Here is a 56006-nt window from a genome sequence, read left to right as displayed (position 1 = left end):
TGCCGAAGGGCCTGTTCCCGGTGCAGGACACCAGCATGCTGCAGGGCGCGCTGCAAGTCGATGCGCACAGTGCGTTCTCGCGCATCCAAGAGCGCGAGCAGGCCGCAGCGCGGCTGGTGGCTGCCGATTCGGCCGTGGAGAACATCTCCATCAGCGCCGGCGTGAGCCAGACCAACACCGCGCTCGGGACCGTGCCAATGCTCGTGCGCCTGAAGGCGGGAAAGGACACCAGCGCCACAGTCATCAAACGCCTCGCCGACAAGGCGCAGCGCGCCGGTATGGTGCTGCACCTGCGCCCGGTCCAAGACCTGACACTCGATACCCAGTCCTCGTCCATGCCCTATGCGGCAGGCCTAGAGTCCACCGATCGTGGCCTGCTGGCCGAGTGGACGTCGAAGCTGATGGCCGCCATGCGAGCCGATCCAGCGTTCTCTGCGGTGGACAGCCAGGCAGCCCGCCGGGGCCTGCAGGCACGTTTGGACGTGGATCGGGTCGCGGCTTCGCGCCTGGGCGTGAACATGCGCAGTATCGATGACACACTGTACGCAGCGTTTGGTCAGAATCAGGTCTCGACCATCTATACCGACCTGAGCCAGTACCACGTCGTACTGGCCGCCAAGGGCGGCCTGCAGGACATACGGGACGTGCTGCAGCGCATCCACGTACCCGGCACCAATGGCACCCCTGTCTTGCTGGCCGCGCTGGCCACGATCGACGCGGGGGACGCGCCGGTATCATTCGAGCGTCAGGGGCAGTTCCCTTACGCCGATATCGGTTTCGATCTGGCCGATGGCGTCACCCTCGGCGACGCGGTGAAGCGGCTGGACTCCATTGCCAAGGACATCGGCCTGCCGGCTGCGGTCACGCTGCATCTGGAAGGCGCGGCCGGCAGCCTGGGCGGCGCCATGTCCGGCCAAGCCATTCTGATGCTGGCGGCGGTGCTGGTGGTGTATCTGGTGCTGGGCATGCTCTATGAGAGCTTCATCCACCCGTTGACGATCCTGTCCACCTTGCCCTCGGCAGTGTTGGGTGCGCTGGCGGCGCTGATGTTGAGCGGCAGCCAGTTCGACGTGATCGGAACCATCGGCGTGGTGCTGCTGGTCGGCATGGTCATGAAGAACGCGATCATGATGATCGATTTCGCGCTGGAGCTGGAGCGTGACCACAGCCTGGACGGTACCGAGGCGATCAAGCGCGCCTGCGAGCAGCGCTTCCGGCCGATCCTGATGACCACGCTGGCCGCATTGCTGGGCGCCGTTCCGCTGGCGTTCGGCAGCGGCATGGGCGCGGAGCTGCGCCACCCGCTGGGCCTGGCCATCATCGGTGGGCTGATCGTGAGCCAGTTGCTGACACTGTTCTCCACGCCGGTGATCTACCTGTTGCTGCGTCCGGCCGAGCAGGCCCTGGCCAAGCGGATCTAAGCCATGGCGATCGATCTGTCCGGTCCGTTCGTGCGTCGGCCGGTGGCCACCACTCTGATCGCCGTCGGCATCATGCTGCTGGGCCTGCTGGCCTTTCGCATGCTGCCGGTGGCTTCGCTGCCGCAGGTGGAATTCCCCACCATCGCCGTTACCGCCAACCTTCCCGGTGCCGATCCGGATACCGTCGCCAGTTCGTTGGCCACGCCACTGGAGCGCCAGTTCAGCGCCATCGCCGGGATCACCGACATGACGTCGGTCAGCTATAGCGGCTCGGTGCGCATCGTGATCCAGTTCGACCTGGCCCGCGACGTGGACGGCGCCGCACGCGACGTGCAGGCCGCCATCAACGCCGCGATGAGCCGCCTGCCCAGCGACATGGACGGCGTGCCGACCTATCGCAAGGTCAACCCCGCCGAAGCGCCAATCATGGCGCTGGCGCTGACCTCGCAGACCGATGACAGTGCCGCGCTGTACGACGCAGCATCCACGTTGCTGCAGCAGAAGCTGCTTCAGACCGAAGGCGTGGGCGATGTGCAGGTCGGTGGCGGCGCGCTGCCGGCCGTGCGTGTGGAGCTGGACGGGCAGCGGCTGAGCCAGTACGGGATCGGTCTGGACCAGATCCGGCAGTTGCTGAACGGTGCCAATGCGCGTCGCGCCAAGGGATCGGTGCAGGTCGGCGACGCCGAATACGCGCTGGCCGCCAACGACGATCTGCTGCAGGCGGCCGCCTACCGGGACCTGGTGGTGCGCGACAACGCCGGCGCGGTGGTCCGGCTGTCCGACCTGGGCTCGGTCACCGATTCGACGCAGAACGTCCGCAGCTTCGGCTTGATGAACGGGCGGCCGGGCGTGGCACTGATCATCAGCAAGCGCCCCGGCGCCAACGTGGTCGAGACCGTGGACCGGGTCCGCGCGCAGCTGCCGGAATTGCAGGCCGCCGTGCCCGCCACCATGAAGCTGGACGTGATGCTGGACCGGACCCAGACCATCCGCGCCTCGCTGCACGAGGTGGAGCTGACGCTGGTGGTGTCGATCCTGCTGGTGATCGCGGTGACAGCGGTCTTCTTCCGCGACTGGCGCGCCACCCTGGTGCCGGCGGTCGCGGTGCCGCTGTCGCTGCTGGGTACCTTCGCAGTGATGTGGGCGCTGGGCTACAGCATGAACATCCTCTCGCTGATGGCGCTGATCGTCGCGGCCGGATTCGTTGTGGACGACGCCATCGTGGTGGTGGAGAACATCATGCGCCACCAGCAGATGGGCAAGAGCCGCGTGCAGGCGGCGCTGGACGGCGCGCGCGAGGTTGGTTTCACCGTGTTCTCAATCAGCGTCTCGCTGGTGGCGGTGTTCATTCCGCTGCTGCTGATGTCTGGCCTGGTCGGACGCCTCTTCCGCGAGTTCTCGGTCACGCTTGCGGCCGCGGTGCTGGTATCGATGGTCATCTCGCTCACCGTCACCCCGATGATGAGCCGCATGCTGTTGCGTCCGGCGGACGACGCGCGGCACCCCGATGGGCAGGGCGCTTCCCCCGATGGCTTCTATGGACGCACACTGCGCTGGACGCTGCAGCGCCCGCGGCTGATGGCCTGGGCTACCGCTGCGGTCGTCGGCCTGGGACTGGTCGTGTTCGCGGTCATGCCCAAGGGCTTCTTCCCGCAGCAGGACACGGGCTTGCTGCTGGGCCAGGTCTATGGGCCGCAGAACATCTCCTTCGGGCAGATGCGCGATCGCTTCAGCGAAGTGGTACGCATGTTGCGCGGCAATCCGTCCGTCGACCAGGTGATCGGCGTCCTCGGGGCTACCGGCAGCAGCGCCTCCAACGCCGGCGCGCTCTACGTCACGCTCAAGCCGCTGCACGATCCGCGCCAGGACAGCGCGGATGTGGTCATCGACCAGTTGCGCAAGACCTTCGCCAATGAGGCCGGCGTGCAAGTGACGCTGCAGGCCGTGCAGGACATCGGCGTCGGCGGGCGGCAGTCGGCCGGGCAATATCAGTTCACCTTGTCGGCCGACAACCGCGCGGCCCTGGATGTGGCCGCTGCGCGGGTCGAACAGGCCATGCGCAAGGTTTCGTTGATCACCGACGTCAGCTCCGACCTGATGGACGGCAGCGTCGAGGCGCAGATCGAGATCGACCGGCCCGCTGCCGCGCGGCTCGGCGTATCGGCGCAGGCCATCGATCAGGCGCTCTACGATAGCTTCGGCCAGCGCCTAGTTTCCACGATCTACCGGGAAATGAACCAGTACAACGTGGTCATGGGGCTGGACCCGTCGCAGGCTGGCAACCCCGCGACGCTGGACCAGATCTACGTCACGCCTGGTCACGGCAGCGAGCTGGTGCCACTGTCGGCAATAGCGCGCTGGAGCGTGCAGAAGACCAGCCTGTCACAGTCCCACCAAGGCCAATTCCCCGCCGTCACGCTGTCCTACAACCTCAGTCCCGGCGCTTCGCTGGGACCGGCGCAACGCGCGATACGGCAGGCGGTCGATGCGCTGCACCTGGACCCAGGCATCGCCGCGGCGCCTGCAGGCAATGCCAAGGCCTTCGCCGACACGGTCAAGACGATGCCGTTGCTGATTGTCACCGCGCTGCTGGCCGTATACATCGTGCTGGGCATGCTCTACGAGAGCCTGCGTCATCCGCTGACCATCCTCTCCACCTTGCCCTCTGCCGGCATCGGTGCGCTGATCGCGCTGGCGGCGGGGGGCTTCGAGTTCAGCATCATCGCGCTGATCGGCGTGATCCTGCTGATCGGCATCGTCAAGAAGAACGCGATCTTGATGATCGATTTCGCATTGCAGGTCGAGCGCGCCGAGGGACTGTCTCCGCAGGAGGCGATCCTGCGTGCCAGTCTGGTGCGGCTCCGCCCCATCATGATGACCACGCTTGCGGCAATCCTGGGAGCAGTCCCCCTGGTCATCGGTTCCGGCTACGGCTCCGAGTTCCGGCAACCACTGGGCGTGGCGATCATCGGCGGGCTGATGCTCAGCCAGGTGCTGACGCTCTATTCGACACCGGCGATCTATGTGCTCATGGATCGATTCGGCACCCTCCACCGCAGGACCCCACCATGACACGCATTTCCCGATCTCGCAGGCGCCTGCTCGCCAGCGCGCTACTGCCTCTGGCGCTGGCGGCCTGCACCGTGGGCCACGACTATGTCCGGCCCGACCTGCCCGTCCCCGAACGGTTCGAGGAGGGCGGCATGGTGTGGACGCGTGCCGACCCGGAACCGACTGAATGGTACGGCGAGGCCTGGTGGCAGGCCTGGCACGATCCCGACCTCAATGAGCTGCAAGAGCGCGCGCAACAGGCCAACCTGTCCATTGCGGCAGCGGACGCCGCGTGGCGCCAGGCTCAGGCGGCAATCGGCGAGGTCCGTGCGGCCGGGAGGCCGCAGGTCAGCATGGGCGTTTCGCAAAGCCGCAGCGAGAACACGGCGGCTGCGCAGGGGCTGGGCGAGGGACAGGTGCGCCAGCAAGCTACTGCACAGGGTACCGTGAGCTGGGAGCTGGACCTGTGGGGAGCCGTGCGCAGGCGCGCCGAAGCCCAAAGTGCGCAGGCCGAGGCCTCGGCGCAGGATCTGCATGCGCAACGGCTGAGCATCGCCGCGACCGTGGCCAGCACCTATCTGTCGTTGCGCCAGACCGAAGTGCAGATGGCGCTACTGGAGAATCAGGTCGATGCCAACGGCCGACTGCTGGAGATGACCGAACGGGCGAATGAGCTTGGCACCGCCTCGCCCAACGACGTGGTGGAGACGCGCAACGCACTGGACAGCAGCATCATGGGACTGGAAGCGGCCTCGGCCACGCGCGCCCGGTGCCTGCATGCGCTGGCCGCGCTCACCGGGCAGGCACCGTCATCGTTCGTGCTGGCTCCCAGGCCCGAATACGGGTTCGAGGCACCGGCGCCCCCGGCGGTGATGCCGGCCGAACTGCTGCGGCGCCGCCCCGACGTGATGGCGGCCGAGGCACGGGTCAAGGCTGCCAATGCGCAGGTGGGAGCCGCGCAGGCCGCGTATTTCCCGAGCCTGGGGTTGTCGGCCAACGGTGGCTATGTCGGCGGCAGCGTCGACGATCTGCTCGATGCGCCGCTGCGAACCTGGTCGCTCGGCGCGCAACTGCTGGGCACGGTGTTCGACGGTGGTGCGCGTCGATCGCAAACGGCGCAGGCGCGCGCCGGCTACGAGGCTACCGTTGCCCAGTACCGTCAGAGCGTGCTGGGCGCACTACAGGAAACCGAGGATGCGCTGTCGGACTATGGTTATCAGCAACGCCAGGCCGCATACGCGGCGCGTGCGACCTTCGACCGCCAGGAAGTCTGGCAGCGCAAGCAACGCGAGCAGATGCTGGGCACGGCGAGCGAGCGCGACGTGCTGGTGGAGACGTTGAGCATGCTCGATGCGCAACAGACCGCGCTGAGCGCGCAAGGCGCATTGGCCCAGGATGCGGTGGCGCTTTTCAAGGCGGTTGGTGGCGGCTGGCAGGAGTAGCAAAGTAGTCGAGGGATTTTCCAGCAACGCCCGCCGATCGGCATCTTCGGCGACCTGGACTCGACGGTTCGAGTGCTAAACCAGCAACCCATCCATCGGGCGCACCTTGCCGCTATCCGGGAACACCGCCGTGTCCAGTGTTCTCATGTCCAGCCGCAGGTGCCCGGCAAGCACGCCCTTGAACAAGGCCCTCATGTCCGTCGTCACGCGCACGTCCCGACCTTCGTTGAGATCGCCCGGAGCCAGTCCAGGCCACTGCCCGGCAATATGCCCCCCGCGAACCGCCCCGCCGGCCAGCAAGGCCAGCCCTCCCGTTCCATGGTCGGTCCCCCCGGTGCCGTTGACTTTGGCGGTCCGGCCAAACTCGCTCACCACGACCACCACCGTGCGGTCCCAGATCGGCTGCGCGGCCTCGTGGAAGGCCCGCAGTCCCACGTCGAGCTCGGACAGCTTGTTCTTCAGGATCGCGGCTTCGTTGGCGTGGGTGTCCCAGCCGGAATCCTCCACGAACCCGATTCGCGGTCCGTCGGCCTTGGCCATGAAGCGCCCCGCCGCCGTGGTGGCGGCCACCATGCGCGCTGCGCGGCCGCCCACGCCGGCGACTGTTCCCTGGGTGGCCATTGCCCGGGAAAAACTGGCGGATAGCGCCGCGTCATGCGAATAGAGGGGCTCGAGCCGCTGCAACAGGATCGGATTGACGTCCTCCGGCAGGGGCGGCGACCAGGTCGCGGCGTCCCCCGGGCCACGCATGATCAGCGGCATCACGCTGCCGATGGCCAATGCCTCGCCATCGGCCATTGCGCCGGCACAGCGGTTGAGCCAGCCGGTCCCGGCGCCACTGGGGCGACCGGTGCCATTCTCCAGGCAGTTCTGGGCGTCGAAATGCGAACGCTCCTGATACGGAGGGGCCACCGCCACCACCGGCAGCAGCTGCTTGCGCCGATAAAGATCGTGCGCGAAGGACAGCGACGGATGCAGCGCGAAGCTGCCATCCAGCGCCGGTGCATCGTCGGGAACCAGGCTGCCGCGCAGGCTGCGGTATTGGGGATCGTCGCGGGGAATCAGCGTATGCAGTCCATCCAGTCCTCCGCGCAAAAGCACGACCAGCAGCCGGGTATCGCCCGCTGTCCGGGCCTGGCCCTGCCACGGCCACAGGGTCAACGTGGTCACCGCGCCGGCAGCGCCCAGGAACATGCGTCGGGTCAGCGTCATGGTCAGATCCTCCACTGGAAGGCGGGGCTGGCGAACAGGAGGGCGAGGCCGTCACGCGGCGACTCGGCCCGGCGCAGGGCGGACCGCGTTTCTTCGTCCAGCGTGTCGGCGAAGATGGCGCGGGCGGTACCTTCCGGATCGAGCCGATCCTCCGGTACGGCCTCGGCCAGCGCCTGCGCACTCTGGATCCGCTTCCAGAGCGCATCCGGACCGCTCCACTGTGCGGCCTCGTCGGCGAAGCCGGCGGGCGAGCGCGGGGTGAACGGCGGTTGTCCCATCCTGTCCAGCAAGGTGTACAGGGCCTGCGGGCGGGAGCTGTCCAGCACGCCGCCGGCGCGCACAGCCGACAGCAGATAGTCGTCGGGCGTCTTGAACTTGCGTGCCGACTCGCCCCAGGCGGCCGGATGGCGGATCAACGCGGCATATACCTGCGCCAGGTCGCCGCCGGAAGCGAGCCAGGTTCTTGCCATCGCCTCCACCAGCGCCTGCGGCGGCTCGTCGCTGACCAGGTGGCGGGCGATCTTCCACGACACGTGCCGTGCGGTGGCGGGATGGACCGCAAGATCGGCCAGGACGGCCTGGCCCTGCGCCAGTCCGTCCTCGGCGTAGCGCTTGCCCATCACCACGCGCGATCCGCCTTCATGGGCGTTGGCGCGGAACATGAAGGCACGCACCGGCGCGCCGCGCTCGAAGTCCTGCGGCGCCGGCACGCTCCATCCGGTGATGGCCTTGGCCAGCTCGGTCACGTCCGCCTGCGAATACCCGCCTTGCACCCCCAGCGTGTGCAGTTCGAGGATCTCGCGGGCCAGGTTCTCGTTGAGCCCGAGTTCCCGCTCCGGATTCCGCCGATGTGCGCGGACTGCCAGTTTCGAGTCCGCCCCGGCCGATCGCGTGTTGTCCAGGAATCGCAGCATCGCCGGATGGGTTTCCACCGCCAGCAGCATGTCGGCGAATCGCCCCAGCACGTGCGGGCGGATCGCTTCGCGCTCCATCGGCGCGGCATAGGGCGCCGCCACGCGCTTGTCCACGGACACGGCGAAATGGTTCGACCAGAACCGCACCATGCGCTCCCTGAAGCTGGTCGGGCTGGCCACGGCAACCTGGTGGCGCAGCAGCAGTTCATGCAATTGCGCCTGCCGCTGGCGCCTGGCCAGCGGCATCGCGCCCCCGGCCGGGCCGCGTTGCCTGGATTCGCGCCGGGTTTGCCGCAGGGCAATGTCCTGGCGCAGATATTCCAGGCTGCCGGGCAATTCGGCCAACGCCGGCTCCGAAGCCGGCATTCGCAACTGCGCCAGGAGCCATTCCTGCGGGTCGGTGATCGAATCGATCTCACCGGGCCGGGCGCCCAGGCCAAAACGATTGGCCGCGCTGACAGCGTGCTGACGGTTCATGCGTGACGACCTTCAGTGCTCATGTGATGAGACATCGTTCGAGGTGGCGTCCGACAAGCGGGTCCGGGACGCACGTTCAACGGCAACGGTCGAACCGATCCGGCGATGCCCCCGGCCCGCCGCGCCAGCCCGGCGGGTTTTCCCAGTTGGTGCCCCGGCCACCGGCCGGACCTGGCGGGTTGTTGTCGATATCCATCCAGCAGCGGCGGCCCTGGTTCCACAAGCCGTATCGCGGATGCCAATAGCCCCAGCGCGGGCTGTAGTAATAACCGCCGCTGACGAGCTTGAACTCGTAACGCACGCCGTCGCGCCGGTAGAAACGCTGGTTGGGCGAAGCGCCCGGACCGCCACGCCAGCCCGGCGGGTTTTCCCAGTTGGTGCCGGGGCCGCCGGCGGGGCCGGGCGGATTGTTGTCCCAATCCCGGTGCTGGGCGGCAGCACAGCCGGTAACGGCCAGTGTGGAGAGCAGCATCGGGGCGATCCAGCGAATGGCAGTGTGCATTGCATGCTCCTTCTTGCTCGATGTGGAAGACACGCCAGGGACAACGCCTTGCTGGATGCCGCGCTGACGTGTCAAGTGATCACATTTGGGTAACAGCCAGCTACGTGATCGCCCCAGTCAGACGACCGGGGCGCCGCGCGTCTGGCTATCAAGGCCGCTTGATGCCATAGCCATGGGCCTGGCCTTTGCCTCGTACGGCGGCCTTGCCCTTGACGGAACCATCTCCGATGGCCACGCCCCGTCCGGCCACCGAACCGGTGCCCGATTTGCGGTGGATCCGGCCATCTTCGCCCCGGTAATACACCGTCCCCGTTCCGCTGGCCTGACCTTTGCCGATGGCCGCCCCTGTTCCCGTGGCCGTGCCGCTTCCGATGGCACCGCTGACAGGGGTGTTCCCATGCGTGGGCCGGACGGCGCCATCCCCTTCGACCCGCCCATGGCCGGCGACCAGTGCCTTTCCGTCCACCTCGCCTGCGCCCACCGCGACGCCACGGCCATCCACGGTTCCGGTACCCGATTTGCGATGGATAAGTCCATCTTCGCCGCGGTAGTAGACCGTGCCGGTCCCGCTGGCCTCCCCTTGGCCGACAGCGAGGCCTTGTCCATTCGCCGAGCCTTGGCCTGCCGCCATCCCGTTGCCGCTGACGCCGGTATCCTGGGCGGCCCACGCCGGTGGAACGGCCAAAACCAGCATCAGGATCACCGTATTCTGCTTCTTCATCGTCGTATCTCCATGACTGTCCCGGATCGGACACCGCCAGTCTCGAGAGCGATATCGGAAGGAATCCGGAAAGCCGGCTGGATGCGCTGCGGCTGGTTGGTTTAGGTTTAGCCGGCACCGCAGAGGCACCCCATGCAGCAGAGCCCCCGCATCCTGGTCGTCGACGACGAACCCAACCTGCGCCGCGCCGTGGAAGTCGCACTGCGCTTGCGCGGGTTCGAGGTCGACACGGCCGCCAACGGTCGGGAGGCGTTGGCGCGCATCGCACAGCGCCGCCCGGACGCCATCGTGCTGGACCTGGCCATGCCCGACATCGATGGCCTGGCGCTTCTCCCGCTCATCCGCAAACGCACACAGGTGCCGGTCCTGATGCTCACGGCAAGCACCGAACTGGGGGACAAGATCGTGGCGCTGGAGGGCGGGGCCGACGATTACCTCACCAAGCCCTTTGCCATGGACGAACTCAAGGCGCGGCTGGTGGCGCACCTTCGGCGCGGAGCGGGATCGAGCGACCTGCTGGCGTATGCGGATCTGCGTGTCGATCCACTCAGGCGCCGCGCATGGAAGTCGGATTCGCCATTGGCCCTGTCCGCGCGTGAGTTCGATCTGCTGGTCGGCCTGATGCGCGAGCAGGGGCGGGTCTTCCGCAAGAGCCAGTTGCTGGAGTCGGTCTGGGGAGTGGACGCCGAAGTCGGTACGGAAACGGTGGATCGATTCGTGTCCTTGCTGCGTGCGAAGCTGGAGGCCGATGGAAGCCCGCGTCTGGTCCAGACCGTGCGCGGCGTGGGCTACACACTGCGCATCGAGGAGAAAATCGGATGAAGCGCTCCACGCGAACGGCTTGGATTTCGGCCGCGGTGTGCTGCGTGCTGGCGTTGGCGATCCTGCTGATGGCCTTGCTGGTCTATCCGCGCGTGGGTCCGGGCGTGCTGAAGCGCTATTGGGCAGTGTCGGCCATCAGCCTGGTGCTGTCGGCGCTGGTCGGATACCTGATCGCGCAACTGGCCCAGGCCACGGTCGCACGCGACGCCCAGGCAAAGGAGTCAAGGTTGCGAAGCCATCTGGCCGAGGCCGGGCACGAGTTGCGAACGCCATTGGCGGTGATGTCCGCCTCGCTCGACAACCTGCGGCACGCCATCCGCCCTGGCGATACCAGCGCCTATACCCAGCTCGATGGCCTGCAGCAGGAGGTCAAAAGGATGAGCGCCCTGGTCGCCGACGTGTTGCTGCTGGCCCGGCTGGATGTCATGCGTCGCCCATCGAACGAATGGATCGCGCTCGTGCCGACGCTGGAAGAACTCGCGGCCGAGGTCAGGCAACTGGAACCGGATCGCGTGATCGCCGTACAGGCGGCTCCCGGACTTCGTGTTTGCATGGACCCGACCATGCTGCGCGAGATCATCCGCAACCTGCTGGACAATGCGCGCAAGTACGCTCCCGGATCGCCCATCGACCTGCGGGCGACCGCAGACAACGGCATGGTCCTGATCCAGGTCGGCGACCACGGCCCCGGCATGGACGAGGAAGACCGCATCCTGGCCTTCGAGCGCCACTACCGCGGCAGTACGTCGGTCGGGAAACCGGGCAGCGGGCTCGGGCTGGCCATCGTCCAGGCGGCGGTGTCGAAGCACGGCGGCTCGGTTGATCTGGACAGCCAGCCGGGCCGAGGCACTTACGTCCGTGTTCGCGTCCCCATGAATCAATGAAATTCATCCTGCAGGCTTGTCCGCCCACCCTTCATAACTCCAATGACAGATTCAACTCGAAAGCCGGGCGCAGCTAGGACGGAAGCGCAATGGTTCAGGGTCACGCCGCGGCACTATTTACGCCAGCCTGTGACCCAATTACCTACCTGATGCGAGTACCGTCGATCGCCAGAAGGTCTGGCAGGGCAAGGAGCGCGGACAGGTATTGGGAATAGTGAGCGAACGAGACCCGCCGATAGAGAAGTCGAGCATACCGCGCTCACAGGTGCATTGGCCGCAGGATGCGGTGGCGCTTTTCAAGGCGGTTGGTGGGGCTTTGCTTATGAGCAACAGTTCTATCCGATGCCAGGCCAGCGCTGAGGCCCAAACTCCCAGGACACCCCGCCACCGCGCACCGTCGCGGCGAGTTGCTGCCCCAGCCGCTGTTCGATCACCGGCCGCCACGGTACCAGGCTGAACCCCATGCCATCATCGAGCATCGCGTAGCGACCGCTGGCGAGCATGACCGAGCGACGGTAGATGCCGGCCACGCGCTGACCGTCGGCGATGGGCCTATGCTCCAGTCCGGTGTCGGCGGCAATGTCTTTCGTGGCTTGCGCCAATTCCCGATTGCGCAGCGTAGCCAACAGATTCCGGGTGAGGATCACGCGCTGGCCGCGCTTCTCGGCCAGCCCCCGTTCGGCCAGGAAGTCGGCACGCTGCTGCATCGCCTGCTTGGCCTCGCCACCAAAGCCCAGGTCGCCCAAGCCTCGGCCGCCGTTAATCAACTGCTGATCCAGCCAAGTGGCGCCGATGACGCGGGCCTGCCGCTCGATGGGTAGGTGCGATTTCAGCTCCACCGCCACACCGCCCAGGCGCTGCGCGTCGTAGCGGCGGCCACGCTCGGCCAGGTCGTCCGGCACCTTCCATAGCCCGTCGGCCACGCGCTCCACGATGCCGGCCCGGCGCAGGGCTTCCAGTCGGCGGACATGGGCCGCAACGACTTCCTGCGGGTCACGACCGGGCTTGGCTCGGCCTTGCTCAATCGCCAGGTGATGATCGGTGCGATACAGCCCATCGCTCGCCAGCGCGGCGATGTTCCTGTCGGCGGCGCGCACGTCGGCCGATCCCTTCACCTCCACCACGGCGCCGGTCGGATAGTTCGCCAGCTCGTCGCGGGCGTTCAGCGCGACGTAGTGGGCCTTGCCGTCCACGCCGTCGATGACCAGATAGCCGCGGTCGTGCAGTTCGTCGGCCAGCCCCTTGGCTGCTACGCGGCCGAAGATGGTGCGGCCGTCATCGCCCGGCTCGAACACCGCCAGCTCGCGCGGCTGTCCGCTCATGGCGCGCTGCATCGTGCGGATGATGTCGCCACGCTCGCCCAGGGCGCGCAAGGTCTTCTCGGCATCGGTATGGATGGCCCAGGAGCCCGGCTGCGCCTCGTCGGCCAAGCCCAGGCGCTGCAAGCGCTGCAGGCGGCCGATCAGCAGCAGGCGCTGGCGCTGCAAGCGGGGTTCGTTGAGCCGTTCGACATGCACCAGGCCATCGTCGCTGGCCTCGCGCTTCAAGGTGCGATCCAGGCTCGTCCACCGCTCCTGTTCCACCTCGCGCCCCAAGGTCTGCTGGATCTCCAGCTCGGTGCGCGGCCCCAGCCATTCGGTCGCCAGCTCGGCGGCGCGGTGGCGGAAGCCATCGGCGATGTAGTCGCCCGCGATGATGAGGTCTTTGCCGGTGTCGTCGCGCCCGCGCACGATCAGGTGGGTGTGCGGGTTGTCGGTGTTCCAGTGATCGACCGCCACCCAATCCAGCCGCGTGCCCAGGTCGGCTTCCATGCGATCCACCAGATGCCGGGTGTAGGTGCGCAGGTCGTCCAGTTCGGCCCCGTCCTCCGGCGAGACGATGAAGCGGAAATGGTGGCGGTCATCGGCGCAGCGTTCCTTGAAGGCATCGAGGTCAGCTTCGTCGGCCTGTGGCCCGTAGGCCCGGCCCGGTTCGCCATCGCGACCCGCGCCGTCGCGCTCGATGTAGCGCAGGTGCTTGGCGAGCGACTGTGGGCTGGCCCGTTGGTGATTGACCAGCAAGGTTTTGATGGTCACGCGCCGCGACATGGGCGTCAGCTTCGCGCCGGCGAAGCGCGCCGCCGTATGGCCGCGCCCCAGGCGTGAGCCGGGACGCTGGCCGGTGGCAGCCGCCCCAGGACGGCGCACCGCCGACTTGCCGCTGCTGGCTTTTCCGGCCTGCTTGAGCACCTTGGAAACGAAGCTCTGCCCCTGGCCCTTACCCCGGTTCTTCGGGGCGCTGGGGCGCACGCGGAAATCGTCGTCGCGGCGGTCGGTCATGGCCGTTCTCCCTGCAAGCTCTGGCGTGTCCGGTCGTGCGAAGCACGCGGACATGCCCGCATTGGCGCGACCTTCGCGCCGAACGCGGCACGGCGGCGAAGCCGCTCCGTGCCGCGCCACCCCCATGTGCAGACTGGCTTTCGACGCGGCCCGGTGCCACGTCCTTTTGTCTTGCCTTCCGCCTTTGCCCCTCGCTGTCGCTCCGGGCGTCGGCGGCCCGGCGGCGCTGCGCTGCTTGCAGCCAGCCCGCCGGCGAACGCGCCAATGGCCGCAGGCCGGGCGCGTTCGAGGCAAGACGCCTGCACGCTGGACGGCTGCGCCGGATGTTGCGCGAAGCGCGGCGCGAATGCGCCCGCGCTGCACGCGCGACGACACGGCGGCGGCAGCCGGAACGGCATGCCCGATGGCACGATGAGAGGCACGGCAACGTGCAGTGAATCGGCGGCCATCATGGGCGTGTCTTCAGCCAGACCGGGTGCGCGACGCCGATCACGGCGGATGCGCTGACCGGGCCGAAATAGCGGCTGTCGAACGACGCCGGATTGGTCACGCTCAACAGGAACAGCTCGCCCGGTTCGAGGCGGCGGCAAAGCTGCAAGGATGGCAGCGGCCGGCCCAGCCGGTCGGCAGGCAGCGCAGCGGCCGCAGGCACGCCGTCGATGCGTAGCTGCCCGGCGACGATGCAAACGTGTTGCGGCGCGACTGCGCCCACACGTTTGAGCAGCGGAACGCGGGTCGGCAGGTAGCCGCGCTGCGCAGCCAGCATGGCGGCCCTGTCGGGCAGCGGCACCAGCACGATGCTGTCCACGGACAACGGACGTGGCAGCGAGGCGGTGCGCGGGTCGAACGGTTCGATGCGATACCAGCCGATCGCCACGCTGTCGGACGGGTTGTAGGTCAGACGCGGCAGCGGCGACACGAAAGCCGCCCAGGCCAGCGCAGCGAGGCCGACGGCAGCGAAGCCCGCCAGCACGATGCGAACGCGCAGGCGCGAGCGAGGATGCGGCGCGACTTCGTGCGTGCATGTGGTGTTGGATTGGGTCGTCATGGCAGCGCCTTTCCGGCCAGCCAGGCGGCGTGCCGCTCGGCGGTGTATTCGGGCAGCGCCAGGCGGGCCGCCAGGCGGTTGCCCAGCGTGCGCCAGTACGCGGGCGACACGTCGATGGCGGCGATGCCTTGCCCTTCGATGCCGTCGATGCGTTCCAGCACGGCACGCACCGCGTTTTCGCCTTCGGCGTGCAGCAGCAGGCGTGCGCCTGGCCGCACGCCAGGGATACGCTGCATGTCGTCCAGCGGCGTGGCGGCTTGCATCACCATGAGCTGCCAGCGGATCGTGCCGTAGTCGTTGGCTTGCCAGCGGATACGGCAGAACACCATGCGCGGCAGGAACACCGCACAGCGCCGCCAGCGGTCGAGCCGCAGCGTGCGCGCAGGTTCGCCGAAGCGCAGATAGAGCTTGAAGCGCGGCTCGATGTAGGCGAGCGATACGCGGGTCATCGGCACGTTGCCGGGTCGGCCGGCGAGTGTTGGAAGCGAATGCGGCGGCGTAGCCGTGGCCGCGTTCGCGGCGGTCGCGGCGGTCGCGAGGGATGCGTTCATGGCGTGCTCTCCATGCGGTTCTCGGGAAACTCCCGTTCCAGCAGACCGCGCAGCAGTTCGGCTACGGTCACGCCCTGGCCGAAGGCGGCGATCTTGATGCGTGCGCGCAGCGCGGGCGTCACGTCGAGCGTGAGGCGTGCGGTGTAGAGGTCGCCTTTGTTGAGTGCATCGGCATCGCCCTGGCGAATCCACGCCTCGGCGTGCGGATTCGCGGGCGGACGTGCGCCGATGCCGACGCGCTTGCTGCGCGGGCCGCTCATGTCGGCCACCGCAGCAGTTCATCGGTGAGCGCGGCGATCTCGCGTGCGGCGGCGCTGTCGGGCGCGATTTCGCGGGCGAGCCGGCCAGCGGCCACGCTGTCGGCGAAGACGATGCGCTGGCGCACTTCGCTGCGCAGTGCCGGCAGCGGCTGTTCGGCCAACGATTGCCGTGCTTCCCTGCCGATGATGGTGGTACTGACACGCCGGTTGATGACAAAGGCCGCGCGCAGCGCAGGCCGGAACACCTGTGCCTCGCGGATCAGCGCCACCATCTCGGCGCTGGCCCAAAGGTCATACGGGCTGGGCTGCACGGGAATCAGCACGCGCTCGGCCGCCAGCAGCGCGGAACGCGCCAGGGCGGCGATGCGCGGCGGGCCGTCGATGATGATGTGATCGGCGCGGCGGGCCAGCTCCGGCGCTTCCTGATGCAGCGTTTCGCGGGCGAGGCCCACGGCGCTGAACAGCCGTGGCAAGCCCTGCTGGCTTCTGCGCTGCGTCCAGTCCAGCGACGAACCCTGCGGGTCGGCGTCCAGCAGGATGACGTGCAGACCGCGCATCGCCAGCTCGCCGGCGATGTGGGTGGCGAGTGTGGTCTTGCCGACGCCGCCTTTTTGATTGAGAAACGCGAAGATCATGGCGCGGCCCTCCCTGCTGGAAAGCCGGCCTGGCCGTGCCGTTTTGCGGTTGTCCACCGAAACGGCGCGCTTCTACTAAAAGTTAGAGATTTATAGTTAGGTAAGTTAGAGGGGGCGAAAACCCGCGCCGTTACTGGCTTTGCGGCGTTTTCGTACTCCTGATAGCACGATAGGCGTACTCCCGATAGCACGATACCCTGTACTCCTGATAGCACGAGGCCGTCCACACCTTTTCCCTCAGTTATCCCCGTGCCGTGAACGGCACGGGCCGGAAGGTCAGCAGTTCCAGCCTTTCGCCCGGCATCGGCTCGATGCCCAGGACGTAGCCGGGCAGCGACTGCCGCGCGACCAGCACGCGCAGGTCGTAGGCGAAGTCCGAGAAGCGCGCCGCGCTGCCGGACTTCCGGTGCAGGTGCCGGAAGTCGAATTGCCAGCCGTGTTCCTGCCGCCCGCCGTGCTTGCGCACCAGGCGGTACAGCCAGCGTTCGATACCGCCCTTCAAGCGGAAATAGGCCGGGTCGATGGTCAGTACCAGGGCGGCGTCGAGTACGCCGGCATAGAACCAGTCCGGCAGGATCAGTTCGATGCCCAGCGGCGTGCCGCTGGCGTCGGCCAGCTCGCGCCATTCGTTCACCCACGAAAAGCGATGCAAGCGCCGCCCGGTGGTTTCGCGGATGGACGTGGCCACGCTGGTCGATTGCAGCCGGTCGAGCGCGGCTTTCAGGCGCTTGTAGTCGTTGAGGGACGTGCCGCGCCCGATGAAGCGCAGGATTTCGTAGGGCGTGGCGTGTATCCAGCGCGACGGGCGAATGCCTGCGTCGCGCGCCTCCACGATCTGCGAGGCCGCCCAAATCAAAACGTCGGCATCCCATATCGTGGCGATGCCGTGCTCGGCCGTGCCTTCCACGCGGATGGTGATGTTCCCGCTGCGGAAGTCGATCGGCGCCGTGCGCCGCGACTTCGCCAGCGAGAAGAACGGAAAGGCCATCAAGTCCTGGCTGTCGCGCGGCGCCATGCCGTCGCCCGGCAGCGCGCGGAACAGGTCGAGCTGTTCCCGCTGCTGCGATCGCTGCCTCGACGGCAGCGATGGGCTGGACATGACGATGGCCACCGGCGAGCCGACGATCAGCGGCCATCACGGTAGTCGCCCGCGTGACGCTCGGCATATTCCGGGTCGGACGTGGCCTCGTAGCTGCGCTGGTCGGCCCAGGCATCGAGGTCGGCCACCGCGTACATGACGCGGCGGCCGAACTTGCGGAACTTCGGGCCGCCGCCGATCACGCGCTGTTTCTCCAGCGTGCGCGGCGACAGCCGCAAGTATTCGGCGGCTTCGTCGTTGGTCAGGTAGCGTTGGGGCTGCACGGGCGCAGCGACAGCAGTGGCGGCAGGCCGCAAGGGAGCGGGTCGCATGGGATGTACCTCCATCAAGCCCGGCCACACCACGCAGCCGGATAGAGGCACTTTCAAGAAAGCAAGGCTTCCTGCTCAGGGACGTTTTGCATGGGATGCAGCGCGTCCCTGTGCAACGGGCGGAAGCTGTGCAAGGCGGCGGTAGCCGCCGCGCATCAGCGCATCGCCCCGGCGCACCAGTCGCCGCACGCGGGCGCGCAAGGCGCTATCGGCGTACCAGTCGTCTGCGACTGCATCGGCACCGAACAGTCCTTCGGCCACTTCGCGCAAGGATGCGCCCGCCAGGGTGCCGTCGAGCGCCTGGAGCGTGTTCAACTCCAGCAATGTGGCGAGTGTCGGCCGTGGCCGTGCCGTTCCCGCGGGTAAGGTGTCGCCAGCGATGGCCAGCTTGTCCAGCTCAGCCGCCAGTGCCTGATAGCGCCCGCAGGATGCGCCGCAGGCGCGAATGGCATAGGCGTAGGCCATACCGTCGGCCAAGCCGGGAGCGATCACCAGCCGCAGGCAGCAGCCCGGCCATCGTGTCAGCAGCACCAGGCGCTTGCCATCGTGGACCAGGCGTTTCTGGCCGGGAATGCGCCAGAACGCGAAGGCCACCGCATCGGGTGGCGGGTCGGCATCGGGATAGAGTTGCACGACAGCATCGTGGTCAGGGAACCAAGCCGGATGCGCGTCGCGCGCATCCAGGGCGGGATCTTCCAGCAGGCGCAATCCCCAGCGCGCGGCGGCCTCTGGCCGGCGGCGCCGGCGCAGCCAGTCGCGGCGGTAGTCGGGGTGGCGACGCAGGTATTCCCACGCCAGCGCGGGGCCGTCGAGGTGCAGCGTGTAGAGATACGCGGCGGTCGGATACCAGTGTTCGGCGCTCGGGTCAGCCATGACGCAGCCTCCTGTCATTCAGCAGGAACGTCGCCACGGATTCCGCCGTGCGGGAGCTATCGAGTCGCCATCAAGTCGTCATCGAAATCGGGATAAGCTGTAACTGCTGGTGTCAAGACTGATTCGCTCCAGGGCATTGCGGAAATCGTCTGAATGCGACGGCTGGGCCGCCACGAAAATGGCGCGCAGCATGGAGCACCGTGCAGCAGCCCGCACCAAAGATCATGACTGTTTGCAACAGAACGCACCGCTTCGGTGCAAGAGTGCGGATTCAGACTGCGCAGGTCTTGGGTAAGACTGAAATAGTCAGAATGCGCTGTTGTTGCTGGGGGTTGGTCAGTCGGTGATCGAGCCGTTTTCTTCGGCCAGCCGCAGGTACTCCGATAGCCGCCGCACCGGCTGGAAGTAGCGATCACGCATCACCGGCTGCTTGCGCGGCCCGACGATGGACGCCAGATCGGACAGCTTCACATGGCCCAGGCCGGGCATGCCTATTCCGAGGTCGATCAGCCCCCAGGCCGTATCGCCATCGGCCGGATCGAGTGCGGCCAGCAGCCAGGTGGCGTGCGCGTCAGGGGTGAACAGTCGCACCACTGGCATAGGGTCGATGCTCCGGCCGTCGGCGCGGCACGCGCCGACGGCGAGCAGTTGCGCTCGCTGTTCAGTGGTGACAAGCGGCTGGGTCATCCCCCGAATCCCCACGCATCCGAGGATGCACGGATACGATTTTCCAACGAAGCGCGGAACCGCTGAAGCGGATGCGTGCTTTGGCGGGAAAGCACGAAGGCGCAAGCCATCGAATCCGTACATGCACGGAAACGCAGAAGCGGAATTACGCAGGCCAGGAAAGACACAGATGCGGCGCCCCGATTCTGTTGGAACCCGTCCATGCGGATTCCCGTAAAGACACGAAGCGGATTGCTTCGCAGAAATGAACACTATAGATTGTAGCCCTATTGGGTTCAATGGGCTGTCATCTTGGTTTTCTAGGGGAAACCAAGTTGGCGGCAGCGAAACACTCATTGGCGACGGCCATACGGACGGTCAGGAAGGCGCGTGGCTTGAGCCAGGAAGCGTTCTCCGACGTGTCCAGCCGTACCTACATGAGTTCGTTGGAGCGCGACTTGAAAAGCCCGACCATGCACAAGCTGACCGAGCTGTGCGAGGTCATGGACGTGCATCCGCTCACGTTGCTGACGCTGGCCTATGCAGGCGACGACATGGACAAGGTAAGGCGTGTGCTTAAGCAAGTAGAGCAAGAGCTGCTATCTATCGAGCAACGGGATGTTCATGGATAAGAAGACCCAAGGCGCGTGGCTGTTGCACCACGCAAGAAAACTTCAAGCAACAACGAACCAAGATTTCGACTCGATCGCCTTCGCTGGGAAAAGTGGCACGTTGTTATCCGCAATCTCTGCGGAAAGGCAAAGCGTTGTCACGCAACAACGCCTAGAGGCACTCGCACGTGCCAACCACATCAGCCCCAAAACGGAACTCCCTGCAATCGTTGCCGAACTCGCGCGGCAAAGACTAATCCTGCCGGGCAACGGGGGGGTGGAAGTCCTTGGCTTGACTGGACATAGTGTGCTTGAGCACACATCCAGAATTTTCGATGAAAGCAGCCACGAGGCACATGAAGAAGCCGTAATCTTCGTATCAGAGATTGCCTCCGAGACGCCCACGACGGACAAAGCTATCGCCGAGGTCGTTTCCGATCACTTGAAGCTTTCACGCAAGGAGGTCGGTGATACGTTGGATCTTGCGACCAACATCGGCTTCTTTGACTCTGAGCCGATCTCGGCTCAAGAGAAACTGCTTTTCAATGGCAACCTGTTCCGGCGCGATGATGCGCGGAAGGTCAATGCAATTCTATCAACCTTGAAAGCCCCCGAGGCTGCGCTTCTGACAGAAGTTAATCAGAAGCTTCAAGAAACAGGTTGCCTGCCATTGGAGACGGTTAACAGGATTCTAGGGCAGGATCTTTTCGCACGTCTTCACTCCATTGGTCTGTTCGATGTCAGCGTTGTCGGCAATGATCAGGGCAAGAGCCACTTCGTTACCCGTCCGGCTGCATTCTCCAAATTCAGCAACTCCATTGCGGACGATGCGCTGGATTTAGCCAAGGCGCTGGTAGCCTCGCTCACCTACGGGATGACCGTCAGCAGCTACTACCGCGGCCGTATCCAGATGGTCTCGGCACTCATGAATAAGCTGATCGCAGGCCATAGCGTCGGTCCCGCCACCGCCATTGGAAGCGACTATCAAGCCCTTGAGTTGAAAGGCGTCGTCGCTGTGACGCCTGCTGATAACGGCATGTTCACCATGAGGCTCCTGAAGCCAGAAGTGGGGCGACTTGCGCTCGCCGTAATCGAAGATGGCGACATAACGGCCGAGAGCGTTTCGCATATTCCTGGTGCACGTATCACTGAATACGTCGCGCCGGAATTGAATCGAGAGGTGCAGCGGAAAAATGCCACAGAGGCAGTGAAACTGAAGGCGCGCAACCTGCTCCAAGAAATTCGAACCGGCGGGCTCAAGCGATGAAAAGCCAACCACTAAAGGGCTCTGTCGCCGAGGAAGCACTGCGGAATTATTTCCTAAGCATTGGCTACTATGTTGCCAGAGGCATCAAGTTTACATTCCATCGATTCGATGTGACGGATGTCGATCTGTGGCTATACGCGCGCAATTCGCCTCTCAGCAGAGAACGCATCTGCGTCGACATCAAGAACAAGAAGACACCGCAGGCTCTTGAACGCATTTTTTGGGCAAAGGGCCTACAGTCAGTTCTAGGTCTTGACTCGTGCATTGTCGCGACAACGGATTCTAGGCCGGATGTTCGCGAGTTTGGCCTCCAACACAATGTCCGGGTATTGGATGGTAAGTTCCTTTCGCGATTAACCAATAGCGCACGCAGCCACAAGGAGCGCATCACCGAGGAAGATTTCCTTGCGGATCTTGAATCGGGCTCTCTAGGTCGATTAAGTGGTGACTGGCGTGGTAGGTATGAAGAAAGCAAATCTCGCCTGCTTCACTCCTTGAACTTCGACGGATGCAATGCCTGGCTTGAAGACATCGAATATTTGCTGGCCCAAATCGCCTCCGGAAATCGGGCATGGAGACTCTTCTATGCCTCATGCTCGCATTTCATGATCGCGATGGACTTCATCCTCAGGGAATTCATTGCTGAGGATCAGGAGCAACGCCGTCAGATCATCGAGCGTGGAATACGCTACGGCGTATCAGGGCAGGCTTTCACGGAGAAGGTCGGTCGCATGGCGGCAGCACTAGTGGAAGGCGTTGCGGCTCAACCTGGTCTCGCTGATACGCTGCAACAGGAACTTCAGCAACAGGCTAGTAACGTCAAAGCCGATCTGTTGGCCGAGTTCTTCGCCAGAAACCTAACGGGGTCAGCGGCGTTCGATGTGGCACTTGCGTTAGAGTCCGCAGCCTTCTCTCCCCAAGCTCCCACGCCATCCGCACTGCCTTCACAGGCGCAGGCGGTGGTTGGGGTGATCGCTGATTTTTGCGGCGTAGATCGGAAGATTGCGCTCGCCTAACGCTCAGGCGAGCGATTGGAACTGAGAGATGCCGCGCCCCGCCGCAATGGGCGGGGCGCGGTGGGCGGCCGTCAGGCCGCCTTGGGCTTGCTGCGCGACCAGATCAAGTCGTGCGTGCCGTCCTCGTTCTCGATCAGGCGGGCATAGACCGTCGCCGGGAACGAAGGGTCGTCTATGCTCACGGACAGGTACTCGCGCCCGGCCTCACTGGTCTTCTTCCACGCCGCGCCGATCTCGTGGCCGGCCGCCTGAAGGTGGAAGTCGGGGGCGTTCTCGCTGTCGCCCTTGTCGTTGGGAACCAGCTTGACCTTGACGTTGAGGGTCAGGGTGCGGAGCTGGCCGGTGAAGCCGTCTTTCTCTGCGGTGAAGGTGCCGATGTTAGCCATGATGTTTCTCTCCTTTCGGTTTGAACAAGGTCGCGCCAGTGCGTCCTTGTTGTGATCCGGCCGGCGGGGGATGGGCTGGCCGCACCGCGCAGCGGTCGCAATACCGTGGAGAACCTGGAAGCGAAAAGAATTTGTCCCGCGAGGAATGCGCGCAGCGCAGGGGAAATTGTTTTCGCTGGAAGGTTGCGGCCATGAAGCCCAAGGCGCAGCCGTGCCACCGCCAGGATTCACGACAAGCCAAGGACGCACGGGCCGCCCGCTCCCGAATGGAGACGTGGCCGACTCGGCATCCCCGCGTGACGGCTTCACCGGCTTGCGCCCTGACACTGGCAAGGCCAACACCCCAACGACAGGCGAGAACGCTTCTTGCCGCAGATTGCGACGACGTGGTTGAGGCGTGGCGTGGATGCGCCATAGCGAAGCCGGGTGGCTTGTCGGTGAACCGTCCTTCGTGACGTACAGGCGCGAACCGCCAGCGTCGAGGACGGCACGCTTTGGCACAACCTGCCGCAGCAAGCCGGGGCGTAGCCCCACAAGCCCCGCCCATTGCGGCGGGGCGCCATCGAAACCTTGCCCGCGCCAGCGGGCGCCGATCGCCGTACCGCGCGCAAGGCACTTGCACGTCCGCCACGTCGCCGCCTGGTCGAAGGCGGCGACGTGGCGATTTTGCTTTGGACGCTGGAACCGGGCGCGGCCACCGCCGCGCCCGGATTTTCGACCACCGGCCCCAAGGCGGAACGGCTTGGGGCCGGTGCGGCTCGTTATTCCTTGGTTTCGATAATCCACCACATGGCACGCGGCAAGGCGCGGCCCGTGATGGGGTGAATGTCGGTGAGGTCGGCGCGGGCCGACCAGCCCGAGGGTGGGCGGTAGCCGCGCACGTCGCCTTCGCCGTGCCAGCGGCGGGCGCGTACTGCGCCGGGCGCATAGATCGCCGCCATGCGCGGGCGGCTGGTGGTGGTGCGGGCCATGGGGGCTTCTCCTTCAAGCGAAGCGCCCCGGTCGAGGCCGGGGCGCTTGCCTTCGGCGCGGGTCAAGCGGCCAGTGCCTCGGCGGGTTCATCCGCCATTGCCTCGGCATCCTCCGGGGCGTCCTGCGCCTGCGTTTCCTCCGGCGCAGCTTCCGGGCCTTCGGCCTTGAAGATGGTGGGCATCCAACCCGTACCATCGGCCAGCCGTTCCGCCTCGCTGGCAATGTCGGCCTTCTTCAACTTCGTCAGCCGGGCAGCGTGCGACGGTGCAAAATCGCCCACGGCTTCCAGAATCGCGGCCTTCGGCACATGCTGGAAATACCCGTCTGCGGTGGGCTGCCACCATGCGGCCATGTCCAGCCCCACAGCCTGCGCCAGTTCCGCGCCCGGCTGCTGCGCCGTGGCGCGAGGCGTCACCACGTCCACGGTCGCCGCCACACATACCGCCAGCAGCCGCACCAGTTCGCCTTGCTCTATCGCCAGCAGCGCGGCGAACAGTTCGGCGCTGTCCTGCGGCAGCGCTTCGCCCGCGACCTGCTGCAACTCGCGCAGGGCGACGGCGGCGGGCGACTCGGGCCAGTCGGGGGCCATGCCTTCCAGCCGGTCTTGCACTTTCAGGCTCACGCCCAGCGGCAAGTCGTGGCCGTAGTGGTTGTCCTGCAAGACGCTCTGCACCATGCCATGCACCAGCGCGGCCAGCGTGACTTGCGGATGGCGGGCGACTTCGATTTGCAGCGCGGCGGTGCGGTGCGCGCTCAAGCGCTGCGCCAGCCGGTCGGACAGGCTCGCGGCCTTGGGCTGTTCGGCGTCCTCGCCTTCGTCGTCGTTCCCGGCTTCGCTTTCCGCGCTGCCGAACCCCTGCCGCAAGCGTTCCAGCGTGCGCAACGCCTTGGCTTCGGCCTCGCGCAGCAACCCGCGATGAATCATGGCTTCGCCGCTGCGGTCGAGGGTGACGATGGCACCGGCCACGGCGCGCACATCCGGGGCGTAGCCCTGCAAGGCTTCCTCCACGGCTTGCAGTTCCCCGGCAACCTGTTCGCGGCGCGGTTCCAGCGCTTCGGTCTTGTCCTCGTCCTCGGCGTCGTAGGCTTCTTCCAGTTCGGCGTAGATCTTGTCGAGGCGGGTTTGCAGCGAGGCGATGCGGCGGGCTTCGCGGGCGTTCGGTTCGCGGCGCTGGCGCGGCGCGTTCTGGAACGCCTGCCGCTCGGCGTAGCTCATATGCGGCACGGCTTCGACCCACGCCCAACCCTCGGCGCGCACGTCCCCGGCCAGCGCATCCAGCTTGCCACGCACCAGCGTTTCCAGCAGCGCGGCGTCGGTCAGGTAGGTTCCGGCATCGCCTTCCGCGAACAGGTCGCGGCGGATGCCGCCGCCCGCCGCCGTGTAGGCGTCCAGCCCGGCGAAGCGCACCAGCGGATGCGTGGCGTCGATTTCGCGTTCGGTCAGGCGTTCGCGCAGCGCGGACGCGCCACGCTGCCATTCGGGCGCACCGTAGAACGCGCTTTCCTGTGCGGCGTGGTCGTCGGTGATGGTCAGGGCCATCAACTGTTCCAGCGTGACGGCTCCGGCCCGGTAGTCGGCCAGCAGGCGCGGCGAGACGTTGGCGAGTTTGAGACGGCGCTGCACCACCAGCGGGGTCACGCCGAAGTCGGCGGCAATGTCTTCGATGGGGCGGCCTTCCTTGACCAGTGCGGCGAACGCCTCGAACTGGTCGGCCGGGTGCATCTGCTCGCGCAGCAGGTTTTCCGCGAGGCTGACGGTACGGGCCGAAGCGTCGGGCACCAGCAGGCACGCCACTTCGTAGTCGGCAGGGATGCGCTTCTTCTTCGCCAGCAGCTTCAAGGCGGTCAGGCGTCGGTCGCCGGCCACCACTTCGTAATGCTCGCCATCAGCGGCAAGGATGACGACGAGGTTTTGCAGCGGGCCGACGCGGGCAATGCTCGCGGCCAGTTCGGGGATGGACATGCGCGAGGTCGTCCGCGCGTTGCGCTTGGAGCGGCGCGGCAGCAACTGCGAGAGCGGAACCAAAATCAGGTTCTTGGTCGGGTCGGCCACTTCCAGCGGCGCGGCGGTTTCGATGGCGCGGGTTTCGATTTGGGTATCGGCGTTCATGGTGATAACTCCTTGCGGTTAGGGATGCAGCAGCGAGAGAAGCGGCAAGGGCTGCTGCCTGCCCCTGCCGCGTGGGGATTCAGGCTTTCAACTGGCGCATGCCATCGGCCAGCAGCCAAAGCGCACGGTTGAGGCGGATGTTTTGGTCGATGCCCTGCACCGGGCGGGTTTGCTGGCGGCGTCCGTTGGCGCTGCGCCCGCGCAGGCCGCCTTGGGTCAGGTTCTCTTGCGTGCGGTTGAACACGCTCCACAAGTCCGGGCGGCGGTCGTCGTGGCGGCGCGGCATCAGGATTTGCGATTCCGTGATGGGCGCGGGCTTGTCGGGGTCGTCGTACTTGAGGGCCAGCGCGGCGCGGGCGAACACTTCGGATTCGCCATCGCTCAAGGTGATGGCGCGCATGGAATCGCGGGATTCCTGCACGCGGTCGAAGCCTCTCAACACTTCGTAAGCGCCTTCGATGATGGAACCGGCCACGTCGCCTTTGTGGGGCACGCGCACGTCCGCCACCGTGTCGCCGCAGACAAGACCATTGCTGCACACGAACCGGAACATTCCGGCCAGCATCTGATAGCTGCTCGTGCCGTCATGCGAGTTCAACAGCACGATTTCATTGGCTTCCGCGCCGTTGATCTGGCTGGCGTGGCGCAGGCGCAGCATGTGCTTGGTGTAGTCGCGGCGGTCGTCGTTGCGCACGCGGGTTTGCGCTGCCATAAAGGGTTCAAACCCTTCCTTGCGCAGTTCTGCCAGCACGGCGGCGGTGGGGATGTAGGCGTACCGTTCGGAACGGCTTTCGTGCGGGGCGTCCGCGAAGATGGACGGCGCGACCTTGCGGATTTGATCGTCGGACAGCGGGTAGTCGCTGCGCAGCGACGGGGAACGGGAAGCGAATCGGGATGCGAGTTGCATTGCATTTCTCCTGACGAAAAGGGTTTGCTGTTCAAACCGCACACCGGATTCCTAGATTCGGAGCCCAGCCTTTCGGCTGTTTGGTGCGGTCGGCACGAGGAACCCGGTTGGCCCTGTTGCCACCGTCTTTCCTGAGTTCATCGCCCGCGACGGTCAGGAGCGCGCGGACGGGGGACCGTCAAGGAAACAAGCGCAGGGTTGGTGCGGCCCGCAGGCGCAGCCGAGGACACGGCCCTGCGCGCCTTGACGGCACACGGGCGCGGGCTACAGTCGCGGACAAGGTGATGAAGTCAGGGGAGACGGCTGGACAAGGCAATGGCCCCCCAACACGCCGACCGTACGGCAAGCGAAGCGCGCAGGCCCGGATCGAGGAATCCGGGCCGGAGGCGTCAGCCGAGCGGAGCGAGGGAACGATGGAAGCCCTGCAGGGGCGAGACGCTGCAGGCGGCTCGATGCGCTACGCGCACGACAGCGCGACCGGCCATCTCCCAGGTGGCCGGGGACGCCCGGACTGCACCTGCGTGGGTACCTCAGAGTCGGTTCATCGACAGTCGCTCGGGTACCGACAAATCCGGCAGGGTTCAATACGCTGTGAAGGGTCTAAAACATCAAGGACAAGACCGTGAGTTCGTCTCAAACCATGATTCCGCAGCAAGCCTGCGAAAAACTCCTCTTGGAGGGGAGGCAGTACAACATCGAACACCACATCCTGCCCAGCGAGAACGCTGTCGCGGATCGACTGCTGGCGCGTGGCGTCGAGTTGAAGGACGCCTATGATGAATTGCACGAAAAGCTCCATTCCCACCCGCCGGCGCTCCAGGTCTTTCTTGGCCTCGTGTTGAGCACCGCCGCTTTCTGGAATCCACAGAAGATGCAGGAGGCTCGCGCTGCACGCAGCGATCTATCCAACGTCAATCGGCAAATCGCGAGGAAGGCAGACGAGTTGGCGGCGCTGCTGGAACAGCGCTCAGACCTGCACGACACCTCGGGCTTCAGCAGCGAAACCCACTATCACGTTGGCGAAGTGATCGAAGCGGCATCCCGGGACAACTACCTGTTTCAGTCTTACGTCCAAGAGAAGCTGGATGCACTTCGTGGCCAGTTTGATTTGAAGTATTGGCCCTCGCTGAGTGACTTCATGCGCGAACTGGCATCGGATGCGGAGAAGGCGGAGATGGCGGCCACAGACCCGCTGACGGCCGCCGCCACTGCGGCGACACGTCCCTCCAATGCCGACTTCTTCAAGGCACTGTTCGCCTCGATCGAGGAAAACAGCGCGGAGAACCACGGCCAACTGCCGAGGGGGTTCAAGCTCACAGACCGGACATTGGCCTCATTGGCGAACTGTGCGTTGGATCTGAGCCCGCACGAGCTGCTGGACGAGGCCTACGTGAAGCGCCTGCGTCAGCGTGAGCGCAACGGAACCGAGTAGCGGCTCGATTCAGCCTTAAGGGCTCAACGCTAGGACAGGCGAAACGTACACGACAACTTCATTCGATGTAGGCCACGAAGTTGGCGAGTGAGGAATTAACACCCATCTCATGGTCTGCTGGAGAAATACTCACACAGTCGCCTTTGGGGGTAAGCGGAACGCGCAGGCCCGAGTGGGCCGGAGGCGCCAAGGATCAAAGCAGGATGGCCGCGACTCTGCACGTGGCGCGGCCCGCGAACCCGACGGCGGAACGCGCCGGGACGCACAGCCTTGGCTTTCGTGGATGTTGGGCCGCGGGTCGGCCAGAATGTGCGAAGCGCTTTGTTACTATTCCAAAGGCTGGTCCCGGGCGATCGGGCATCCGGAAGAATCCAAACACATCTGTAGGGACGACATGACGACGTCACAGCCGACCACCTTCGGTCAACAACTTTTCTTCAGTCCGGAATCCGGCGCTTGGAAGTCCCTCAGGCCGGATGTAACTGGCGAGGCTGACGACGCAAAGAGGCAGCAGATTTTGTCTGAAGCCGCTGCTGCACGCGAAGAACTGAAAGCGGTATTGCTTTCCTCGCTTCAGATGCAGCATGTGGTCGCCCTTGCAGGAAGTGGGACGTCTCTCGGAGAGATCAACGGTCCTTCGATGTGGACGTTGTGGGATCACTGCGTGAACTCGAATCCTGACACTGGAAAGGATGAGCGGAAGCCGACCGAACAGGCTAATGCCGTAATTGCTGAGATCGGCTATGAGACTGCCGTTGAACAGGAGAACATCGAGGCTTTGCTTTCGCGTTGCGATGCATATCTTCAGATCAAAAAAAGCGAGCAGGTCGAGAAATTTGTCTCCGTCTCAAAGGGTGTGATCTTAAAAGAATGTTCCGCCTTTCTCGATGGCGCCGACGATTCCAAGTTGGCGAGCCATCGCACTTTCCTGCATCGACTGTCTCGACGCCGCGTTCGCGACTCGCGGATGAAATTGTTCACGACGAACTACGATCTTTGCTTTGAGCGCGCTGCGGGCAAGCAGGGGCTGGTTTTGCTCGACGGCTTCTCATTTACACAGCCCCGGCAGTTTGATCCGCGGTTCTTCCTGTACGACATCGTCCGTCGGCCTTCGACAGGCGATGAGGTTGGCAACCCGTTGGAAGGCGTGTTTCACCTGTACAAGCTGCATGGTTCGGTTAACTGGGATCAATCCAGTTCGGGCGATATCGAGATCAAGACTGACCCGACTCCGGAGACGGCCTGTCTGATCTATCCCGCCAAAGGTAAATACCAACAGTCCTACGTCCAACCGCACTTGGAACTGATCTCGCAGTACCTGGCGGCGCTGCGAGAACCAAATACTTGCCTCATCGTATCGGGCTTCGGTTTCAATGATGATCACTTGTCGGAACCCATTGTCGCGGCGGTTCGCACCAATCCGCATTTGCGGTTGATCATCGTCAATCCCTCGGCGGATGATCTGACCTCTCGGAGCAAGGAGAACAACCGATACTGGGATGCGCTCTACAACCTCGCCAAACAGGGCGAGGACGTGTGGCTGATCAATGCCACGTTCAGCGAGTTCGCCGAGATGATTCCGGACCTCAAATCGCTGACGCCCGCGCAGCGGCTCACGCGCGACATCAAGTCGCTGGTCAAACCGACATGAGTACCGCGCTTGACGTCACCGACGCTTTTCCGCGCGGATTGCTCCGACCGGAGTTGTATGTTGGCCAGTTGTGCTCCGTTTCCGCCCAGGTGGTGAAGTTCAATCTCAACGAGGCGGGCTCGCCCAGCGGTTCCCACTTTCTGGGTGGCCGATACGGAAAGGGTGAAGTTGGAGAGTTCGTCCTGATCGAGGGACAGATCAACCTCCTGCTTGGACGGGTGGTCGAGATCCATTTGCCAGATGCCGACAGGCGCCTGATCGACACCTCGCATGGCAGGGTGCCAGATTTGGACGGCATCGGGACGATCCAACTGCTGGGCTCCATCGCAATGGACTCACTTCGAATCTCGGCGGGCGTTGACTCCTATCCTCGCCTGGGCGACCGCGTCTACGCTGCGCCGCACAGCTTCATCGCCAACTTACCGAAGTTCATGGAGGCGGCGGAGGCCGAAGCCAGCCACGTCCTTCTCAAGCTGGGCTCGATCGATGTCGCGCCTGAAAGCTACGTGTCGGTCAAGCCGGAGAAACTGTTCGGCCGACACTGCGCGATTCTGGGCGCCACTGGCGGCGGCAAGAGTTGGACGACCGCTCGGATCATCGAAGAATGCCTGCGCTACAAGACCAAAATTATCCTCTTGGACGCGACGGGGGAGTATCGCGGGTTTGACGGAAAGCACGTCTCCAACTTTCACTTGGGCGCGCCGGTCAACACTGCGAAGTCGTCCTCTCCTTGCGCCTTGCCGCAAACGTCTTTTATTGAATCGGACTTCATCGCGCTGTTTGAGCCTGCCGGCAAGGTTCAGGGACCGAAGCTGCGCGCGGCGATCCGCAGTCTTCGACTTGCCACCCTCGCTCCCCATATTTCGACTGGTGGGATCATCAAAAAGATCGATCAGTCCAAAGTCCCGATCTTGGCAGAAGAGGCCAAAGCTGGCATTGCGGAGAAGCTCGACGATCCACAGCAAGCGTTCGACGTGTGGAAGCTCGTTTCACAGATCGAGCAGGAGTGTGTCTACCCGGACGGATTCGGTGTGGCCCGGGGGTCGAAGGACACCACCAAATGGGGTGGCGACTCAGGCGAGGTCTCGTACTGCCTGTCCTTGATGTCGCGCATTAGCGGCATTCTCAGTTCATCTTCCTTCGATTGTGTCTTCAAGTCGAAGGCTCCTGCATTGACGGAAAGCATCTCGTCCTTCGTCTCCAACGAAGATCGGTTGCTTCGGATATGCCTGAGCGGCGTTGCCTTTGAGTTCAAGGCGCGCGAGATCATCGCGAACGTGATCGGACGGCATCTTCTCAACATGGCACGCGATGGCGCATTCAAGAGTTGCCCTGTTGTCATCATCGTCGACGAGGCACATAACTTTCTCGGGCGGCATATCGGAGGCGATGACGCGGTCGCCCGCCTGGACGCATTCGAGTTGATCGCCAAAGAGGGCCGGAAGTACGGACTCAACATCTGTCTGTCAACTCAGCGCCCACGCGACATAACGGAAGGTGTTCTGAGCCAGATGGGAACACTCGTGGTGCATCGGCTCACGAATGATCGGGACCGCGAGGTTGTCGAACGCGCCTGCGGCGAAATTGATCGGTCCGCTTCGTCGTTCCTGCCCAACCTGAAGCCCGGCGAGGCTGCGATCATCGGCGCCGATTTTCCTATTCCGTTGACCATTCAAGTCTTCCCGCCGAGCGCGAAACCTCTTTCTGACGGCCCCAACTACCAAACCCACTGGAAGGCGTAGTTCTTATTCGCGCTGCGCCCGCCAGACTGCGTCAGCCTACCGGCAGTCGAAGCAGCTTGAAGTAGAGGGGTAGGCACAGATACATCAGACTCAGAACCCAAAGCCTTGTTCTTGATGATCTGTATAAGTAGACCTTGGCGTTAAATCCATTCGAGCGATGTAATGCTTGCCTGTCCGCCCGATCCAACCTCGACAAAGAGTGCGTGCTCGTATCCCAGTTGGCGTTTGTAGCCGAGGAGCTTCCGGCGATCAATACTTCGGTCTACGTGGCTTGTTGACTTCTTGAACTCGACAACGAGAAAGTTCTCTTTCTTTCCGCGCCGATGGGCTATTACATCTGGAAAGACTGTTTTCGCCTCCTCGTCCTCGCTGTCTGGATATAGCTCCATGTGGCCAAGCCGCTTGGGCTCGACGCCATCTCGGTTGAACTCGCAGTCGATCTCCCATTCCCTCAGATGGGACTGCAAATGCATAGCAAAGCGGAAAGTGATGGAGCGCTCGTTGGCATCGATGTAGAGTAGGCGACTGTCTCTTTCCAGCAGATCGCGCAAAGCAAGCAGCACAGCTTCACCAGGCGGATAAAGACGCAGGTAGGCTTCTTGTTCCGCTAAGAGGGGACGAAACACTGACTCAAACGAGAAAGCCTCCATCGCTACCAAGCCTTCGTCCTGAAAAGCCTCCCGTGCTCACCCTCGTCGTGCAATGTGACCACGATCTCATCGGCCGAGAACACCGGCTCATCGTCTTCGGCCCGCGTTGGCAGGTCAGAATCAATCAGCGTGATGATGGGTTGGAGCCCCAGGTCGGCATACCGGCGAATGACCGTCAGCAGATTTTCCTTTTTGCGATCATCCAGAGACTCGAACACGCCGTCGTGGTAAACGAAGCGCGGGAACTTGTCGTCCAAGTGGGCTCGCAGGATGGCCAAGTCAAAGGCGATGCACAGCAGTTTCCTGTACGTGTGCCCAAGGTCGGCGCTGGTTGCGTTGCCTGATTCGTCAAGAATTTCCGCCCTGAACTCCAGATGCCCCGCTTGGTTCGGCGATACGCTCAGCAGCGCCTTGCGGTCGATCACCTCTTCGACAATCTCGCTGAAGAACACGCGGATTGCCGAGAACAAACTGTTCTGATCGGAGTTCTGCTTCTCGACATCCGCCTCGATCTGTGTCTGTAGATGCCCACGCTCTTCGGTCAACGCCCTTATCTCGGTTCGCAACTCCTGCAAACGATGCAGGAAGCCGCGTTGACGCTCCAGGGAAGTGATGTCAGCGCGCAGCGTCACCATCTCGTCCGAGACCTGCTTGTACTTGCCAAAGATGTCGGTTCCACTCAGAAATGAAAGCATTTCCGATCGTTTTTTGCCCAAGGTATTCAGTTCTGCATTGATGCGCTTAAGCTCAGCTTCGACCTCTGCGCGTTCTTCCTGCAGATAGCCGCGGCGCTCATCGGTAATTGCCCGATTGAAGGCAATCAACTGCTGGAAGTCTTTCTTGATCTGCCCCTTGAACAGAACGCCGGCTTCCTCGAACAGGCGCTGCGCTTCGTCAGGGTTGAAGAGGATCTGATCCTCTTCCAGCGAGGTGATGATCTTCTTCTTGTTCTGGTTGAGCGAGTAGCGTTCGGCATTGAGCGACGCGATGCGTTCGTCGATGTCATCAACCAACTGTTTGGTGCTGTCCTTGTCCTGGGCGCGGAAGTCGAAGGCGTCAAGCAGTTTCTGCTTTTTCTCAGCCTCTTTTTGCTTGAGCAGCAGGATGCCCTCGATCTTGCTGATGTCCTCAATGGACCCGCCCAGCTCGTTCTTGATGGTCTGCGCGGTGGACTGCTTCTCCGCAAGCTGCTCTTCCTTCTCGTAGTGCTTCGCCACGAGTTGAGCGTCAAAGCCGAGAACGTGAGCCAGGAAAGGCTTCCAATCCGAATGCGCAGCCGCGAACTTGCGCAGATGAAACACATCGCGGAAATCATCCTGGGAGCGCAGCAGGTAGCCTAAGCCTTTGCGGAACGCCCAAGGCTTGAGTGCGCGCCAGTCAAGCAATCCATCCAACAGGTCACGCGCCCGCTCGAAGGGCATGTCCTGGTGATCCCATTCCACCAGCGGTAGCCCCGACAAGTCCTGATGCCCGGCCTCATGGCGCTTGAAGCTGATCTTGGTGGCTTCTTCCACACCGCGCCGGATCGTCACGAACGAAGCATCTTCCAGCTCGATCTCCAGGAAGAAGATGAAGTCCTTGAACAATTCGACGTGTTTGAAAAGAAAGAACTTGGGATCGCGCTTGGCAAGGAAGCCAAAGTCGAGCAAACGCCCAAGCGTGGTCTTGCCGAGGTTATGGGTGTCCTTGTTTCGGTTCTCCGGCAGGCGAATTTCAGCCATGACGACGTTCAGGCCCTGGACGAACTCCACAGGCTCGAACAAGTCAGGCTTGCTGGAATAAAGTCTAGACAGCTTCATTTGGCCCCATGTATTCCACGGCGTCGGTCTTGGGGCGATATTCGATCAGGCCCATGAGATACAGAAAATTCAGTGCCGGCAGGAACAGCACGTCCCCGCCGACGACACTTTTTTTCGCGAACGTGCGCAGCACGTCGTACTCATCCACGCGCCGGGCCTTCAGGCGAGCCAGCAGCAGCAACGAGACGTTGATGACCGTGCGATCAGGATGAGAGTGCTTGGTCGGCCGCAGCATCGCCCACCTCCCCGATATCGCAATTCCAGTACATGTAGAACAGCACGGCGCGAGTCAGGCGCTTGTGGGCGTGCTGCCGCAAGACAGGATCGCGGTTGAACAACAGGTCCACTAGATACTCCATGACCTCGTCGAAGGTCTGGTAGTCCTTGCGCTTCGCGATGATCTTGAGTTGGAACTCATCGACCACCGACTCGTACATGCGCAGCAGGTCGAGGTTTTCCGGTGCTGCCAAGAAAGCCCGAATTTGAGCCGTCTCCTTCAGGTATTTCCGCCGCTGCGCCTTGGCGTAGTCGGCACTCATGTTGTTGAGTGCGTTCTTCTGCTCGTACGTCACGCGCGCAGTCGGTGGATCGTCTAGCAGTGCGATCACGCCGTCTTTCTGGCGCGCCAATGCCTGCACTACTTCGGCCAGATCATCGGGGCTGACGATCAACGGTGAATCGACCGGATCAAGGTCTGCTTCCCTCGCAACCTCGGGGAAGCGCTTCAGCCAGATTTCCAGTTGCTCCAGTCCGCAGAGATAGATCGACGAGGCGGGAATGCCGCACTGAGACGCGATGTAGTCGCGTATCTCGGTTTCGGCGTTGCCTGCCAGCCGACGGTTGGCGAACAGCATGTAGTGATCGAGCTGCCTGGCCTCGCGCAGTTTCTTAACGCGGGGAATTTCTTTGCCCAGCACAGTGTTCGCGGCCGTCGTGCTGAAGAAGTCGGACTCGGAGAAGTTACGGTTATAGCCGTTGGTATGCTTGGCCTGGACGATGGTTGTACCGACCCACGGGACCGTCTTGCTCGGGTGCAGTTCCGCCGTTCCTATGAACTTGGCATCGCGCCCGCCATCAGGCCCTTTCGCAAATCCCTGTACCGAGACCCCAAGCAACCGCTGGCACAGGAGAACGACTAGTGTCTCGAACTGGCCATCACTGAGGTCTTCGTATGCGAATTTCATTGCGGCTCTTGCTCGCTCGAATCGTTAAGCTGCGACCGTGATGCCGGCGGCATGCGCGCGCCGCGCCGGCCGAACGACGATCTCGACATGCTGGTCCAGCGAGACAAGCGCCTGCATCAAGCGTTCAAGTGAGATGTTTTGCAGCTTGTAGCGTCGCACCTGAGACACCTTAGGCTGTGTCATGCCGGTGATGTGAGCGGCTTCGGTCTGGCTGAGGCTACGCTTGTCGATCAGCTCGTTCAGCTTGACCGCCAAGACGGCTTTCGCCGACAGCTCTTCCGCGTCGGCGAATCCGAGGTCGGCCAGCACGTTGTCGGTGCCTTGAGGATGGTCTTTGCGCGTCATCACGATCTCCCGCTCGCACCATATCGGGCGAGCACTGCCTTTAACCGCTTCTCGATCAACTCCACGTCCGGCTGCGGTGTGGCAATGCCGGACTTGGACTTCTTCTGAAACGCATGTAGCACATGCACCGCATCGCCGACCCGTACCGTGTAGACGGCGCGGAAGGTGTCGCCCCGATGGTCTTCCACCAGCTCGTACACCCCGGAGCCGAGCCCCTTCCAAGGCTTGGCCACGTCCGGCGTACCCCCCAACTGAACGACGAACAGTGCCACGCCCATGTCTTTCTGCACGGGGACGGGGAACACCTTGAAGTCCTTCTTCGAGGAGCCTTCCCAGAACAGGAGCTTGCGTTTCTCCCTCATCATTATATCTGTTCGGATATAGAAGGCAAGTATGGAAATTGTCGCAACTGCGATGCGACAATCGAGCCATGAGGTTGGGCGCTCGGATACGGCAGCTTCTCCAGCGTCTCCAGCGCGACGGCGGATAGCCCAGGAAGCCCGAACTGGATCATGCCGTCGCCTCCGCAGGGCGCAGCGCACCCGTGATGGCCTGCCGCCGGCTCGCCACCAGTTCGGCCGCATCGCGCACCGGCTTGTCCTCGGTGTGGACGTAGTGCATGAACATCGCCACCGTCTTGTGGCCCGTCAGCTTCATGCCGACCTTGGTCGGCACGCCCGAATTGGCAATGTCGGTCGTAGCCCGGTGGCGGATACCGTGCGTGCCGACATGCGGCACACCGGCGGCCTTGAGTACGCGCTTCCAGCCGCCATAGTGTTCGCAATGCGTCAGATGCCGGGCCGGGTCGTTGGGCGACGGCAGGACGTAGGGGCAGCTCTCCCGGCGCGGCGCCGTCGAAAGCAGCCGATAGGCTTCTTCGCTCATGGGCTTGGAAATGCCGCCGGTCTTGCTGTCGGGCCAGACCACGCGGCGCTTCTCCAGATCAATCCAGTCCCACTCCAGCGGACAGATTTCGGAGCGGCGGGCGGCAAACTCGAATTGCAGGCGAATCGCCAGCGGGATGACGTAGTTCTCCAATCCTTCCGCCTCCACGTGTTCCAGATGCCGGAAGATCCTCACCAGCTCGTCGTCCACGATGAGCCGGGTTTCCTTGCCGGGCGGGAACATCGGGACGTGGCGGCACGGATTGGTGCCGTCCGGACGCAGCCCCCACACTTCGGCCAGGTTGAACATCTTGCGCAGCACGCCGAAGGTGCGGTTGGCCTCGGCCGGCTTGTGGGCCAGCTTCTTCATCAGCGCGGCCACGTCCGGGCGCTTCACGTCCTGCACCTTCATCCGCCCCATGATCGGGATGATGCAGCGGTCGATTACGCCCTGATAGCCCCGCTGAGTGCTGGGCTTGTTGCGCTGCCTGGAGTAGTCCTCCATGAAGGTGAGGCAATACTCCTTCATGGTCTGTGCCTTGCGGGCGGCAGCTTTGGCCGCGCTCGGGTCGCCGCCCCGGCGCACCTCGGCCAGCCACTCCTGCGCCATGACACGGGCCTGCTCGACGGTCAGTTCCCCGTACTGGCCCAGGGCGGGCTTGCGGCGCTCGCCGGCGTTCGTGCGGTACTGGAGCATGAACACCTTGCGGCCGGCCGGGGTGATCTTGCACAGGAAGCCGGGCACCACGGTGTCCCGCAGTTCGATGGCCTGCGCCTGGGGCTTGGCGGCATCGACAGCGGACTTGGTGAGTTTGATTCTTGCCATGATGACTCCTCGGAAACCTCGGATTCCGAGAGCCACATGGGAGCCACGCGACCGGAAGCCGGGTCAAATTTCGGAAAGCACCGGCATATGATGGACGCGCCTAAGTCATTGATAAACCTGCTGTAGCGGGTTTGGGCGCAGTCCAGCGAAGTGCCGGGCTGGAGTCATCGTCAAACAAAAAAAAACCTGCATCTCGCGATGCAGGTTTTGCAAGGTGGCGCCCGAAGTTGGACTCGAACCAACGACCCCCTGATTAACAGTCAAGTGCTCTAACCGGCTGAGCTATTCGGGCAGACGGCTAGTATAACCACTCTTCACGCGCGATGGTAGGGGTGATTGGCAATCATTGCGGCAGCCCGATACAGCTGCTCGGCCACCACCAGACGCACCAGCATGTGCGGCAGCGTCAGCGGTCCGATCGACCACTTTTCGTCGGCCAGCGCGGAGACCTCTGGCGAATGCCCTTCCGGGCCACCGATCAGGAACGCCAGGTCCCGGCCCTGCCCGCGCCAATGCTCCAGGCGCTGCGCCAGCTGCTCGGAACTCAACTGCCGCCCCGGCACGTCCAGTGCCACCACGTAAGCGTTCTTCGGCAGCGCGGCGATGACCCGCTTGCCTTCATCCTCGGTGGCACGGCGCGGATCGCGCCCCTTGCCGCGCAGGCCGGGTTCGATTTCCACCAGCTCGAACGGCAGCCAATGCGACAGCCGCTTCTGGTATTCGGCGAACCCCTGCGCGACCCAGCTGGGCGCGCGTTCACCGGTGGCGATCAGGCGGGCTTTCATCAACGGTCCTCCAAAACGTCGACGGCGCCATCGGCGCCGTCGAAGGGATGCGTCAACGTGCGGCTCAGGCCACTTCGTCGTCGCTGGACGGCGGCTGGTCGCCGACGGTCCACAGGCGCTCGAGCGCGTAGAACTCACGCACGCGCGGCAGCATCACGTGGACGATCACGTCGCCCAGATCGACCAGCACCCACTCCGCTTCGCGCTCGCCTTCAACACCCAGCGGCATCACGTCGATGTTCTTGGCGAAGCGCACGACTTCATCGGCAATCGACTTGACGTGGCGGGTCGAAGTGCCCGAAACGACGATCATGTAGTCGGCAACGCTGGACCGGCCGCGCACGTCGATCTCGACCAGGTCCTTGGCCTTCAGGTCTTCGGTGGCTTGGCGGACGCTGGCCAGCAGTTCCGGCACGGACGGCGGCGGGCTGGGCAGATCGACCTTGATGGTCTGGGGCTGGGTCTGGTTGCTCAAAATGGATCGACTCGATAAACGTGGGGGCGATTATACGGGGATGGCGCGGCCGCGCCATTCACGCCGTGGCCGGGCGGTACAGCCCGTGTGCAGCGACATAGTCGGCCACGGCCGGTGGCAGCAGTGCGCGCCAGGGACCGCCAGCGGCAATCTGCGAGCGCACGGCGCTGGCCGATTCCTCGCGCAGTGGGTGGTGCAGGCGCAGGATGCGCCCGGCCGGGCTGGCGAACAGGGCCTGCTCATTGTCGGCCCAGCGCCCTTGCAGGGCGCGCCCCAGCTCGCCATCGATCGACGCCTGCAACGGACTGCCCGGCCGTTCGGCCACCACGAAGTGGGCCAGATCGAACAGGGCCTCCCATTCGTGCCAGCCGGACAGCCCCAGCAGGCTGTCGGCGCCCACCAGCCAGGCCAGCGGCCGGCTCGGGCCCAGCTCGCCACGCAGCTCGCGCAGGGTGTCGACGGTGTACGACGGGCGACCGGGGCAGCGGGTGGCACGATCCAGTTCGCGACGGTCCAGCAGCAGCCCCGGCTCGTCGCCGATGGCCAGCGACAACATCGTGCAGCGCTGCTCAGCGGTGGCACCGGGCACCGCGCGGTGCGGCGGATCGGCGGCCGGCAGCATGCGCACGGCGACCTGCAGTTCATCACGGGCCGCACGCGCGATCGCCAGGTGCCCGAGGTGCACCGGATCGAAGGTGCCCCCGTAGTAGATCCGCAGGCTCATCACTCAGGCCCGCGCCAGCAGGCGCACGGCACGCGGCTCGGCCACGGCCACCAGCAGGCGTTCCAGCGCCAGCCAGGCGTCGCCGTCAGCGCGCCCCTTGGCAATGCGGTCGACCAGCCCCGCCTCGGCCACGAAGCGCTCCCAGCGCTTGCCTTCCGGGTGCCGCTGCAGCGCGCGCTTGTAAGGCGCCTGCCGCGATTCCCAGATGCCGCGCGATTTCATTTCAGCGGCCAGGTTGCCACCACGCGCCTGCACGCGGGCCAGGCCTGCGCCCGCCAGCAGCTCGCGGATCACGATCGGCATCAATGCGGCCACCGCCTCCCCTTCACCGCGCAGGCCGGCCAGCATGCGCAGCACCGCCGGCGGCTGGCCGGAGAACGTCGCCTCCACCAAGCGGAACACGTCGTAGCGGGCAGCGTCAGCCACCAGCGACTCCATCCGTTCCACATCCAACGGCTGGCCGTCGGCCAACAGCGCCAGCTTGTCGATTTCCTGGGCGGCGGCCAGCAGGTTGCCCTCCACCCGCTCGGCCAGGCGCTGCACGGCGGCCGGGTCGGCACGCAGGCCCTTGCCGCGCAGGCGGCGCTCGATCCAGTCCGGCAGTTCGTGCGGCTTGATCGCCCATGCCACCGACAGCACGCCGATGCGGCTGACCGCCTCGGCCCACTTGCCCTGGTGGGCCTTGCTCCATTCATTGGCGGTGATCATCAACACCACGTCCGGCGCCGGGTTGGCGCAGAACTGGCTGATCACCTCGGCGCCCTCCTTGCCCGGCTTGCCGCTGGGCAGGCGCACCTCGACCAGGCGGCGGGCGCTGAACAGGCTGGGCGCATTGAAACTGGCGTCAAGCTGGTTCCAGTCGAAATCACGCCCGTCGGCGTCGAACACTTCGCGTTCGCCGATGCCCGAGGCGCGCGCACGCGCGCGGATGGCATCTGCGGCCTCCAGCACGCGCAGTGTTTCCGGGCCTGCGATCAGGTATACCGGCGCCAACGCCGTGTCAGCGCCCTGGCTGGCCAGCTGCTCCGGACGCAGTTCCATCGTCGCTGCCGCTCAGTGCTTGACGGCGGCGGCCGGCTCTGCCGGCACCGCACCCTCGATCGGCTTGGCCTTCGGCGCGGACAGGCTGCCCCCCTTCTCGATCTCGGCGCGGACCACGCTGTCGATACGGCGGATGATCGAGGCGGACATTTCCCGGCGCAGCTCCGTGGCCAGGATTTCGCGTTCGGTGGTGGTGCCGGTGGCGTCGGTCGGCGGCGACACGTAGTCGCGCGACAGTTCGATCACCTGCTGCGGCACCAGTTCGCTGCCATCCTCGCGGCGGAAGATGAAGATCACCGCATAGCGCAGGCTGTACTCCTGCGCACGACCTTGCGAGTCGATGGCGATCGGGAGGTCACCCCAGCGCTCGGACAACACCTGCAGCTGGGTACTGGGTTCCTTGCTGTCCTCATCGGCCAGCCTGGCACCGGAGGCCAGCAGGCTGCGATTGAGCAGCTTGACCAGTTCACTGTACGGGGCGGTGGAGACCACCTTCACCGGGGCGGTGTCGGTCGGCAGCATCAGCTTGTTGCGCAGATGGAAGCCGCAGCCGGCAAGGCCGAGGACAAGAACGAGGGCAAGCAGGATTCGGGTCATGGAGACAGTCTGGCGGAGCCGGGCGATCACGGCAACACACAGCGTGCCCGAAGCCGCGTGAATGCAGGGCCATCAAGCACCCGGCCCTGCTTCTGGAAAGGCACCGGCCACCGCGCGGGTGGCCGGTGCGAGGTACATCAGGCGGCGACGATGTTCACGATCTTGCCCGGGACGATGATGATCTTGCGCACCGTCAGGCCTTCCATGAACCTGGCCGCGTTGGGCTCGGCCAGCGCCAGCGCCTCGACCTGCTCGCGCGCGGCATCGGCCGCCACCTCGATGGTGCCGCGCAGCTTGCCGTTGACCTGCACCGCCAGGGTCAGCGCATCGCGTACCAGCGCACTGCTGTCGGCCTGCGGGAACGGCTGGTCTTCCAGCAGCGTCTCGCCATGGCCAAGCACCTGCCAGAGGGCGTGGCTGGCATGCGGCGTGATCGGGTTCAGCAGCAGCACGACGGCCTGCAGCGCTTCCTGGCGCACCGCGCGGCCCTGCTCGCTGTCGTCCTCGAACCTGGCCAGCGCGTTCATCAGCTCCATCACCGCTGCGATGGCGGTATTGAAGCTGTGGCGGCGGCCGTAGTCGTCACCGACCTTGCCGATGGTTTCATGGGTCTTGCGGCGCAGCGCCTTCTGGTTGGCATCCAGTGCTGCAACGTCCAGCGCCGGGGCGGCACCGTCGGCAGCATGCTTCTGCACCTGGGCCCACAGGCGGCGCAGGAAGCGCGCCATGCCGTCCACGCCGGCCTCGTTCCACTCCAGCGACTGCTCCGGCGGCGCGGCGAACATCGAGAACAGGCGCACGGTGTCGGCGCCGTACTTGCCGACCATCGCCTGCGGGTCCACGCCGTTGTTCTTCGACTTGGACATCTTCTCGGTGCCACCGACCACCACCGGCTGGCCGTCGGCGATCAGGGTGGCGCCGGTGATGCGGCCGCGCTCGTCACGCTGCACTTCCACATCGGCCGGGTTGATCCAGTCCTTCGAACCGTCCGGATTCGGGCGGTAGTAGGTCTCGGCGATCACCATGCCCTGGCACAGCAGGTTGCGCGCCGGCTCGTTGCTGTCCACCATCCGCGCGTCGCGCAGCAGCTTGTGATAGAAGCGGAAATACATCAGGTGCAGGATCGCGTGCTCGATGCCACCGATGTACTGGTCGACCGGCAGCCAGTAGTTGCCGCGCTTGTCGACGGCGTCACGGGCACCCGGCGAGGTGTAGCGGGCGTAGTACCAGCTCGACTCCATGAAGGTGTCGAAGGTGTCGGTCTCGCGCTCGGCGGCGCCACCGCATTCCGGGCAGGTGGTCTTGCGCCATTCCGGGTCGGTCTTGATCGGCGAACCGGTCCCGGAGAACGCCACGTCCTCCGGCAGTACCACCGGCAGCTGCTCCTCCGGCACCGGCACCGCACCGCACTTGGCGCAGTAGATCACCGGAATCGGGCAACCCCAGTAGCGCTGGCGGCTCACGCCCCAGTCGCGCAGGCGGTAGTTGACGCGGCGCTGGCCCTGGGCCTTGCGCTCGAAACGTTCGGCCAGCGCTTCGAACGCGCCCTGGAAGTCCAAGCCGTCGAATTCGGCCGAGTTGACCAGTTCGAAGGCACGGTTCTTGTCGCTGTACCAGTCCTGCCAGCGGCTGCCGTCCCAGTTGCGTTCTTCTTCAGTGCGCGGGTCCTTCAGCGCGATGACCTGCTTGATCGGCAGGCCGTACTTGTTGGCCACTTCATTGTCGCGCTGGTCATGGCCCGGCACCGCCATCACCGCACCGGTGCCGTAGCCCATCAGCACGAAATTGGCGACCCACACCGGGACCGGCTCGCCGGTGACCGGGTGCAGCGCGCGCAGGCCGGTGTCCATGCCGCGCTTTTCCTGGGTCTCCAGCTCGGCCTCGGACACACCGCCCTGCTTCAGGTCGGCCAGCATCGCGGCCAGTTCCGGGTTGTTCTTCGCTGCGTGCAGCGCCAGTGGGTGTTCGGCGGCGATCGACACGAAGGTCACGCCCATCACCGTGTCCGGGCGGGTGGTGAACACGCGCAGCGGATCCAGCACGCCACCATCGACGTCGCGCACGTCGAACTGGATTTCCAGGCCCTCCGAGCGGCCGATCCAGTTGCGTTGCATGGTCTTGACCGATTCCGGCCAGCCATCCAGCTCGTCCAGGCCATCCAGCAGTTCCTGGGCGTAGTCGGTGATGCGCAGGAACCACTGCGGGATCTCACGCTTCTCCACCAGCGCACCGGAGCGCCAGCCGCGGCCGTCGATGACCTGCTCGTTGGCCAGCACGGTCTGGTCGACCGGGTCCCAGTTCACCACCGCGTTGCGGCGATAGGCCAGGCCCTTGCGCATCAGGCGGGTGAACATGCGCTGCTCATGGACGTAATAGTCCGGACGGCAGGTGGCGAACTCGCGCGACCAGTCGATGGCATAGCCCAGCGATTTCAGCTGGCTGCGCATGTGGTCGATGTTCTTGTAGGTCCACGCCGCCGGCGCGGTCTTGTTCTTGATCGCGGCGTTTTCCGCCGGCAGGCCGAACGCGTCCCAGCCCATCGGCTGCAGCACGTTGTGGCCGGTCATGCGCTTGTAGCGGCTGATCACGTCGCCAATCGTGTAATTGCGCACGTGGCCCATGTGCAGCGCACCGGACGGGTACGGAAGCATCGACAGGCAGTAGTACTTCGGCTTGTCCGAGGTCTCGTCGACCTCGAAGGCACGGGTGGCGTCCCAGTACTGCTGGGCGGCGGATTCAACCTGCTGCGGGTCGTAGGCGTTGGTTTCAGCGCTGGTCATGGAACACGCGGATGCGGCGGCAAAGCGGTACAGCGTACCGCAGTGCGGCAAACGTCTCCAATCCTGCCTGCTGGGGGTGGGCGCCGCGATGCCCCGGGAGCCGTCTCAGCGTTGGCGCGACAGCGGCAGTGCGGTGGCCAGCCAGGCCACCCAGCAGGCGAACGCCAGCCGTTGTGCCAGCGGCGCCGGCAGGACGCCCTGCAGGGCAAACGCGGCCACCGCAGCCAGCATGCCGCAGCCCAGGGCCAAGGCGCCCAGGGCGCGGCCATGCGCCTGACGCAGCTGTGTCGTGCCCAGCAACAGGGTTCCGGCGACGAAGCCCAGCACCCAGATCATCCAGGCACTGGCATGCAGCTGGCTGGCCGGCCCATGCAGATCGTCCACGTCCAGCGGCAGCAAGCCCATCGCGGCAAAGCCCAGGCCAGCCAGCAGCAGCATCTGGCTGCCGACCCTCGATGCCCAGCCGGCAGTGGCGGGCAGGCTGCGGCGCAGGCGCTCAGCCACCACCGCGGCGAGCACGCCGGGCAGCACAAATCCAAGCAGATTGAAGGCCAGCGCATGCGGTACACCCCGCGCACCCAGCAGCGCCACCGGGTGGCGCGCCTGTGCATAACCCTCCAGGCCGGCACCGAAGCCAGACACAGCCAGGACGAACACGACTGCAGCAAGCAGTCCCAACCAACGATCAAGCCGGACCATGGACATTGCGCGCAGTCACCCGGAAAAGAATGGATCAGCGCATTGTCGCGGCAGCGACGCGGTGCGCCAAGCGCGCGACCGAGGCCGGGTGCTTCCGGCGCACCGCGACCACTACGCCGGTCAGCTCCGGAAAGCGGGTGATCCACGAGCTGTACTGCGTGCCACGCCCCCGAGGCCGTCGCGCGCGATGTGATGGCAGGGTTGAGACGGACATCGATCGTCACCATAGAATCGGTCTCCAGATGCCAAGCGATGCTTTCCCCATGACCGAGACGACCTACGTATTCGACGCCACCACTGCGACCTTCGAGGCCGAAGTCCTGCAGAAGTCGCTGCAGACGCCGGTGCTGGTCGACTTCTGGGCCACCTGGTGCGGGCCGTGCAAGAACCTCGGCCCGATGCTGGAAAAGCTGGCTGCCGAGTACAACGGTGCGTTCGAGCTGGCCAAGGTCGATGTCGACAAGGAACAGCAGATCGCTGCGGCCTTCCAGATCCGCTCGGTGCCGACCGTGTTCCTGGTCAAGGGCGGCCAGCTGGTGGACGGCTTCCCCGGCGCCATTCCGGAAGGCCAGCTGCGTGAGTTCCTGGCCCAGCACGGCATCGTACCGGCCGATGTGGGCGATGCTGTCCCCGAAGATGACACCCCGCTGGATCCGCAGGCGCAGGTCGATGTGCTGCGTGCGCAGATCGCCGCCGAGCCGGACAAGGATGAACTGAAGCTCGACCTGGCCCTGGCCCTGCTGCAGATCGGTGGCGTGGACGAGGCAGGCACCCTGATCGACGGCCTGCCTGCCAACCTGGCCACCGACGACCGCGCCGTGCGTGCCCGCGCCCGCCTGGCCTTCGCCGCCGCGCTGAAGGATGCACCGGCCGCCGAGGTACTGGACGCACGCATCGCCGCTGACGGCAAGGACCTCAAGGCCCGCCACCTGCGCGGCGTGCAACTGCTGCTCGGCGGTCATGACGAGGCCGCGCTGGCCCAGTTCCTGGAAATGCTGCGGATCGACCGCGGATTCGAGGAAGGCCTGCCGCGCAAGGCGCTGATCGACGCCTTCAATGTGATCTCCGACGAGGATCTGGTCGGCCAGTACCGCCGCAGGATGGCGTCGCTGCTGTTCTGAACGGGAACCCGCTCCGCTCAGAATCCCTGCACTGAACGCGGGCAATAATGCCCGCGCTGGTGGCCACGCGGTCGCCACGATCCGTTCGGGGGGATGAGGTCGGGGCCATGGGGTCTTGCAGCTGCACCCCCGCATTGCCGGGATTGCAAACTGTGACCGTCGTCCGCTCTCTGTCGTTCGCCATGCATTTAACGGGCGCTCTGCTCTGCGCCCTCTTCCTGATGCCCGCCATTGCCGGCGCCCAGGACTGGAACTACCGGGTCCGGCCCGGCGATACCCTGTGGGACCTGGGCGGGCTCTACCTGAAGCCCTCGGTACGCTGGCAGCAGCTGCAGCAGCACAACCGCATCGACAACCCCTACCAGTTGCCGCCGGGCCAGCTGCTGCGCTTCCCGATCAGCTGGCTGCGCACCGAACCGGCGCCGGCCCGGGTGCTGTCCGTGCGCGGCAAGGTCGCGCTGGCAGGCGCCGATGGCACGGCGACCCGCGCGCTCCAGGCCGGCGAACAGCTGCATATCGGTGACACCGTGGAGACCGAAGGCGATTCCAGCATCACCCTGGAATTCGCCGATGCCTCGCGCCTGCAGCTGCGCGAGTACTCGCGCCTGCGCCTGGACCAGCTGAGCCGTTACGGCCACACCGGCATGGTCGACACCCGACTGCGCCTGCAGCAGGGGCGAGCCAGCAACCGGGTGACGCCGGCGCGCGGCCCCGCCTCGCGTTACATCATCGATGCGCCCACCGCGACGAGCAGCGTGCGCGGCACGGTGTTCCGGGTCAGCGCCGGGGATAACGGGCACGTCGGTGCCACCGAGGTCCTGCAGGGCAAGGTGCAGGTCGGCAACTCCCATGGCCAGCGCCTGGTCCGGCCGGGCCAGGCGACCCGCAGCAGCAGTGCCGATGCGGCGCCCGCTGCGGTCTCCGCACTGCTGCCGGCGCCGGCGCTGCGCAATGACGCGCTGCGCCTGGCGCCGCTGCCGACCGTGCTTGCCTGGGAACCGGTCAATGGCGCCGATCATTACCGGGTGGAAGTGGTGCAGGCGGCAACGCCGGAGATCCTGCTGTTCGCCGCCACCACCGCCGACACCCGGCTGGTGATCGGCGATCTGCCGCCTGGCCAACTGCGCATCCTGTTGCGCGCGGTCGACGCCCAGGGGGTCGAAGGCCTGGATGCCAGCGCCGATTTCGAGCTCGGTGACCAGCCACCACCGCCGCTGACCGTATCGCCGCTGCATGGGCAGACGATCAACAGCGACCGCCCGCGTTTCCGCTGGAGCCAGGCCCCCGGTGCGCGCAGCAGCGTCCTGCAGATCGCCACCGAACCCAGCTTCCTGCAGCCCCTGCAGGAGCAGGCCACCCATGCGACCGACCTGCGCCTGGCGCAACCGCTGCCGCCCGGCCAGTACTACTGGCGCGTGGCCTCGCGCGATGGCGAAGGCCGACAGGGCCGCTATGGCCAGGCGTTGCCGCTGCAGCTGAGCAACGAACCGGTGGACCCGGCCCTGCAACCACCCGAGGCCGCACACGGCGAGCTGACGCTGCGCTGGCAGGCCGGCAGCGACGGCCAGCGCTACCGGGTGCAGGTGGATCGCCGCGGCGACTTCAAGGCACCGCTGGTCGACGAAACCGTGGACCAGCCGCAGGTGAGCTTCAAGCGCCCCTGGAGCGGCACCCTGCATGTACGCGTGCAGTACATCGACGATGACGGCCACGCCAGCGCGTTCTCGCCTGCCCAGCAGGTCCCGCTGCCGTGCCGCCTGTGCTACGGCGCGGGTGGCGGTGCCCTGCTGCTCTGGTTGTTGTTGTGAGGCGCTCGCCGCTGCCATGGTCGAAGCGGATCCTGCTGGCCCTGCTGGCCGGCGTGCTGACCATCGTGGCCAGCCAGGGACAATGGCTGTGGCGGCAGGACGAGGCGGCCTATGACGCGCTGGTCGGCAACTGGGATTACCGCCCCGATCCCAGCGTGCTGATCGTCGCCATCGACGAAGGGAGCCTGCAGCGCATTGGCCAGTGGCCCTGGCCCCGCTCGGTGCATGCACGCCTGCTTGACCGCCTGACCGATGCCGGCGCCGAACGCGTCGCGCTGGACCTGATGCTGTCCGAACCGGATCGCCGTGACAGCCGACAGGATGATCAACTGGCGGCCGCCATCCGACGCAATGGCCGGGTGGTGCTGCCGGTGCTGGCCGCACCGGCGGCCGGCGACCGCATGGCCGAGGAGATGCTGCCGATCCCACAGATCGCTGCCAGTGCTGCCGCCATCGGCCACACCGATGTCGAGGTGGATGGCGACGGCGTCGCCCGTGGCGTCTATCTGCACGCAGGTATCGGCCAGCCGCACTGGCCGGCACTGGGCCTGGCACTGGCCGACCTGCCTGCCGATGCCGTACGCGGCCTGCCCGATCCCGACCCGGAACTGGGCTCGCCCTATCAATGGCGTCGCGACGATTACGTTCGCGTGCGCTACGCCGGCCCCCCCGAGCGGCTGCCGCAGGTGTCCTATGCGGACGTTCTCGATGGCCACGTGGACATGGCGATGCTGCATGGCCGCCGCATCGTAGTTGGCATGACGGCCAGCGGCATCGCGCCCCGCCTGCTGACCCCGACCACCCGCGAGTTCTGGATGAGCGGCAGCGAGTACCAGGCCAACATCACCTCGATGCTGCTGCAGCACAGGCAGATCGATGTTCTACCGCATGCCTGGCAGCACGCCATCAGCGGTGTGCTGGTGGCGCTGTGCGTGATCCTGCTCGGCCTGCGCCTGCCCTGGCTGGTCGCGCTGTGTTCGTTGCCGATGCCTGCCCTGCTGAGCTGGCTGCTGCTGCGCACGAGTGACCTGTGGTGGGCGCCGGCCAGCGCGATGCTGGGCGTGACGCTGGCACTGCTGGTCTGGGCGGTGTGGCGGATCTCGGCCTGGCACCGCCAGGCCAACCGCGACGCCCTTACCGGCCTGGGCAACCGCCTCCGCTTCGAGCAGTCGCTGCAGCAGGAATGTGATGCAGCGCGGCGCAGCGGCAAGCCATTGAGCCTGGCGCTGATCGACGTCGACCACTTCAAGCGCCATAACGATCGCCACGGGCACCAGGTCGGCGACCGCGTGCTGCGTGATGTCGCCCGCCTGATCGGCGCCCATGCGCGCCGCCCGCGCGACATGGCGGCACGCTACGGTGGCGACGAATTCGCGCTGGTGCTGCCGGATACACCGGCGGAGGGCGCACGCCAGGTGATCGAGGACCTGATTGCCTGCGTGCGCGCCTTGCCGGCGCCGGGCGATGGCAGCGACGATACCGTCACGCTCACCATCGGCGTATTCACCCGCGTGCCCGACGGCGAACTGCAGCCCCACCATTTCGTGGAAGGCGCCGACACCGCCCTTTATCAGGCCAAGGCCAACGGCCGCGACGGGTACATGATCGACGGCCCATGAGGCAGGACATGCACGCCGCCGTAGGACACACGCCCGGGGTGCAACATACGCATGCGAATGGTTAGACTGGGCGCCTCGCCTCGCGCCCCCGGACCCGCATGAACGCCCGCCTGTTCCGCTTCGGCATCAACCTGTGGCCACCGTTCCTGTTCACCGGCATCCATGTCACCCGCATCACGCCCGATTACCGGCAGATCGACGTCGAGCTGCGGCTGCGCCCGTGGAACCGCAACTACGTCGGCACGCATTTCGGCGGCAGCCTGTTCGCGATGACCGACCCGTTCTGGATGCTGGGCCTGCTGCACATCCTCGGCCGTGACTACTACGTGTGGGACCGGGCCGGTGCGATCGATTTCCTCAAGCCTGGCCGGGGCACGGTGCGCACCTCGTTCCGCATCGACGATGCGCTGCTGGCCGAACTGCGTGCCGAAGCAGCGGGCGGCGAGAAGGTGCTGCGCTGGTTCAGCAACGACGTCGTCGACGACAGCGGCGAGGTGGTCGCCCAGGTGCGCAAGCAGGTCTATCTGCGGTTGAAGCCACACGCGCGCTGATCCGGCGCGGGCGCTGTCCTCTGCTGCCCTGCCAGGGAGGCTCCGATGCGCCCGTATGCGCGTGTGCACCTGCGGAGCGAAGGCAGCCGCGAGGATGACGGGGACAGCGCGCACTGGCCGCCGCTGCTCAGTCGCGCGCGGCGGCGGCCGGGGCGTCCCCCGCCACCATCGGTACCGACAACCATGGGCTCTCGTCGGTGCTGCGCGGCGCTGAGCGCCGCGCTACCTGCAGGCGGCGGCCATCGGCCGACAACTGCGGTGCCCGCACCTGCGAGCGGAACTGGGCAGGCAAGCGCTTCAGCGCATCCACAGGGTCCTCGGCCTGCTGTCGCAGCCAGCGTTGCGCACCGATCAGCCGCACCATCGCGGCGGCATCCTGGGGCCGTGACGAATAGGCGGGATAGGCCGGGCCCGCGATATCGGCCAGCACGCACCCCATGATGTTCGACAGGCAGCCGAAGTCATGCTGCGGCGGTGCCGGCACCGGCAGCGGGCGATCCGCCTCCAGCGCGGTCATCGCCGCCGCGCCACAGGCCCAGCCCAGGTTGCCCGCCACACGCGCCAGGGTGCTGCTGCGATCGAGTACCAGCACACCACCGAACTCCTGCGCCGAGGTTTCGATCGCAGCCCTGCTCATCGCATACTCGCCCTGCATCGCACGGCACAGGCTCTGTTCGGCGGCCCGCATCGGCTTCATCGCCTGCTCGCATTCCGCAGGCAGCGGCTGGTCGGCCGGCAGTTCAACCAGCATGTCGGCCAGCAGCTGGGCATTGGCCTGCACCAGGCTGGCACCGATGATGCTCTCCACCAGGTAGCTGCCGCCCGTCACCAGCCGGCGGCCCAGCTGCAGCCCGCGGCAACTGCCACGCAGCGCACCGTCGATATCACCCTGCACATAGGCCAGCGCGCGTGCGCTGGTGGCGTCGATCACCAAACCATAGGTCGGCATCGGCACGAGGATGCCTTCCCCTTTGGGCCGGAACGGCGACACGAAGTGATCCGCATCGGCCAGCTGGTCCAGGCGCGCATGCAGCTGCTGGTGGCCAGCGTGGGCATCGACGAAGCGCTGCGGGTCCGCGCGCACCTGGGCGAGGCAGTCACTGGCGGTTGGTCCGCAGCTGGCCGAAGGCCGTGATTGCAGCTCGACGTGGTCCTCTGCCAGCTGCGGACGGGCGCCGCCCTTGCCGCGCGGATCCGCCTCCCAGCGCTGTACGTCCCGGGCCAGCGCCTGATCGCGCTGGCCCGGGTCGAGATCGTCGAACGCGAGTGTCCACAGCAGCGCAAAGCCGTTGCGGCCATCAGCGGGCAGGCGGGCCTGCAACCGCTGCTGGGCCTGCAGCCGTGATTCCGGCACGGGCCACATGCGCGAGGCACACCACGCCACGATGGCCAGCACCAGCAGTCCTGCCAGGGCCCAGCCCAGTCCGCGCAGAATCTTCAACACTGCTTCCCTTCCATGCATCGTTGCCGCAGTCGATCCCCCAGCGTAATCGACCGGCTGTGGCCGCTACAATGCGCGCATGTCGCTCGAAGCCCCCGTCCTGGTCCCCCGCCCCTCCTTGCAGCGCCTGTTCCTGACCGGCCTGCTGACCCTGCTGCCGATCTGGCTGACCTGGGTCGTGGTCAAATTCGTGTTCGTGCTCCTTTCGGGCATTTCCAGCCCATTGGTGGTGCCGCTTTCCGAGCAGATCGCGACAAGCTTCCCGCATTACCTCGGCTGGGTCCGTGCCGAGTGGATCCAGAACACCATCGCCCTGCTCGCCACCCTGCTGGTGATCCTGGCGGTGGGCGTGGCCAGCCGCCGCGTGCTCGGCCAGCGCCTGCTGCGCTGGGTCGGCGCGGTGATCAAGCGCATTCCGCTGGCCAGCATCATCTACGACAGCGCCAAGAAGCTGCTGGACATGCTGCAGACCGAGCCGGGCAGCACCCAGCGCGTGGTGCTGATCGATTTCCCGCACCGCGACATGAAGTCGGTCGGGCTGGTCACCCGCGTGATCAAGGAACAGGGCACCGACCGTGAACTGGCCGCGGTGTACGTGCCAACCACGCCGAACCCGACCTCGGGTTACCTGGAGATCGTGCCGGTGGAGCTGCTGACCCCGACCGACTGGACCGTCGACCAGGCCATGAGCTTCATCATTTCCGGCGGTGCCGTCGCACCGTCCAGCGTTCCGTTCACGCGCGCAGGCGAACGCAGCGAATGACCACCGCGGCGCCAATCGAGCGCCCGCTGCAGGACCGCGCGGTCCTGCTGTTCATCGTGCTGGCCGCGTTCTTCTGCGGCAACGCCGTGCTGGCCGAACTGATCGGGGTGAAGATCTTCGCGCTGGAAGACACCCTCGGCATCGATCCGCTGAACTGGAACCTGTTTGGCCAGACCGGTTCGCTCAGCTTCACCGCCGGTACCCTGCTGTGGCCGGTGGTGTTCATCATGACCGACACGATCAACGAGTTTTTCGGCAAGCGCGGCGTGCGCTTCATCTCGTGGTTGGCCGTGGTGCTGATCGCCTATGGCTTCCTGTTCGCCTTCGCAGCGATCTCGCTGGCGCCGGCCAGCTGGTGGGTCACCTCGATGGACGGCCACGGCGTGCCGGACTACCAGGCGGCATTCGCAGCGGTGTTCGGCCAGGGCATGTGGACCATCGCCGGTTCGCTGGTGGCCTTCCTGCTCGGCCAGCTGATCGACGTGGCCGTGTTCCACCGCATCCGCCAGGCCACCGGCGAGCGCCACGTGTGGCTGCGTGCGACCGGATCCACCGCGATCTCCCAGGTGGTGGACAGCTTTGTAGTGATCTGGATCGCCTTCGTGCTCGGCCCGCAGCACTGGCCGACCTCACTGTTCCTGGCCGTCAGCAGCGTCAACTACATCTACAAGATGGGCTTTGCGGTTGCCTTGATTCCACTGCTGTACCTGATGCGGCGTGCGATCACCCGCTACCTGGGCGCAGACAGGGCCGCCGCGCTGCGCGCCGCCGCCGCGGCTGACTGAAGCCCCAGCGACGGCAAGCTGACTGCGCCTTCACGCTGGCCGTACGCGGCCGGATCGTGCAAGCTCCACGGTCTGTGTTCCACGGAAGCTCCTGATGCCGCATCGCACCCGCGCCCTGGCCGCCGCCATTGCCGCGTTGTTCCTGTTCAGTGCCGTACCGTCGGCCGAAGCAGCGAAGAAAAAGGCCAGCCGCCCTGCCGCCGCGCAGACCCGCCAGGCTGCCAAGCCCAAGGCCAGGCCCGCCCGCGTCACCGCGCCGGCGCGTGGCAGCTCGGCGCGCCGCGCCGCGCCGCGCCCGGTCGCCCCGGCCCGGGCCGTACCCAAGCAGGTGCAGCTGGAGCGCCTGTACGACGAGTACTGGGATGCCTCGATGCGGTTGAACCCGCTGCAGGCCACCTTCCAGGGCGAGGCCCGCTACAACGACCAGCTGCCCAACATCCTGTCCGCCGCCTGGCGCCAGCAGTCGCACGACTTCACCACGCAATGGCTGGGCAAGGTCGAGAAGCTCGGCAGTGACGGCCTGCAGGGCCAGGACCTGCTCAGCTACGAGATCTTCGTGCGCGACGCGCGCGCATCACTGGCCGCCGAGCGCTACCCGAGCTGGATGATGCCGATCAGCCAGTACTACAACATCGGCAGCATCATGGCGATCCTCGGCTCCGGTGCGGGCGCACAGCCATTCAACACCGTGCAGGACTACGACACCTGGTCACGCCGTTCGCTGGGCATTCCCGAGCTGTTCGACCAGGCCATCGACAACATGCGCCAGGGCATGAAGGCCGGCGTGGTGCAACCACGCGACCTGATGGAAAAAGTGCTGCCGCAGCTGGATGCGGTGATCAAGCCGACCGCCGAGGAGAGCATTTTCTGGTCGCCGATCCGCACCATGCCGAACACCATCCCGGCTGAGGACAAGGCGCGCATCAGCGCCGAATACAAGCGCATGATCGAGCTGCGCATCATGCCGGCCTACCGCGCCCTGCGCGGCTTCATCGCCACCGAATACCTGCCGGCCACACGCACCAGCAGCGGCCTGGGCGCATTGCCCGATGGCCAGGCCTGGTACGCCAACCTGATCGTGCAGACCACCGCCAGCGACCAGACCGCCGCACAACTGCATGCGCTGGGCGAACAGCGCGTGCAGGAACTGCAGGCGCAGATCGCCACGGTGATGAAGGACGCCAAGCTGCGCGGCTCTCCCACCAAGCTGCTGCGCAGCATGCGCAACGACCGCCAGTTCCAGTACGGCGACGCCAACGCGCTGATCAACCGCTACCGCCAGGTGCAGCAACAGGTCAGCGCACGCCTGCCGCAGGTGCTGGATACCTTGCCGCAGGCACCGCTGGAGGTCCGTGCGGTGGAACCGGAACGTGCACTGACCGCCGCCGCTGCCGCCTATCAGCCGTCGGCGGCCGGTCAACCGGGCGTGCTGTACATCAACACCCGCGACCTGCCCAGCCGAAAGCGCTGGAACGTGCCGGTGCAGTACCTGCATGAAGCGATCCCGGGCCACCACGTGCAGCTGGGCCTGCAGCAGGAGCTGGCCAAGCTGCCACGCTTCCGCCGCCTCGGTGGCGATCTCGCCTTCGTCGAAGGCTGGGGCCTGTACGCAGAAACGCTGGGCGAGGATCTGGGCATCTACACCGATCCCTACGACCGCATCGGCTACCTGTACTCGCGCCTGCTGCGCGCCGCCCGCGTGGTGGCCGACACCGGCGTGAACGCCCAGGGCTGGAGCAAGCAGCAGGCTGTCACCTACCTGCAGAAGACCGTGGACATGAGCAGCGACGATGCCAACGCCGAAGTCGAGCGGATCATGGCCCAGCCCGGCCAGGCGCTGTCGAATGTCGCCGGCCTGACCACCATCGTTGCCCTGCGCGACAAGGCCAAGGCACGCCAGGGCGCCGCCTTCGACCTGCGCCGCTTCCACGCCGAACTGCTGAAGGACGGCTCGATGCCGCTGGACGTGCTTGACCGCAAGATGGAACGCTGGATGGTTCAGCCGGCCAGCACTACGCCCACGCCTTCTCCTTGACCCCTCCGGAGCCACCATGCGCCCTGCCGTCGCCCTGTTCGCCGTCGTGCTGGGCCTGCTGCCTTCAACGGGTATCGCCGCACCGGTGCTGACGCCACCGGATGCGGGCATCGACGGGCTGATGCAGGCCTACGACGGCCAGGTACCCGGTGCTGCAGTCCTGGTGCTGCACGACGGGCAAGCGGTGTTCCGCCGTGGCTACGGCCTGGCGGTGGTGGAGGACGGCACTGCGGTCACCCCGGCCAGCAACTTCCGGCTGGCCTCGGTCAGCAAGCAGTTCACCGCTGCGGCGGTGCTGCTGCTGGTGGAGGATGGCCGGCTTGGGCTGGATCAACCCGCCCGGCAGTGGCTGCCCGAACTGCCACCGGCTGCCGCGGCCATCACGATCCGCCAGCTGCTCTCGCACACCGGCGGCCTGCTCGACTACGAAGACCTGATGGATCCGGCTGACACTCGGCAGGTGCATGACGCCGATGTGCTGACCCTGCTGTCACGCCAGGACCGGCTGAAGTTCGCGCCGGGCACGCAGTACCACTACAGCAACAGCGGCTATGCGCTGCTGGCACTGATCGTCGGCCGTGCCTCCGGCCTGGATTTCGCAGCCTTCCTGCAACAGCGCATCTTCCGCCCGCTAGGCATGGCCCACACTGTGGCCCATCAGGACGGCATGGATACCATCGCCGCACGCGCCTATGGCTACAGCTGGATCGATGGCCGCTGGCAGCGCACCGACCAGAGCGCCACCAGTGCCGTGCTCGGCGATGGCGGGATCTACTCCTCGCTGGACGACCTCGCCCGCTGGGATGCGGCGCTGTACGACGACCGCCTGCTGTCGAAGGCCTCGCGCCGCGCGATGTTCAGCCCGGCCACATCGACATCCGAACCGGATGTGCCGCACTACGGCTTCGGCTGGCGCCTGAACGGCCCGGTGCAATGGCACAGTGGCGAAAGCATCGGCTTCCGCAATGTGGTCGTGCGACACCCGGAAAAGCACCTGACCGTGATCGTGCTGACCAACCGCAACGCCCCCGAACCTTATCCGCTGGCACTGAAGATCGCCCAGCGCTGGCTGGACACCCTGCAATGAACACTGGTTCCGACGCCCTGCTGGGCATCCACCATGCGGCACTGATCTGCAGCGATTACGCGCGTTCAAAAGACTTCTACGTCCGTATCCTCGGCCTGCGCGTACTGGCCGAGAACCACCGCGCTGCGCGCGATTCCTGGAAACTGGACCTGGCCCTGCCCGACGGCGGACAGCTGGAACTGTTCTCGTTCCCCTCGCCACCGCCCCGCCCCAGCCGCCCGGAGGCCCAGGGCCTGCGCCACCTCGCGTTCCGGGTGACTGTACTGGAACCCTTCATCCAGCGCCTGGCCGCGAATGGCGTCGCCTGCGAACCGGTCCGCGTGGACGAGTACACCGGCCGCCGCTTCACCTTCTTCGCCGATCCGGATGGCCTGCCGCTGGAGCTGTACGAAGTCGGTTGAGCGTTTTTCAATCGTGATTCATCCATGCATGGCATGGATCTACGTGTCGACCAAGGTCGACACCCACCAAGAGCAGGCCGTTCCATTCCGGCAGATCGCAGGAATTTGTCAGAGGTGGGGCGGTGTGGGTGGGCAGGACCGTTGGCGCCATGGATGGCGCCATCGAGCCCCCAAGGGTTGAAGTGACCCCCGGGAGTTGGACATCAGATCCAACCCCGAGGGATACATGAACAGATACGACGCGCGTTTCAAACTGCAGGTCGCCAAAGAGGCCTGCAAGACCTCCACATCGGTCAAAGCCGTTG

General features: G+C 65.4%; 52 protein-coding genes, 1 tRNA gene and 1 pseudogene (1 of these 54 running past the window's edge). 20 read left to right on the top strand and 34 right to left on the bottom strand.

What is annotated here, in order from left to right; all coding sequences use genetic code 11:
• The 3 genes in view from WDC87_RS00270 to WDC87_RS00260 are tightly spaced (at most 3 nt apart) and all read left to right on the top strand, a layout consistent with a single transcriptional unit that may run on beyond the window.
• Positions 1-1421 carry the 3' portion of an efflux RND transporter permease subunit gene (locus tag WDC87_RS00270; protein WP_014646133.1) on the top strand. The gene continues 1621 nt to the left of window position 1, outside the view, so 1421 of the gene's 3042 nt are visible here — the last part of the coding sequence; its start codon lies off the left edge, out of view; it ends in the stop codon at positions 1419-1421.
• Positions 1422-1424: 3 nt separating this feature from the next.
• A complete protein-coding gene (locus WDC87_RS00265; RefSeq protein ID WP_252745385.1) occupies positions 1425-4493 on the top strand; it encodes an efflux RND transporter permease subunit in 3069 nt (1022 codons plus the stop codon).
• Positions 4490-5914: an efflux transporter outer membrane subunit gene (locus tag WDC87_RS00260; RefSeq protein WP_034010241.1), complete on the top strand. Its 1425-nt coding sequence runs from the start codon at positions 4490-4492 to the stop codon at positions 5912-5914. The genes WDC87_RS00265 and WDC87_RS00260 overlap by 4 nt, the downstream gene beginning before the upstream one ends.
• A 75-nt stretch (positions 5915-5989) precedes the next feature.
• Here the strand turns inward: WDC87_RS00260 and WDC87_RS00255 are convergent, their stop codons facing one another.
• The 4 genes from WDC87_RS00255 to WDC87_RS00240 all read right to left on the bottom strand — a co-directional run bounded on the left by WDC87_RS00255 (position 5990) and on the right by WDC87_RS00240 (position 9740).
• Positions 5990-7126, bottom strand: a complete 1137-nt coding sequence (locus tag WDC87_RS00255) for a DUF1501 domain-containing protein (RefSeq protein ID WP_014646130.1) — start codon at positions 7124-7126, stop codon at positions 5990-5992.
• A gap of 2 nt (positions 7127-7128) precedes the next feature.
• Positions 7129-8517 (bottom strand): DUF1800 domain-containing protein, encoded by a 1389-nt coding sequence (locus tag WDC87_RS00250; protein WP_014646129.1) that lies wholly within the window; start codon positions 8515-8517, stop codon positions 7129-7131.
• A 76-nt stretch (positions 8518-8593) separates the two neighbouring features.
• Positions 8594-9019: a hypothetical protein gene (locus WDC87_RS00245; protein WP_014646128.1), complete on the bottom strand. Its 426-nt coding sequence runs from the start codon at positions 9017-9019 to the stop codon at positions 8594-8596.
• 148 nt (positions 9020-9167) lie between these two features.
• Positions 9168-9740: a PE-PGRS family protein gene (locus tag WDC87_RS00240; protein ID WP_014646127.1), complete on the bottom strand. Its 573-nt coding sequence runs from the start codon at positions 9738-9740 to the stop codon at positions 9168-9170.
• A 132-nt stretch (positions 9741-9872) separates the two neighbouring features.
• Between WDC87_RS00240 and WDC87_RS00235 the strand changes: the two genes are divergently transcribed.
• Both WDC87_RS00235 and WDC87_RS00230 read left to right on the top strand, forming a co-directional pair.
• Positions 9873-10562, top strand: coding sequence for a response regulator transcription factor (locus WDC87_RS00235; protein ID WP_014646126.1), 690 nt, complete (start codon positions 9873-9875; stop codon positions 10560-10562).
• Complete coding sequence (locus WDC87_RS00230) at positions 10559-11446, top strand: HAMP domain-containing sensor histidine kinase (protein ID WP_014646125.1); 888 nt, start codon at positions 10559-10561, stop codon at positions 11444-11446. Before WDC87_RS00235 ends, WDC87_RS00230 begins: the two co-directional genes overlap by 4 nt.
• A 335-nt stretch (positions 11447-11781) precedes the next feature.
• On the opposite strand, the gene WDC87_RS00225 is transcribed toward WDC87_RS00230, so the two are convergent.
• The 9 genes from WDC87_RS00225 to WDC87_RS00185 all read right to left on the bottom strand — a co-directional run bounded on the left by WDC87_RS00225 (position 11782) and on the right by WDC87_RS00185 (position 19228).
• Positions 11782-13764 carry a relaxase/mobilization nuclease and DUF3363 domain-containing protein gene (locus WDC87_RS00225; RefSeq protein WP_014646124.1) on the bottom strand — a complete coding sequence of 661 codons (1983 nt, stop codon included), beginning with the start codon at positions 13762-13764 and terminating at the stop codon, positions 11782-11784.
• Between the two features lie 448 nt (positions 13765-14212).
• Positions 14213-14812 (bottom strand): S26 family signal peptidase, encoded by a 600-nt coding sequence (locus WDC87_RS00220; RefSeq protein ID WP_014646123.1) that lies wholly within the window; start codon positions 14810-14812, stop codon positions 14213-14215.
• Entirely contained in the window at positions 14809-15363 is a 555-nt protein-coding gene (locus WDC87_RS00215) for a DUF2840 domain-containing protein (protein ID WP_014646122.1), read from the bottom strand. Before WDC87_RS00215 ends, WDC87_RS00220 begins: the two co-directional genes overlap by 4 nt.
• Positions 15360-15623, bottom strand: coding sequence for a hypothetical protein (locus WDC87_RS00210; RefSeq protein WP_014646121.1), 264 nt, complete (start codon positions 15621-15623; stop codon positions 15360-15362). Before WDC87_RS00210 ends, WDC87_RS00215 begins: the two co-directional genes overlap by 4 nt.
• A complete protein-coding gene (gene parA, locus WDC87_RS00205; RefSeq protein WP_014646120.1) occupies positions 15620-16258 on the bottom strand; it encodes a ParA family partition ATPase in 639 nt (212 codons plus the stop codon). Before parA ends, WDC87_RS00210 begins: the two co-directional genes overlap by 4 nt.
• Before the next feature lie 241 nt (positions 16259-16499).
• On the bottom strand, positions 16500-17357 hold the full coding sequence (locus tag WDC87_RS00200) for a replication initiator protein A (protein ID WP_087948673.1): 858 nt from the start codon (positions 17355-17357) through the stop codon (positions 16500-16502).
• 26 nt (positions 17358-17383) lie between these two features.
• Complete coding sequence (locus tag WDC87_RS00195) at positions 17384-17668, bottom strand: helix-turn-helix domain-containing protein (protein ID WP_014646118.1); 285 nt, start codon at positions 17666-17668, stop codon at positions 17384-17386.
• A gap of 75 nt (positions 17669-17743) precedes the next feature.
• The gene (locus WDC87_RS00190) at positions 17744-18541 is read right to left on the bottom strand and encodes a DUF2285 domain-containing protein (RefSeq protein ID WP_014646117.1); all 798 of its coding nucleotides are present in this window, start codon (positions 18539-18541) and stop codon (positions 17744-17746) included.
• A 336-nt stretch (positions 18542-18877) separates the two neighbouring features.
• The gene (locus tag WDC87_RS00185; RefSeq protein WP_034010237.1) at positions 18878-19228 is read right to left on the bottom strand and encodes a DUF2958 domain-containing protein; all 351 of its coding nucleotides are present in this window, start codon (positions 19226-19228) and stop codon (positions 18878-18880) included.
• Positions 19229-19506: 278 nt separating this feature from the next.
• Between WDC87_RS00185 and WDC87_RS00180 the strand changes: the two genes are divergently transcribed.
• The 3 genes from WDC87_RS00180 to WDC87_RS00170 are packed head-to-tail and all read left to right on the top strand — an operon-like array spanning position 19507 to position 22101.
• Positions 19507-19839 carry a helix-turn-helix transcriptional regulator gene (locus tag WDC87_RS00180; protein ID WP_051007148.1) on the top strand — a complete coding sequence of 111 codons (333 nt, stop codon included), beginning with the start codon at positions 19507-19509 and terminating at the stop codon, positions 19837-19839.
• A complete protein-coding gene (locus WDC87_RS00175; RefSeq protein ID WP_034010257.1) occupies positions 19832-21085 on the top strand; it encodes a hypothetical protein in 1254 nt (417 codons plus the stop codon). The genes WDC87_RS00180 and WDC87_RS00175 overlap by 8 nt, the downstream gene beginning before the upstream one ends.
• Positions 21082-22101: a hypothetical protein gene (locus WDC87_RS00170; RefSeq protein WP_034010234.1), complete on the top strand. Its 1020-nt coding sequence runs from the start codon at positions 21082-21084 to the stop codon at positions 22099-22101. The genes WDC87_RS00175 and WDC87_RS00170 overlap by 4 nt, the downstream gene beginning before the upstream one ends.
• Positions 22102-22172: 71 nt before the next feature.
• Here WDC87_RS00170 and WDC87_RS00165 read toward each other — a convergent pair whose 3' ends face one another.
• The 4 genes from WDC87_RS00165 to WDC87_RS00150 all read right to left on the bottom strand — a co-directional run bounded on the left by WDC87_RS00165 (position 22173) and on the right by WDC87_RS00150 (position 26476).
• Positions 22173-22487, bottom strand: a complete 315-nt coding sequence (locus WDC87_RS00165) for a DUF736 domain-containing protein (protein ID WP_014646114.1) — start codon at positions 22485-22487, stop codon at positions 22173-22175.
• Positions 22488-23248: 761 nt separating this feature from the next.
• Positions 23249-23458 carry a hypothetical protein gene (locus tag WDC87_RS00160; protein WP_014646113.1) on the bottom strand — a complete coding sequence of 70 codons (210 nt, stop codon included), beginning with the start codon at positions 23456-23458 and terminating at the stop codon, positions 23249-23251.
• Between the two features lie 62 nt (positions 23459-23520).
• Positions 23521-25569 carry a ParB/RepB/Spo0J family partition protein gene (locus WDC87_RS00155; RefSeq protein WP_301655282.1) on the bottom strand — a complete coding sequence of 683 codons (2049 nt, stop codon included), beginning with the start codon at positions 25567-25569 and terminating at the stop codon, positions 23521-23523.
• A 79-nt stretch (positions 25570-25648) separates the two neighbouring features.
• Positions 25649-26476 carry a DUF932 domain-containing protein gene (locus WDC87_RS00150; protein ID WP_252744310.1) on the bottom strand — a complete coding sequence of 276 codons (828 nt, stop codon included), beginning with the start codon at positions 26474-26476 and terminating at the stop codon, positions 25649-25651.
• A gap of 622 nt (positions 26477-27098) precedes the next feature.
• Here WDC87_RS00150 and WDC87_RS00145 point away from each other — a divergent pair.
• The 3 genes from WDC87_RS00145 to WDC87_RS00135 all read left to right on the top strand — a co-directional run bounded on the left by WDC87_RS00145 (position 27099) and on the right by WDC87_RS00135 (position 31301).
• Positions 27099-27908, top strand: a complete 810-nt coding sequence (locus WDC87_RS00145) for a hypothetical protein (protein WP_014646110.1) — start codon at positions 27099-27101, stop codon at positions 27906-27908.
• Positions 27909-28302: 394 nt separating this feature from the next.
• Entirely contained in the window at positions 28303-29559 is a 1257-nt protein-coding gene (locus tag WDC87_RS00140) for an SIR2 family protein (RefSeq protein WP_128987718.1), read from the top strand.
• The gene (locus WDC87_RS00135; protein ID WP_014646108.1) at positions 29556-31301 is read left to right on the top strand and encodes an ATP-binding protein; all 1746 of its coding nucleotides are present in this window, start codon (positions 29556-29558) and stop codon (positions 31299-31301) included. Before WDC87_RS00140 ends, WDC87_RS00135 begins: the two co-directional genes overlap by 4 nt.
• Before the next feature lie 140 nt (positions 31302-31441).
• On the opposite strand, the gene WDC87_RS00130 is transcribed toward WDC87_RS00135, so the two are convergent.
• From WDC87_RS00130 to WDC87_RS00055, 16 genes and pseudogenes are all read right to left on the bottom strand, one after another.
• A complete protein-coding gene (locus tag WDC87_RS00130) occupies positions 31442-31951 on the bottom strand; it encodes a hypothetical protein (protein WP_051007147.1) in 510 nt (169 codons plus the stop codon).
• 2 nt (positions 31952-31953) lie between these two features.
• Positions 31954-33714 (bottom strand): DUF2326 domain-containing protein, encoded by a 1761-nt coding sequence (locus tag WDC87_RS00125; protein WP_230374612.1) that lies wholly within the window; start codon positions 33712-33714, stop codon positions 31954-31956.
• Between the two features lie 22 nt (positions 33715-33736).
• Positions 33737-33985 carry an ABC-three component system middle component 8 gene (locus WDC87_RS00120; RefSeq protein ID WP_014646106.1) on the bottom strand — a complete coding sequence of 83 codons (249 nt, stop codon included), beginning with the start codon at positions 33983-33985 and terminating at the stop codon, positions 33737-33739.
• Entirely contained in the window at positions 33954-34934 is a 981-nt protein-coding gene (locus tag WDC87_RS00115) for an ABC-three component system protein (protein ID WP_014646105.1), read from the bottom strand. The genes WDC87_RS00120 and WDC87_RS00115 overlap by 32 nt, the downstream gene beginning before the upstream one ends.
• A 24-nt stretch (positions 34935-34958) precedes the next feature.
• Positions 34959-35279 carry a helix-turn-helix transcriptional regulator gene (locus tag WDC87_RS00110; protein ID WP_014646104.1) on the bottom strand — a complete coding sequence of 107 codons (321 nt, stop codon included), beginning with the start codon at positions 35277-35279 and terminating at the stop codon, positions 34959-34961.
• Positions 35279-35641, bottom strand: a complete 363-nt coding sequence (locus WDC87_RS00105; RefSeq protein ID WP_034010229.1) for a type II toxin-antitoxin system RelE/ParE family toxin — start codon at positions 35639-35641, stop codon at positions 35279-35281. The genes WDC87_RS00110 and WDC87_RS00105 overlap by 1 nt, the downstream gene beginning before the upstream one ends.
• A gap of 148 nt (positions 35642-35789) precedes the next feature.
• Positions 35790-36989 (bottom strand): site-specific integrase, encoded by a 1200-nt coding sequence (locus tag WDC87_RS00100; protein ID WP_252744311.1) that lies wholly within the window; start codon positions 36987-36989, stop codon positions 35790-35792.
• 215 nt (positions 36990-37204) lie between these two features.
• A tRNA-Asn gene (locus WDC87_RS00095) sits at positions 37205-37281 on the bottom strand.
• A gap of 22 nt (positions 37282-37303) precedes the next feature.
• Positions 37304-37774 carry a 23S rRNA (pseudouridine(1915)-N(3))-methyltransferase RlmH gene (gene rlmH / locus WDC87_RS00090; RefSeq protein ID WP_005418108.1) on the bottom strand — a complete coding sequence of 157 codons (471 nt, stop codon included), beginning with the start codon at positions 37772-37774 and terminating at the stop codon, positions 37304-37306.
• A gap of 64 nt (positions 37775-37838) precedes the next feature.
• Positions 37839-38249, bottom strand: a complete 411-nt coding sequence (gene rsfS / locus WDC87_RS00085) for a ribosome silencing factor (protein WP_005418109.1) — start codon at positions 38247-38249, stop codon at positions 37839-37841.
• 58 nt (positions 38250-38307) lie between these two features.
• The gene (gene nadD / locus WDC87_RS00080) at positions 38308-38973 is read right to left on the bottom strand and encodes a nicotinate-nucleotide adenylyltransferase (protein WP_069139612.1); all 666 of its coding nucleotides are present in this window, start codon (positions 38971-38973) and stop codon (positions 38308-38310) included.
• A 3-nt stretch (positions 38974-38976) separates the two neighbouring features.
• The gene (holA, locus tag WDC87_RS00075; protein ID WP_049414424.1) at positions 38977-40014 is read right to left on the bottom strand and encodes a DNA polymerase III subunit delta; all 1038 of its coding nucleotides are present in this window, start codon (positions 40012-40014) and stop codon (positions 38977-38979) included.
• Positions 40015-40104: 90 nt separating this feature from the next.
• Positions 40105-40611 (bottom strand): annotated as a pseudogene (lptE, locus tag WDC87_RS00070) (LPS assembly lipoprotein LptE); the annotation flags it as partial.
• 137 nt (positions 40612-40748) lie between these two features.
• Positions 40749-43391 (bottom strand): leucine--tRNA ligase, encoded by a 2643-nt coding sequence (gene leuS, locus WDC87_RS00065; protein ID WP_072168545.1) that lies wholly within the window; start codon positions 43389-43391, stop codon positions 40749-40751.
• 105 nt (positions 43392-43496) lie between these two features.
• Positions 43497-44096, bottom strand: a complete 600-nt coding sequence (locus tag WDC87_RS00060) for a DUF998 domain-containing protein (RefSeq protein WP_072168536.1) — start codon at positions 44094-44096, stop codon at positions 43497-43499.
• A gap of 28 nt (positions 44097-44124) precedes the next feature.
• Positions 44125-44304, bottom strand: coding sequence for a hypothetical protein (locus WDC87_RS00055; protein WP_141653594.1), 180 nt, complete (start codon positions 44302-44304; stop codon positions 44125-44127).
• Positions 44305-44353: 49 nt separating this feature from the next.
• Here WDC87_RS00055 and trxA point away from each other — a divergent pair, with 49 nt between their 5' ends.
• The 4 genes from trxA to WDC87_RS00035 all read left to right on the top strand — a co-directional run bounded on the left by trxA (position 44354) and on the right by WDC87_RS00035 (position 49189).
• On the top strand, positions 44354-45211 hold the full coding sequence (gene trxA, locus WDC87_RS00050; protein WP_252744312.1) for a thioredoxin: 858 nt from the start codon (positions 44354-44356) through the stop codon (positions 45209-45211).
• Positions 45212-45318: 107 nt separating this feature from the next.
• Positions 45319-47019: a FecR domain-containing protein gene (locus WDC87_RS00045; RefSeq protein WP_188240759.1), complete on the top strand. Its 1701-nt coding sequence runs from the start codon at positions 45319-45321 to the stop codon at positions 47017-47019.
• On the top strand, positions 47016-48638 hold the full coding sequence (locus WDC87_RS00040; protein WP_252744313.1) for a CHASE2 domain-containing protein: 1623 nt from the start codon (positions 47016-47018) through the stop codon (positions 48636-48638). The genes WDC87_RS00045 and WDC87_RS00040 overlap by 4 nt, the downstream gene beginning before the upstream one ends.
• Positions 48639-48736: 98 nt before the next feature.
• The gene (locus WDC87_RS00035) at positions 48737-49189 is read left to right on the top strand and encodes a DUF4442 domain-containing protein (protein ID WP_072168538.1); all 453 of its coding nucleotides are present in this window, start codon (positions 48737-48739) and stop codon (positions 49187-49189) included.
• A 127-nt stretch (positions 49190-49316) separates the two neighbouring features.
• On the opposite strand, the gene WDC87_RS00030 is transcribed toward WDC87_RS00035, so the two are convergent.
• Positions 49317-50633 carry a hypothetical protein gene (locus WDC87_RS00030; RefSeq protein ID WP_072168539.1) on the bottom strand — a complete coding sequence of 439 codons (1317 nt, stop codon included), beginning with the start codon at positions 50631-50633 and terminating at the stop codon, positions 49317-49319.
• 76 nt (positions 50634-50709) lie between these two features.
• On the opposite strand from WDC87_RS00030, the gene WDC87_RS00025 reads away from it, so the two are divergent.
• From WDC87_RS00025 to WDC87_RS00005, 5 genes are all read left to right on the top strand, one after another.
• Positions 50710-51393, top strand: a complete 684-nt coding sequence (locus WDC87_RS00025; RefSeq protein ID WP_072168540.1) for a DUF502 domain-containing protein — start codon at positions 50710-50712, stop codon at positions 51391-51393.
• Positions 51390-52178: a queuosine precursor transporter gene (locus WDC87_RS00020; RefSeq protein ID WP_061479667.1), complete on the top strand. Its 789-nt coding sequence runs from the start codon at positions 51390-51392 to the stop codon at positions 52176-52178. Before WDC87_RS00025 ends, WDC87_RS00020 begins: the two co-directional genes overlap by 4 nt.
• Positions 52179-52272: 94 nt before the next feature.
• Positions 52273-54213 (top strand): DUF885 family protein, encoded by a 1941-nt coding sequence (locus tag WDC87_RS00015; protein WP_088496127.1) that lies wholly within the window; start codon positions 52273-52275, stop codon positions 54211-54213.
• 16 nt (positions 54214-54229) lie between these two features.
• Positions 54230-55300, top strand: a complete 1071-nt coding sequence (locus WDC87_RS00010) for a serine hydrolase domain-containing protein (RefSeq protein ID WP_088496128.1) — start codon at positions 54230-54232, stop codon at positions 55298-55300.
• On the top strand, positions 55297-55701 hold the full coding sequence (locus WDC87_RS00005; RefSeq protein WP_043402732.1) for a VOC family protein: 405 nt from the start codon (positions 55297-55299) through the stop codon (positions 55699-55701). The genes WDC87_RS00010 and WDC87_RS00005 overlap by 4 nt, the downstream gene beginning before the upstream one ends.
• The last annotated feature ends 305 nt before the right edge of the window (positions 55702-56006 follow it).

Origin of the sequence: Stenotrophomonas maltophilia group sp. Smal12 (genome assembly GCF_037079935.1) — a bacterium.
In the GTDB taxonomy this organism is placed as follows: Bacteria; Pseudomonadota; Gammaproteobacteria; order Xanthomonadales; family Xanthomonadaceae; genus Stenotrophomonas; species Stenotrophomonas sepilia.
This window is presented reverse-complemented; position numbering and strand designations above follow the sequence as displayed.

What these genes read in the sequence shown, in the direction of transcription:
- WDC87_RS00265 (WP_252745385.1), top strand. Translation starts at nt 1,425, where the DNA reads ATGGCGATCGATCTGTCCGGTCCGTTCGTGCGTCGGCCGGTGGCCACC.
- WDC87_RS00260 (WP_034010241.1), top strand. Translation starts at nt 4,490, where the DNA reads ATGACACGCATTTCCCGATCTCGCAGGCGCCTGCTCGCCAGCGCGCTA.
- WDC87_RS00255 (WP_014646130.1), bottom strand. Translation starts at nt 7,126, where the DNA reads ATGACGCTGACCCGACGCATGTTCCTGGGCGCTGCCGGCGCGGTGACC.
- WDC87_RS00250 (WP_014646129.1), bottom strand. Translation starts at nt 8,517, where the DNA reads ATGAACCGTCAGCACGCTGTCAGCGCGGCCAATCGTTTTGGCCTGGGC.
- WDC87_RS00245 (WP_014646128.1), bottom strand. Translation starts at nt 9,019, where the DNA reads ATGCACACTGCCATTCGCTGGATCGCCCCGATGCTGCTCTCCACACTG.
- WDC87_RS00240 (WP_014646127.1), bottom strand. Translation starts at nt 9,740, where the DNA reads ATGAAGAAGCAGAATACGGTGATCCTGATGCTGGTTTTGGCCGTTCCA.
- WDC87_RS00235 (WP_014646126.1), top strand. Translation starts at nt 9,873, where the DNA reads ATGCAGCAGAGCCCCCGCATCCTGGTCGTCGACGACGAACCCAACCTG.
- WDC87_RS00230 (WP_014646125.1), top strand. Translation starts at nt 10,559, where the DNA reads ATGAAGCGCTCCACGCGAACGGCTTGGATTTCGGCCGCGGTGTGCTGC.
- WDC87_RS00225 (WP_014646124.1), bottom strand. Translation starts at nt 13,764, where the DNA reads ATGACCGACCGCCGCGACGACGATTTCCGCGTGCGCCCCAGCGCCCCG.
- WDC87_RS00220 (WP_014646123.1), bottom strand. Translation starts at nt 14,812, where the DNA reads ATGACGACCCAATCCAACACCACATGCACGCACGAAGTCGCGCCGCAT.
- WDC87_RS00215 (WP_014646122.1), bottom strand. Translation starts at nt 15,363, where the DNA reads ATGAACGCATCCCTCGCGACCGCCGCGACCGCCGCGAACGCGGCCACG.
- WDC87_RS00210 (WP_014646121.1), bottom strand. Translation starts at nt 15,623, where the DNA reads ATGAGCGGCCCGCGCAGCAAGCGCGTCGGCATCGGCGCACGTCCGCCC.
- parA (WP_014646120.1), bottom strand. Translation starts at nt 16,258, where the DNA reads ATGATCTTCGCGTTTCTCAATCAAAAAGGCGGCGTCGGCAAGACCACA.
- WDC87_RS00200 (WP_087948673.1), bottom strand. Translation starts at nt 17,357, where the DNA reads ATGTCCAGCCCATCGCTGCCGTCGAGGCAGCGATCGCAGCAGCGGGAA.
- WDC87_RS00195 (WP_014646118.1), bottom strand. Translation starts at nt 17,668, where the DNA reads ATGCGACCCGCTCCCTTGCGGCCTGCCGCCACTGCTGTCGCTGCGCCC.
- WDC87_RS00190 (WP_014646117.1), bottom strand. Translation starts at nt 18,541, where the DNA reads ATGGCTGACCCGAGCGCCGAACACTGGTATCCGACCGCCGCGTATCTC.
- WDC87_RS00185 (WP_034010237.1), bottom strand. Translation starts at nt 19,228, where the DNA reads ATGACCCAGCCGCTTGTCACCACTGAACAGCGAGCGCAACTGCTCGCC.
- WDC87_RS00180 (WP_051007148.1), top strand. Translation starts at nt 19,507, where the DNA reads ATGGGCTGTCATCTTGGTTTTCTAGGGGAAACCAAGTTGGCGGCAGCG.
- WDC87_RS00175 (WP_034010257.1), top strand. Translation starts at nt 19,832, where the DNA reads ATGGATAAGAAGACCCAAGGCGCGTGGCTGTTGCACCACGCAAGAAAA.
- WDC87_RS00170 (WP_034010234.1), top strand. Translation starts at nt 21,082, where the DNA reads ATGAAAAGCCAACCACTAAAGGGCTCTGTCGCCGAGGAAGCACTGCGG.
- WDC87_RS00165 (WP_014646114.1), bottom strand. Translation starts at nt 22,487, where the DNA reads ATGGCTAACATCGGCACCTTCACCGCAGAGAAAGACGGCTTCACCGGC.
- WDC87_RS00160 (WP_014646113.1), bottom strand. Translation starts at nt 23,458, where the DNA reads ATGGCCCGCACCACCACCAGCCGCCCGCGCATGGCGGCGATCTATGCG.
- WDC87_RS00155 (WP_301655282.1), bottom strand. Translation starts at nt 25,569, where the DNA reads ATGAACGCCGATACCCAAATCGAAACCCGCGCCATCGAAACCGCCGCG.
- WDC87_RS00150 (WP_252744310.1), bottom strand. Translation starts at nt 26,476, where the DNA reads ATGCAACTCGCATCCCGATTCGCTTCCCGTTCCCCGTCGCTGCGCAGC.
- WDC87_RS00140 (WP_128987718.1), top strand. Translation starts at nt 28,303, where the DNA reads ATGACGACGTCACAGCCGACCACCTTCGGTCAACAACTTTTCTTCAGT.
- WDC87_RS00135 (WP_014646108.1), top strand. Translation starts at nt 29,556, where the DNA reads ATGAGTACCGCGCTTGACGTCACCGACGCTTTTCCGCGCGGATTGCTC.
- WDC87_RS00130 (WP_051007147.1), bottom strand. Translation starts at nt 31,951, where the DNA reads ATGGAGGCTTTCTCGTTTGAGTCAGTGTTTCGTCCCCTCTTAGCGGAA.
- WDC87_RS00120 (WP_014646106.1), bottom strand. Translation starts at nt 33,985, where the DNA reads ATGCTGCGGCCGACCAAGCACTCTCATCCTGATCGCACGGTCATCAAC.
- WDC87_RS00115 (WP_014646105.1), bottom strand. Translation starts at nt 34,934, where the DNA reads ATGAAATTCGCATACGAAGACCTCAGTGATGGCCAGTTCGAGACACTA.
- WDC87_RS00110 (WP_014646104.1), bottom strand. Translation starts at nt 35,279, where the DNA reads ATGACGCGCAAAGACCATCCTCAAGGCACCGACAACGTGCTGGCCGAC.
- WDC87_RS00105 (WP_034010229.1), bottom strand. Translation starts at nt 35,641, where the DNA reads ATGAGGGAGAAACGCAAGCTCCTGTTCTGGGAAGGCTCCTCGAAGAAG.
- WDC87_RS00100 (WP_252744311.1), bottom strand. Translation starts at nt 36,989, where the DNA reads ATGGCAAGAATCAAACTCACCAAGTCCGCTGTCGATGCCGCCAAGCCC.
- rlmH (WP_005418108.1), bottom strand. Translation starts at nt 37,774, where the DNA reads ATGAAAGCCCGCCTGATCGCCACCGGTGAACGCGCGCCCAGCTGGGTC.
- nadD (WP_069139612.1), bottom strand. Translation starts at nt 38,973, where the DNA reads ATGAGCCTGCGGATCTACTACGGGGGCACCTTCGATCCGGTGCACCTC.
- holA (WP_049414424.1), bottom strand. Translation starts at nt 40,014, where the DNA reads ATGGAACTGCGTCCGGAGCAGCTGGCCAGCCAGGGCGCTGACACGGCG.
- leuS (WP_072168545.1), bottom strand. Translation starts at nt 43,391, where the DNA reads ATGACCAGCGCTGAAACCAACGCCTACGACCCGCAGCAGGTTGAATCC.
- WDC87_RS00060 (WP_072168536.1), bottom strand. Translation starts at nt 44,096, where the DNA reads ATGTCCATGGTCCGGCTTGATCGTTGGTTGGGACTGCTTGCTGCAGTC.
- WDC87_RS00055 (WP_141653594.1), bottom strand. Translation starts at nt 44,304, where the DNA reads ATGTCCGTCTCAACCCTGCCATCACATCGCGCGCGACGGCCTCGGGGG.
- trxA (WP_252744312.1), top strand. Translation starts at nt 44,354, where the DNA reads ATGACCGAGACGACCTACGTATTCGACGCCACCACTGCGACCTTCGAG.
- WDC87_RS00045 (WP_188240759.1), top strand. Translation starts at nt 45,319, where the DNA reads ATGGGGTCTTGCAGCTGCACCCCCGCATTGCCGGGATTGCAAACTGTG.
- WDC87_RS00035 (WP_072168538.1), top strand. Translation starts at nt 48,737, where the DNA reads ATGAACGCCCGCCTGTTCCGCTTCGGCATCAACCTGTGGCCACCGTTC.
- WDC87_RS00025 (WP_072168540.1), top strand. Translation starts at nt 50,710, where the DNA reads ATGTCGCTCGAAGCCCCCGTCCTGGTCCCCCGCCCCTCCTTGCAGCGC.
- WDC87_RS00020 (WP_061479667.1), top strand. Translation starts at nt 51,390, where the DNA reads ATGACCACCGCGGCGCCAATCGAGCGCCCGCTGCAGGACCGCGCGGTC.
- WDC87_RS00015 (WP_088496127.1), top strand. Translation starts at nt 52,273, where the DNA reads ATGCCGCATCGCACCCGCGCCCTGGCCGCCGCCATTGCCGCGTTGTTC.
- WDC87_RS00010 (WP_088496128.1), top strand. Translation starts at nt 54,230, where the DNA reads ATGCGCCCTGCCGTCGCCCTGTTCGCCGTCGTGCTGGGCCTGCTGCCT.
- WDC87_RS00005 (WP_043402732.1), top strand. Translation starts at nt 55,297, where the DNA reads ATGAACACTGGTTCCGACGCCCTGCTGGGCATCCACCATGCGGCACTG.